The 57671-nt window shown below is 45.5% G+C and carries 44 protein-coding genes (2 of these 44 cut by a window edge); 32 read left to right on the top strand and 12 right to left on the bottom strand.

Annotated elements, in window-relative coordinates; genetic code table 11:
- From G632_RS0108870 to G632_RS0108855, 4 genes are all read left to right on the top strand, one after another.
- Positions 1–1899: the 3' portion of a fructose-bisphosphatase class III gene (locus G632_RS0108870; protein ID WP_022768674.1), read on the top strand. 57 nt of this gene lie to the left of the window's left edge; the window shows 1899 of its 1956 coding nt (coding positions 58–1956); its start codon lies beyond the left edge, outside the window; its stop codon occupies positions 1897–1899.
- A gap of 92 nt (positions 1900–1991) precedes the next feature.
- Complete coding sequence (locus G632_RS0108865; RefSeq protein ID WP_022768673.1) at positions 1992–2204, top strand: hypothetical protein; 213 nt, start codon at positions 1992–1994, stop codon at positions 2202–2204.
- A 196-nt stretch (positions 2205–2400) separates the two neighbouring features.
- Entirely contained in the window at positions 2401–4413 is a 2013-nt protein-coding gene (locus tag G632_RS0108860; RefSeq protein WP_022768672.1) for a methyl-accepting chemotaxis protein, read from the top strand.
- A gap of 14 nt (positions 4414–4427) precedes the next feature.
- A complete protein-coding gene (locus G632_RS0108855; protein ID WP_022768670.1) occupies positions 4428–4727 on the top strand; it encodes a hypothetical protein in 300 nt (99 codons plus the stop codon).
- A 63-nt stretch (positions 4728–4790) separates the two neighbouring features.
- On the opposite strand, the gene G632_RS0108850 is transcribed toward G632_RS0108855, so the two are convergent.
- The 5 genes from G632_RS0108850 to G632_RS0108830 form a co-directional block, all read right to left on the bottom strand.
- Positions 4791–5129 carry an L-rhamnose mutarotase gene (locus G632_RS0108850; protein WP_022768669.1) on the bottom strand — a complete coding sequence of 113 codons (339 nt, stop codon included), beginning with the start codon at positions 5127–5129 and terminating at the stop codon, positions 4791–4793.
- A 136-nt stretch (positions 5130–5265) separates the two neighbouring features.
- The gene (locus tag G632_RS0108845) at positions 5266–6813 is read right to left on the bottom strand and encodes a glycosyl hydrolase family 28 protein (protein ID WP_022768668.1); all 1548 of its coding nucleotides are present in this window, start codon (positions 6811–6813) and stop codon (positions 5266–5268) included.
- A complete protein-coding gene (locus tag G632_RS0108840; protein WP_022768666.1) occupies positions 6803–8587 on the bottom strand; it encodes a GDSL-type esterase/lipase family protein in 1785 nt (594 codons plus the stop codon). The genes G632_RS0108845 and G632_RS0108840 overlap by 11 nt, the downstream gene beginning before the upstream one ends.
- Positions 8588–8609: 22 nt before the next feature.
- A complete protein-coding gene (gene gnpA / locus G632_RS0108835; protein ID WP_022768665.1) occupies positions 8610–10778 on the bottom strand; it encodes a 1,3-beta-galactosyl-N-acetylhexosamine phosphorylase in 2169 nt (722 codons plus the stop codon).
- Between the two features lie 18 nt (positions 10779–10796).
- Positions 10797–11846: a glycoside hydrolase family 88/105 protein gene (locus tag G632_RS0108830; protein WP_022768664.1), complete on the bottom strand. Its 1050-nt coding sequence runs from the start codon at positions 11844–11846 to the stop codon at positions 10797–10799.
- A gap of 170 nt (positions 11847–12016) precedes the next feature.
- Here G632_RS0108830 and G632_RS0108825 point away from each other — a divergent pair, with 170 nt between their 5' ends.
- The 10 genes from G632_RS0108825 to G632_RS0108780 all read left to right on the top strand — a co-directional run bounded on the left by G632_RS0108825 (position 12017) and on the right by G632_RS0108780 (position 26728).
- The gene (locus G632_RS0108825) at positions 12017–12976 is read left to right on the top strand and encodes an AraC family transcriptional regulator (protein WP_022768662.1); all 960 of its coding nucleotides are present in this window, start codon (positions 12017–12019) and stop codon (positions 12974–12976) included.
- Between the two features lie 244 nt (positions 12977–13220).
- Positions 13221–14171, top strand: coding sequence for an ABC transporter permease (locus tag G632_RS0108820; protein ID WP_022768661.1), 951 nt, complete (start codon positions 13221–13223; stop codon positions 14169–14171).
- Between the two features lie 13 nt (positions 14172–14184).
- Positions 14185–15117 carry a carbohydrate ABC transporter permease gene (locus tag G632_RS0108815; RefSeq protein WP_022768659.1) on the top strand — a complete coding sequence of 311 codons (933 nt, stop codon included), beginning with the start codon at positions 14185–14187 and terminating at the stop codon, positions 15115–15117.
- A 45-nt stretch (positions 15118–15162) separates the two neighbouring features.
- On the top strand, positions 15163–16890 hold the full coding sequence (locus G632_RS0108810) for an extracellular solute-binding protein (protein WP_022768658.1): 1728 nt from the start codon (positions 15163–15165) through the stop codon (positions 16888–16890).
- Between the two features lie 266 nt (positions 16891–17156).
- Positions 17157–17663, top strand: coding sequence for a GNAT family N-acetyltransferase (locus tag G632_RS0108805; RefSeq protein ID WP_022768657.1), 507 nt, complete (start codon positions 17157–17159; stop codon positions 17661–17663).
- A 132-nt stretch (positions 17664–17795) separates the two neighbouring features.
- Complete coding sequence (locus G632_RS0108800; protein ID WP_022768651.1) at positions 17796–19076, top strand: MFS transporter; 1281 nt, start codon at positions 17796–17798, stop codon at positions 19074–19076.
- A gap of 136 nt (positions 19077–19212) precedes the next feature.
- Positions 19213–20430, top strand: a complete 1218-nt coding sequence (locus G632_RS0108795; protein ID WP_022764302.1) for an iron-containing alcohol dehydrogenase — start codon at positions 19213–19215, stop codon at positions 20428–20430.
- A gap of 182 nt (positions 20431–20612) precedes the next feature.
- The gene (locus G632_RS0108790) at positions 20613–23021 is read left to right on the top strand and encodes a glycoside hydrolase family 2 protein (protein WP_026512486.1); all 2409 of its coding nucleotides are present in this window, start codon (positions 20613–20615) and stop codon (positions 23019–23021) included.
- A gap of 12 nt (positions 23022–23033) precedes the next feature.
- The gene (locus G632_RS19420) at positions 23034–25646 is read left to right on the top strand and encodes an alpha-L-rhamnosidase (RefSeq protein ID WP_081647112.1); all 2613 of its coding nucleotides are present in this window, start codon (positions 23034–23036) and stop codon (positions 25644–25646) included.
- An 11-nt stretch (positions 25647–25657) separates the two neighbouring features.
- Positions 25658–26728, top strand: a complete 1071-nt coding sequence (locus G632_RS0108780; RefSeq protein ID WP_022768650.1) for an alpha/beta hydrolase — start codon at positions 25658–25660, stop codon at positions 26726–26728.
- A 67-nt stretch (positions 26729–26795) separates the two neighbouring features.
- Here G632_RS0108780 and G632_RS0108775 read toward each other — a convergent pair whose 3' ends face one another.
- Both G632_RS0108775 and G632_RS0108770 read right to left on the bottom strand, forming a co-directional pair.
- Positions 26796–28124, bottom strand: a complete 1329-nt coding sequence (locus G632_RS0108775) for an ATP-binding protein (RefSeq protein WP_022768649.1) — start codon at positions 28122–28124, stop codon at positions 26796–26798.
- A gap of 1 nt (position 28125) precedes the next feature.
- Positions 28126–28836 (bottom strand): LytR/AlgR family response regulator transcription factor, encoded by a 711-nt coding sequence (locus tag G632_RS0108770; RefSeq protein WP_022768648.1) that lies wholly within the window; start codon positions 28834–28836, stop codon positions 28126–28128.
- A gap of 130 nt (positions 28837–28966) precedes the next feature.
- Between G632_RS0108770 and G632_RS0108765 the strand changes: the two genes are divergently transcribed.
- The 5 genes from G632_RS0108765 to G632_RS0108745 all read left to right on the top strand — a co-directional run bounded on the left by G632_RS0108765 (position 28967) and on the right by G632_RS0108745 (position 35911).
- Complete coding sequence (locus G632_RS0108765) at positions 28967–30418, top strand: MFS transporter (protein WP_022768647.1); 1452 nt, start codon at positions 28967–28969, stop codon at positions 30416–30418.
- A gap of 129 nt (positions 30419–30547) precedes the next feature.
- Entirely contained in the window at positions 30548–33619 is a 3072-nt protein-coding gene (locus G632_RS0108760) for a glycoside hydrolase family 3 protein (RefSeq protein ID WP_022768646.1), read from the top strand.
- Positions 33619–34005 carry a hypothetical protein gene (locus tag G632_RS0108755; RefSeq protein ID WP_022768645.1) on the top strand — a complete coding sequence of 129 codons (387 nt, stop codon included), beginning with the start codon at positions 33619–33621 and terminating at the stop codon, positions 34003–34005. Before G632_RS0108760 ends, G632_RS0108755 begins: the two co-directional genes overlap by 1 nt.
- A 47-nt stretch (positions 34006–34052) precedes the next feature.
- Complete coding sequence (locus tag G632_RS0108750) at positions 34053–34463, top strand: hypothetical protein (protein WP_022768644.1); 411 nt, start codon at positions 34053–34055, stop codon at positions 34461–34463.
- 2 nt (positions 34464–34465) lie between these two features.
- On the top strand, positions 34466–35911 hold the full coding sequence (locus G632_RS0108745) for a family 43 glycosylhydrolase (protein ID WP_022768643.1): 1446 nt from the start codon (positions 34466–34468) through the stop codon (positions 35909–35911).
- Between the two features lie 100 nt (positions 35912–36011).
- Here the strand turns inward: G632_RS0108745 and G632_RS0108740 are convergent, their stop codons facing one another.
- Positions 36012–37235 (bottom strand): helix-turn-helix domain-containing protein, encoded by a 1224-nt coding sequence (locus tag G632_RS0108740; protein ID WP_022768642.1) that lies wholly within the window; start codon positions 37233–37235, stop codon positions 36012–36014.
- A gap of 198 nt (positions 37236–37433) precedes the next feature.
- Between G632_RS0108740 and G632_RS0108735 the strand changes: the two genes are divergently transcribed.
- The 7 genes from G632_RS0108735 to G632_RS0108705 all read left to right on the top strand — a co-directional run bounded on the left by G632_RS0108735 (position 37434) and on the right by G632_RS0108705 (position 45974).
- Entirely contained in the window at positions 37434–38912 is a 1479-nt protein-coding gene (locus tag G632_RS0108735; protein WP_022768641.1) for an MFS transporter, read from the top strand.
- 15 nt (positions 38913–38927) lie between these two features.
- Positions 38928–39218 (top strand): NINE protein, encoded by a 291-nt coding sequence (locus G632_RS19415; protein ID WP_022768640.1) that lies wholly within the window; start codon positions 38928–38930, stop codon positions 39216–39218.
- Positions 39219–39232: 14 nt separating this feature from the next.
- Complete coding sequence (gene uidA, locus G632_RS0108725) at positions 39233–41047, top strand: beta-glucuronidase (RefSeq protein WP_022768639.1); 1815 nt, start codon at positions 39233–39235, stop codon at positions 41045–41047.
- A gap of 17 nt (positions 41048–41064) precedes the next feature.
- Positions 41065–42789, top strand: coding sequence for a glycoside hydrolase family 3 protein (locus G632_RS0108720; protein WP_022768638.1), 1725 nt, complete (start codon positions 41065–41067; stop codon positions 42787–42789).
- Positions 42790–42806: 17 nt separating this feature from the next.
- Positions 42807–43634: an HAD family hydrolase gene (locus G632_RS0108715; RefSeq protein WP_026512484.1), complete on the top strand. Its 828-nt coding sequence runs from the start codon at positions 42807–42809 to the stop codon at positions 43632–43634.
- A gap of 97 nt (positions 43635–43731) precedes the next feature.
- Positions 43732–44466 (top strand): lysophospholipid acyltransferase family protein, encoded by a 735-nt coding sequence (locus tag G632_RS0108710; RefSeq protein WP_022768636.1) that lies wholly within the window; start codon positions 43732–43734, stop codon positions 44464–44466.
- Positions 44466–45974: a 2-oxo acid dehydrogenase subunit E2 gene (locus G632_RS0108705; RefSeq protein WP_022768635.1), complete on the top strand. Its 1509-nt coding sequence runs from the start codon at positions 44466–44468 to the stop codon at positions 45972–45974. The genes G632_RS0108710 and G632_RS0108705 overlap by 1 nt, the downstream gene beginning before the upstream one ends.
- A gap of 81 nt (positions 45975–46055) precedes the next feature.
- Here the strand turns inward: G632_RS0108705 and G632_RS19410 are convergent, their stop codons facing one another.
- The gene (locus G632_RS19410) at positions 46056–47393 is read right to left on the bottom strand and encodes an MATE family efflux transporter (RefSeq protein WP_022768634.1); all 1338 of its coding nucleotides are present in this window, start codon (positions 47391–47393) and stop codon (positions 46056–46058) included.
- Between the two features lie 589 nt (positions 47394–47982).
- Between G632_RS19410 and G632_RS19405 the strand changes: the two genes are divergently transcribed.
- Positions 47983–50100 carry a glycosyl hydrolase 115 family protein gene (locus G632_RS19405; RefSeq protein ID WP_051154917.1) on the top strand — a complete coding sequence of 706 codons (2118 nt, stop codon included), beginning with the start codon at positions 47983–47985 and terminating at the stop codon, positions 50098–50100.
- Between the two features lie 3 nt (positions 50101–50103).
- On the opposite strand, the gene G632_RS0108690 is transcribed toward G632_RS19405, so the two are convergent.
- Positions 50104–51015 (bottom strand): alpha/beta hydrolase, encoded by a 912-nt coding sequence (locus G632_RS0108690; protein WP_022768632.1) that lies wholly within the window; start codon positions 51013–51015, stop codon positions 50104–50106.
- A 109-nt stretch (positions 51016–51124) separates the two neighbouring features.
- On the opposite strand from G632_RS0108690, the gene G632_RS0108685 reads away from it, so the two are divergent.
- The 3 genes from G632_RS0108685 to G632_RS21735 all read left to right on the top strand — a co-directional run bounded on the left by G632_RS0108685 (position 51125) and on the right by G632_RS21735 (position 53452).
- The gene (locus tag G632_RS0108685) at positions 51125–52492 is read left to right on the top strand and encodes a hypothetical protein (protein WP_022768631.1); all 1368 of its coding nucleotides are present in this window, start codon (positions 51125–51127) and stop codon (positions 52490–52492) included.
- Between the two features lie 145 nt (positions 52493–52637).
- Positions 52638–53255, top strand: a complete 618-nt coding sequence (locus G632_RS0108680; protein ID WP_022768630.1) for an L-2-amino-thiazoline-4-carboxylic acid hydrolase — start codon at positions 52638–52640, stop codon at positions 53253–53255.
- Positions 53256–53290: 35 nt separating this feature from the next.
- Complete coding sequence (locus tag G632_RS21735; RefSeq protein ID WP_022768629.1) at positions 53291–53452, top strand: L-2-amino-thiazoline-4-carboxylic acid hydrolase; 162 nt, start codon at positions 53291–53293, stop codon at positions 53450–53452.
- Positions 53453–53504: 52 nt separating this feature from the next.
- Here the strand turns inward: G632_RS21735 and G632_RS0108670 are convergent, their stop codons facing one another.
- Positions 53505–53819, bottom strand: a complete 315-nt coding sequence (locus G632_RS0108670; RefSeq protein ID WP_022768628.1) for a hypothetical protein — start codon at positions 53817–53819, stop codon at positions 53505–53507.
- A gap of 1112 nt (positions 53820–54931) precedes the next feature.
- Between G632_RS0108670 and G632_RS0108660 the strand changes: the two genes are divergently transcribed.
- Together G632_RS0108660 and G632_RS0108655 are read left to right on the top strand one after the other, a co-directional pair.
- Positions 54932–56644, top strand: a complete 1713-nt coding sequence (locus tag G632_RS0108660) for a S41 family peptidase (protein ID WP_022768626.1) — start codon at positions 54932–54934, stop codon at positions 56642–56644.
- A gap of 48 nt (positions 56645–56692) precedes the next feature.
- Positions 56693–57466, top strand: a complete 774-nt coding sequence (locus tag G632_RS0108655) for a PrsW family glutamic-type intramembrane protease (protein ID WP_022768625.1) — start codon at positions 56693–56695, stop codon at positions 57464–57466.
- A 23-nt stretch (positions 57467–57489) separates the two neighbouring features.
- On the opposite strand, the gene G632_RS0108650 is transcribed toward G632_RS0108655, so the two are convergent.
- Positions 57490–57671 carry the end of an AraC family transcriptional regulator gene (locus G632_RS0108650; protein WP_022768624.1) on the bottom strand. It continues 790 nt past the right edge of the window, so 182 of the gene's 972 nt are visible here — the last part of the coding sequence; the start codon falls outside the window, past its right edge — the gene reads right to left on this strand; it ends in the stop codon at positions 57490–57492.

The following is a 57671-nucleotide window of genomic DNA, read 5'->3' as shown; positions in this document are numbered from 1 at the left end:
GCTGCAGCGGAGATCATCAATCTTCGCGCTATCTGTGCGCTTCCCAAGGGAACCGAGTATTTCTTTTCCGATATACACGGAGAGTACGAAGCCTTCTCACACCTGCTTCGGAGCTCTTCCGGTATCATAAGAGCCAAGATCGAAGAGACCTTTGGCAATCAGATGACTGAGGCCGAGCAGCTTCAGCTCGCAAATCTAATCTATTATCCCAGAGAAGTAATTGATGAAATAAGGCATGACGAGACCTATACCCAGAAGGACCTCCAGGAGCATCAGAAGATAACCATAAACAGGCTTATCTCTATTTGCCGTGTTGTCAGCTCCAAGTACACAAGATCCAAGGTCCGCAAGAAGATGCCCGCCGACTACGCCTACGCCATCGACGAGCTCCTTCACCTTGACATGAACGACTTCAACAAGAAGCTCTATTACAGCGAGATCATAAACGGTATCATCGAGATCGATTTTGCGGACGAGTTCATCATCGCCCTCTGCGAGCTGATCCAGAACCTGACCATCGACTCCCTTCACATCATCGGAGATATCTTTGACAGAGGAGCAAGGCCCGACCTTGTAATGGAAGAACTTATGAACTTCCACGATGTCGACATCCAGTGGGGCAACCACGACATTGACTGGATGGGCGCAGCTTGCGGAAATACAGCATGCATAGCCAACGTACTTCGCATAGGAACTAGCTACAACACCTTCGATGCGCTTGAAGACGGGTACGGCATCAACCTTCGTCCCCTCTCCATGTTCGCAGCGGAAGTCTACGGCGATGACCCGTGCGAGTGCTTCAAAACTCACATCCTTGATGAGAACAAGTACGACGCAGTAAATCCCAAGCTCGCCGCCAAGATGTGCAAGGCCATCAGCATCATCCAGCTCAAACTCGAAGGTCAGCTCATCGAAAAGCACCCCGAGTACGGCCTTGAATTCAGGCTCCTTTTGGACAAGATCGATTACGACAAGGGCGAAGTCACCATCGAGGAAAAGACCTATAAGCTCAACGACACAAACTTCCCAACCATAGATCCCAAGGACCCTTACAAGCTCACAGAAGCAGAAGAGACCCTCATCAGGACCCTGAGATTTTCCTTCATGCACTCGCAGCTCCTTATAAAGCACGTGCAGTTTTTATACTCCCACGGTGGAATGTACAGGATCGTCAACGAGAACCTTCTTTATCACGGCTGCATTCCCATGGACGAGAGCGGAAACTTTGTGCCCATGACCACTTCCGACGGAAGCTTTATGGGAAAAGAGCTTATGGACTACATCAACAAGAAGGCCCACGATGCGTTCTTCCTCGATAGCAGGGATTATCCGAAGGAGAAGCAGGATGCAGTGGACCTCATGTGGTATCTCTGGTGCGGCCCATATTCTCCTCTTTTCGGAAAAGACAAGATTACAACCTTTGAGCGCATGTTCCTTAAACAGGAAAAAGAGCTCACCAAGGAGAACTTCAACCCCTATTACAAATTTTCAGGCATGGAGCCTTACGCAGACAAGATCCTCAAAGAGTTCGGCCTTGACCCTGAATGGGCGCACATCATAAACGGCCATGTTCCGGTTAAGACCGCCAAGGGTGAGAGCCCCGTTAAGGCCGGTGGCAAGCTCTATATTATCGACGGCGGAATCTCCAAAGCCTACCATGAGCAGACAGGAATTGCAGGCTACACGCTGATCTTCAACTCCCACCATCTGGCGCTTGCCCAGCACAAGCCTTTTGTTAAGGGAAAAGAGAATACACCTACCATCCAGATCACCGAGAAGACCAAGAAGAGGATCCTCGTACAGGATACTGATATAGGAAAGGGCCTTCAGAAACAGATCGATGATCTTAAAGATCTTTTAAAGGCGTTTGAGAGCGGCCTTATAAGGGAGAAGAATTAGAGTTAATAGACTGTTTATAAAAATGTTATTTGACGATATATATAGTGACTAAGTAAAATGTCTGTAGGTAAGATTCGAAAGGAAATCAGAAGATGGATGCAAACGGATTAACCCCTGAACAGCAGGCGCTCCTTGCCAGCATTATGGGAAAGTCTTCACAGGCCGGTGGCGGCGGTGGCTTCAGCCCGGCTTCCGTTCCTACGCCTGCAGCTTCTGCACCTGCAGCTGCTCCTTCCCCTGCGGATTCAGGCAAGATGTTGTCTCAGGCAGAGATTGATGCTCTGATCGCATCGATGGGAAATTGAATATTTAAAAAGACAGTCCCTCGTCAATATCGGCGAGGGATTTTTTTGTGCGTGTGTTAACGATAGGCTGTTTATTAAATTATTGTAAAAACGAACAAAACTTATATATATGCATTATAATGTATCTTGAGAGGGCATAACTATGCCCCGGCCTAAAACTGTTAAATTAGCAATTAATAAAGAAAGGTGCATTTATATGGAGAATAAGGTCAAGAAGGCAAGAAAGAGCGTCAGTGGGAAACTATTAAAGATCGTTATCCCGATGATCGCAATTTCAATCATTGTGATCATGCTTATCGTAGCAACCCAGGCAAGGAGCATCATTGTCGAGCTTGCAGAGAACAACCTTGAAAAAGAGTCCGAGTACTACACAGAGAAGATCGGACGAGAGATAACCAACATCGTTGAGTATCTTGATGCATCGGCAGAAGCTCTTGGCGCAGTGTCATTCCCCAATGACCATGCAATGGCGAGCTTCCTTATCCCAACACTTTCAAAATCTGAGTACATGCCAAACGGTATGTATATTGCAACGGCTACAGGAGACTGGATTGATCCTTCAGGATGGGTTCCGGATCCCGACTACGTACCACAGGAGAGAAGCTGGTACATCGAGGGACTTGAGCACAAGACCTTCCTTCCCGGCGAACCCTATGTGGACTCAGACACCGGCAGCACCGTAGTGTCTTTTACCAGAACGGTTAAAATCGCAGATGCCAGATCAGGTGTGGCTGCAGCGGATTATACCCTTGACGGTATCGTTGAGGAGATCAGTGCTATCAAGCCTGTTAAGACCGGCGGGGCAATGCTTCTTTATAATGACACCATTCTTTCGTATTTTGATGCAAGCTTTAACGGAACCAGCGTCAGTGCACATCCCGAGGCCCTGTTCCTCCAGAATGCATATCAGCTTGCACAGAGCGGATCGACAGATGTAACTGAGCTCAAGAATGAACACGGCGATACTTATTATGTTCGCGCCAGTGTGATCCCCGGAACTGACTGGACACTTATCTGTTCTGTATCTAAGAACGACGTATTAGCAGGTCTTAACAGATTCCAGATCATATGCTATGGCCTCATGATCCTCATGGTCATCGCCATTTCTGTAGTTCTTTACATGCTGATCAGAAACATCGTATCAAAGCCTGTTGGCGCCCTTACTGAAAATATCACAAGGATCACTGACGGTGACTTCACGGTTGAGATTCCTGAGGGCGGCGATGACGAGATCGGCCTTATGAATAACAACATGAGAGAGTTCGTAAGTCACATGAGAGGAACTCTCGGAAATATCAAAGACGAGACAGACAGACTTGCAATAGAAGCTGAGAACAGTAAGGATGCATCCGGCAAGCTTAACATTCAGGCTAATGAGCAGTCCACAAATATGGGACAGATCAGAGATGCCATGAACGGAATGGCAAGTGCAGTTGCAGAGCTTGCAGAGAACGCTACAGAGCTTGCTAACGAAGTTGCAGACCTCACCGAGCAGGGCAATGCAGCCAGCGAAACCGTTAACAACCTGGTTGTTAAGGCAAAAGACGGACAGCGCGACATGGAAGTTGTACAGAGAGGCATGGAGAAGATTTCCACGTCCATGGGCGATATGAACAGCGACGTTCAGGCGGTTGGCGAGTCTGCTCAGAAGATCAACTCCATCATCGAGATCATCAACTCCATTGCATCCCAGACAAACCTCCTTTCACTGAATGCTTCAATTGAGGCAGCAAGAGCAGGAGAGGCAGGTAAGGGCTTTGCCGTAGTTGCTCAGGAAATCGGACAGCTGGCAGCTAACTCCGCAGAATCAACCACAGAGATCGGCAAGATCATAGCTGAGATCACTCAGCAGATAAAAGAACTTTCGGAGAAATCCCAGGCTAACATGGATGAGATCACAGCGAGTTCAGAAGCCGTACAGACTGCAGGAAAGACCTTTGAAGAGATCTTCTCAAGTCTTGATGAGACCAGCGATACATTCAGAGAGATGATCGACAAGATCGGCAACGTAGACACAATAGCTACATCCGTTGCAGCTATTTCCGAGGAGCAGTCGGCAAGTACACAGGAAGTTACAGCAACAACCGACAATCTCGCAGTCAGCGCTCAGCAGGTTGCAGACGAGAGCCAGGGTGTTGATGACAGTGCAACAACAGTATCAAGTGCAGCAGCAACTATTGAGGACTTTGTAAGAGACTTTAAGATCTAAAGAAGGAGGAAATTATGTATATTTCGATGCAATGCTCAGATAACAGTGGAATGCTGAATACGGAGATATGTACCTTCTATGGTATAAGATACGTTCCAAGATTCAGATCGGCCGTAATCTCTACAGAGCATCTGAATCATGAATACGTAATTCCAATGACTCCACAGGATTATGAGGTGGCGGTAAAGCAGATACATGCAGCCATGAAGGCACATGCTACCATGATCTCAATTGACAGTGGAATGGTTTGTCGCGGCCGAAAGGGCGAGATCAGAAATGTGGAGCCACAAAAGCTTACAATTTCTGCTGTATAAATTCATAAGATAAAATAAAACCGTCACTTTTCTCTGAATAAAAAGTGACGGTTTTGCTTTTGTTTAGTCCAGGCGAAAGACCTGTTTCATCTGCTTCTGGGCTCCTGTCTTTTCGTCCTTTTCCAGGATCAGAATGCCCTTCATGCTCTCATCCCATCTGTCTACAACTTCGCTCTCTGCCTGGTATCTGCCGGCATATTCTATGCCCTTTTCACACTCGTAATATCCAAATACCTCAGCGTCAAACTTAGCATCATCAAGCTCGTACATGTAGATGCTATAGTTGCAGATTCCTGCGGCCTTTAGGACTTCTACCATCTCAGGCCAAATCTCATCATGTCTTTTGATGTATTCGTCTTTCTTGCCCTTTAGTACCATACCTTTCCATGCATATCGTTCCATACTTACACCTCCTTATAGTTATTGTGTTTGGCGTGAGTCAGTGGGGACGTTTCAGTTTGACTCATTTTGATTCGCAAAATGAGTCAAACTGAAACGTCCCCACTGACTCACGCCAAACTTAAACGTCCCCATTGACTTAAACAGTTCCCATACCACTTCTTGGACACTTGGTTATGTTTTCAAAAACAGGGTCGATCGCATACTCCACATGAATGTCCTCAACGCCCTCAGCAGGTTCTTCAATCTCGATATCCTTAAAGCTTATGTCCTTAAGCTCGTGCCCGGGCTCATCAAAGCCGCAAAGCTCAATGGAAGGGCAGTCGTGCCACTCATTTTTGCCGGCGTTGTTATCAAGAAATCTTCCAAGAAGATGCATCCTCTCAAAGTGACAGTCCTCGATAACGGGAGTGGTCTTTGCGCCTTCGCCGTCGTCGTTGAAGGTCACGGAATGGATCATTACGTGGGAAGCTGCAATATCCCTTACGGATACGCCCTTAACGTAGCCTCCGCGCTTCTTGGTTGACTTGATCTCAATTCCTGACCAGGTGGGCCTCATGTCGCAGTCCCATAAAAAGACATTTTCCACGCCGCCGCTCATCTCGCTTCCGACGCAGAGTCCGTGGCCGATGTGGCAGATGCAGTCAAAGACTCTGATGTTCTTTGTCGGTCTGCCGATGACATTGCCCTCAGGGTTCTTACCTGACTTGATGGCAACGGAGTCATCCTCGGTGTAGAAGTCGCAGGCGTAGATCGTTGAATTGGTCGATGAATCGGGATCCCAGCCATCGCCGTTCCACACGCCCTGAGACTTTATGGTGCAGTGATCAGTAACAACCTGATCTGAGTAAACAAAGTGTAGATTCCAGGAAGGAGAAAAGCCCAGTGTCAGATTTGTGATCCAGATATTTCTGCAGTTGCTCATATTGATTAGCCTGCCTCTGACTCTGTGGGAGATGGTCTCGGGCTTCTCATATTCTTTTATCTTATCGCCCAGCGAAGCGATGTATTCCTTAAGGTCCTCAGCCTCAATCTTGGCGCAGGCCTTTGCAAGGAGCCAGCCGCCGCCCATGATGCTTCCGCCGCCTCTGATCACAACGTTTTCGCAGTTATAGGAGGCGTCGTGATCGAGCTGTCCGAGATTTAAAAGACTTCTGTAGCAGAGCCTCTCATAGCCCTCAAACCTGCTCTTTATCTTGGGCAGGTAATCGGAAGGACTCTCTGTTCCCTGAAGTGTTGCACCCTTATCAACGAAGAGCTCTGTGTTTGAGTGCATATCAAGAGCACCTGTAAGGTAGGTTCCTGCCGGCACATATACGTAAGAATTCTCATCGCAGTCATCAAGAGCCTTCTGCAGCGCTGCAGTGTTTAAGGTCTTGCCATCGCCGACTGCGTTGTAAGGCGCATCTGTAACATCGATCATTTTCTTAAGGCGAGAGGTCTTGACCGTGATCTTTCCAAGGGAGCGTGAATCCCCATCGGGAGAGTGCATGATGACCTCCACCTCTATGTCTTTTTCAGGCAAAAGACCTTTAAGAGTAAAGTGAGTTTTATCTGTATCTCCGACCGGTTCACCGTCTGCAATCACGCTGTATGAAAACTCTTTTGTTGCATCCTCGGGAAGGTCCCAGAAAACTTCTGCTTCACTTGCTGTGGCTCTAAAGTCCATCATAAATTCATGCTTCAAAGTTGATACTCCTTGTCTTTATGTCTTCTTCCAGATCAATGAATCTGGCAAGAGCTGTATAAACTTCCCCTCGGGAAATCCACTTTCCGGGGGCTGCTTCTTTTCTTTCGTCAATTCCAAGCTCCATGGCCCTTCTTACGCATTCCTCCAAAGGGATATCTCTTTTGGCTTTATCACTTTCATAGAACCTCATAAGGAAGCTGTCCAGTTCCTCGTAAGTCAGAGATTCATTGGGCCTGAAAAAGAGCTTGTCGCCTTCGCTCTTAGTAGTTGCAGGATCTATCAGGTTTTCGGATATCATAGTCTCAACATATCCGCTGTCCCATTCATCAATATTAAGGTCAGAGTACTTGCCTCTGTAAGGCCTTGTTCCAGCGATGCGGAGAGCCTTGAACAGTACCATGAGGAGCTGAGCCCTTGGCAGTGGTGCGTCCGGGTGAAGGAACATAACACAGGGATCGAGGAGACAGTATCTGAAGGCTTTCTCAAGACCTTCCTTATCTTCAAATCCTGCAATATCAAGGTAGGGCAGTGCTATTGAAAAGATATCCGGTTCAGGCTCCTGAGCGGGAATAACTTTTGTATCAGAATCAGGACTCCAAAAACTGCAGGTAAGTCCGTTGTCGCACCTTCCCGGGAGAGTGTCTTTTCCCTTATCCAGGGAGCGCAGAGTTTTCATGAAGATATCGGCTATCATGACGCTCCCGTATTCGTTGGTGTGAGTCACATCGCCGGGCATGAAGAAGTCTTTTGCACTGTCTCCAAACTCAAGCCACTTCTCAAATGTTAGGCCGTGAAGATCTATGAAGGGCACATCAAGTTCTTTTGCCACAGCCTCTGTAGCCTTGGCGTGGTCTGCAAGAAGAGAGTAGTGCCTGTCCATGTTTAGAGCCTGCGCATCCTCTTTAGAAAGCTCAAGGGGAACGCGGCTGATGGGAGAGCAGAGGATTGCTTCAGCTCCGGCCTGTCTTGTCTCCTTGACGTATCTTCTCAGGTTATCCGCATATCCGCCGAAAGCCGCGAGGTTCCTGCGCTTCTGGTCGTTGTGACCAAACTGCATTATCAGGCAGTCGCCGGGCTTTATCAACTCTCTTATTATGTCGTAATGGCCATCATCCCTGAAGCAGTTCGAAGTAAGCCCTGAGTGTGACATGTTGCAGACCGCTGCGCCTTCGATGAAGCGTGGCAGTGTCTGGGCCCATCCGGAGAAGCTTCCGAAGGGGAAGTAAGGAATTCCTGCATTCTGATCGGTCACGGTTGAATCGCCGCCAATCCAGATCACAGGGACGCTTTCCTCAGTTATGGTGACGTCCAGCGATACATTTTCCGGAGAAACGTCGCTGCCGGTGTAGCTTATGAAGATGTCCTTGTCGTTGCACCTTGTTGCGGAAAGTGCAGGAATGAAGGGCGTAACGGCGGTGTGATAGGTCTTTTCCCAGGTGCTGCCACAGGGCACGGTTACGTCTCTTGCAATCATGGCTCTTCTTGAGGAAAAGAGTGTAAGATGCTCGATACTCTTGTTCAGAGCGCTTATTCTAACGCTGACTTTGTAGGTTCCAAAGGAAGGAACCGTCACTTTCACAATCTGAACCTTACGGCCTTCATCTGAAACCGCTTCATAGAAGTGCCTTGTGTTCCAGCCGCCGCTCTTTAGTGACTGCTCATGGGCAGTACCTGATGAAGTTTCTGCCATTTCCGGTGTAAAAAAGCCATAGCCTCTCCCTTGCGAGTAGAGGCTATCGTTATTTTGAAGTTTGAAGTTTATTGAAAACATGGTCGTTCCCCGTTTGTTAATATCATAGGTCGTAGATTGCCGTGGCAAGCGGAGCAATGTCTTTTGCCTTAAACTCACCGCTGTCTGTGACGATGGTTGCTGACTGCTTGCTCTCTGAGTTGTTGATGACAATGAGTTTCTTGCTGCTCTCAAAGAATGCGCACTCAACCATTGGATTGTCGGTGACATACTTGTGATCAAAGGAAAGTCCGCAAGCATACAGCAGAATGTTGAGAAGAAGCCTGTAGTTCTCGGGCGCGTTCTCAAAGGTTGAGAGGTAGATTCCTTTTCCTCTTCCGAAGTCATTTACTGTAAGGAGAGGGTAACCGTCTTTTGACCTGATAACTTTTGCTGCGCCGTCGGTAAGGTGAACCTTGCCGCGAAGAGGGATGTGGCTACCCTCAGGAATAATGCCTTCTGAGTTGTCATCCACAAAGGCCCATTTGCCCATGCAGGACTTGTAGTCGCTGTCTCTGTTTACGCCAAGGACGCCTGACATTCTGAATCTGAAATCCTTCTCGCCTGTTGATGATGGCTCGTTGACGCCGATAAAGCATCCGCCTGCGCTAACCCATTCGGTGAGGACTTCTTCCACAACCGGGTCATTCCAACTCTCTGCGCCGCACCATGCTGTTCCTGCAGAACCTGCGTTGATGATGACATTTATATCCGTTAGATCCATGCTCTTTAAGTCGTCGAAATCGATGTATGTAACATCGACGGGAAGACCGGAGAGGGTCTCGTTTATGTGGATCAGGTCATGCATGTAGGTTTCATGGAAATGGCCTGACAAAGTCCAGCTACGCAGTTTTCCCCAGGAGTGAAGTACTGCGACCTTGATCGGGAGGACGTAAGGTGCGCCTTCTTCATGAAGCTCTTTTATCTGCCTGAACTCATCTGAGATTGTTGCGATATATTCTACAAAGTCCGGGAAATCCTGCACCAGGTGAAGGTATCCGCCAAGACCTATTCTGTCTATTTTGGCACGAAGAAGAGCACGACGGGCGCTTCTCCAGTAAAGAGCTGCATCTCTGGCTGGATCGCCGCCCTTTGAGAAAGTCGGAAGTCCGCCAAGTCCCACAGGGAACAGGTAAGGGTGAAGCCTTATCTCGTGAACCGGCACGTCAACTCCTGCGCAGAGTCTTACTTCATAGCCTGAGAAGATGCACTTGATAAGTCCGTCAAAGCCAAACTCCTTAAAGCGCTTACCGTATGGCTCAATTCCAACCCAGCTGTCATCGTAAAAGACATATGCCTTTTTGCCAAAGCTGTGAACGATGTCCACAAGCTCTTTTCCGAAGGAGACAACGAACTGATTTACAAAGTTCATGTAGTCTCTCTGTGTCTTGACAGGCGGAAGGTGCGTTGGGTGAAGAAGTCCGGTGTTTATGAAATCCTCGGCTGTGAGCTTATATCCGTAGCTCTCCGCAAAGTCATCCAGCATCTTGGGACTTACGGTGAAGTCGTAGGAACCCCAGTCAGTGAAAAGATTGCGGTTTCTTGGGCTGCTTCCCCACATCCATACGAAGTTGTAGAACATGGATGTAAAACGTACAACTGTTGTGGCCGGATGCTCCTTGCACCAGTTTGTAAGCCAGTCCTTCAGGTACTCTCTGGTTTGGGGATATACAGGATCAATCTGCATCAGATGCTCCTTGTCCCAGTTGTTGGTCACGTGGTTGTACATGGAAATCTCTTCCCAGATCCTGTAAGCCAAAAAGCTCACGGTATATTTGTGCCATGGAATGATGTTGTTGACTATGACATTCTGAGCCTCTTTCTCATAGGTCCAGAAATTTCTGTTGACTTCCCTTCCTGTGGTGCGGTCATAGACCTGCCAGTATTTCATTGAGTCAGCGCTGTCGTTGATCTTAAACTGCTGATCAAAGAAATCATCCATCAGGTGGAAGGTTAAAATTGAATCCTCTGCAACCTTGGGAGCTGTTGTGAGGAAGGTCTGCTGGAGCTTGTCCGGGTTCTTCCTCGCCCATTCATTGTGATCCCTGATTATGCAGATAGTGGAGTAGATCCCATATCCTGAATTTGTAATCTCATCTGAAAGAACAGTACCGTCACTGTCCCTGATAACATCTGCGCCCCATTTTTTAGCCAAATCAAGGGTAAGCTCTTCATAACCCGCTTCACCGGGCAGAGTGAAGCCCCCTTGTGTGTGCTTTACGATGTTGTCCATTTTTTAACCCCCGAATAATTAAAGTGCTCCGTCGCTTCTGATCTTGTCGTAGTTTAAGATGCCTGCGAAATATGCAAGAGCCAGACCCTGTCCCCAACCCTGGATCCAGTCTCTGGAAATACCACGGTATCCGTCTCTGTCTTTCATGACAGCTGTGCCACCGGAGACGTTCAAAACTCTTCCGTCAGGTGATACGTTCTTGAGGATACCCTTGGTTGATTTGTTGATGTATTTGATGTGAAGAGGATTGCCCTTGTTTATCATGGCAGCAGCAATTCCGCAGCTGGCTGATATCTCCTCATAGGACTCCTCATCGTCAAGGATGGTTCTGTAAAGACCGTCCTCAGTCTGCAGCAGCTTGATGCTTGCAAGCTGTTCGTTCAGTGAGCCGACAATATCCAGGAACTTAGGGTATAAATAGCACTCCGGAAGAATGCGACCAACCTCAGACATTGTGTAGGCTGCCCAGGCATTGGCTCTTCCCCAGAAGAACCCTGACATGTGGTCTTTGGTGATGTTGTTGTAACCGTGGTAGAAAAGACCTGTCGCCGGATCCTGGAGATATTTGATGTGCCAGTAGTACTGGTTTAAAGCATCGTCAATTAGTTTTTCATCTTTTAAAAGAACTCCCGCTCTAAGCAGGAAAAATGCAGCCATAAAAAGAGTGTCAGCCCAGCACTGCTCCGGGAAATCGTTGTTTACAGAGACTGTGTGCTGAAGGACATTGTCGCCAAATCTAAGGGCGTCATTCTCGAGATAGTCGATTTTACTCTTTGCGATATCCAGGTATTTCTCATCGCCTGAGTACTCATAAAGTGACAAAAGAGCATGTCCCATGGCACAGGTATTTACAGTAAAAGATGGAACGCCGAGCTCGATATACTCATCAATCCTATCCTTTAGAGCAAGGATATATTCCTCATTTCCTGTGGCCTTATAAGCCTCGCAAACGCCGTAATAAGCCACTCCTCCGGGCCAGTCCCAGGTCAGGTCCATTCTCATGGTGCGCTTTACTATTGCGTCGATCGTGCTTTCTATTCCTTTTTTGTCATATATAAGATTGCCCATAATTTCGCCCCTTTATGGTTATTTTACAAAAAGTATATTTTCATATGGTCGAAAAATCTCTCCATATACTAACAAAAACTTTGCAATTTCAACTATTTGAGGTTAGAATTTCTATTAGGCGTGTTTTTTGCCAAATGGAACTGTATATTTATTAAATTAAGGAAAAGATTATGTCAAAGCCCAAGAAAACAGTAATTGAATACAGAAATTACGAGCTTCCCATCAATTTTCCCGTGCTGGTGCTGACTGGAGACAGATGGTATATCTCTGACGTCAAGTCCGGCAAGCTTCATTTCCACAACTGTCTGGAGATAGGTATATGCCACCAGGATAGCGGATTTATTGAGTTTGCGGATGAGCCTGTGCCCTTTAAGGCAGGAGATGTTACCTTTATATCAAGGAACGTTGCTCATACATCCTACAGTACCAAGGGTGAATCGAGCTTGTGGTCGTATATTTTCCTGAATCCCGATGATCTCTTTAAAGGGATATTTGGCGCATCTTCGCCATATGGGGAGATATATTATGATATGACTCAGAATCTTCAGATGATACTGCACGGCTCCGAGCACAAGGAGATCTACAGCCTTGTAACCCAGATACTGTCTGAACTTGTGAACAAGGAGATGAATTATCAGATAGCAGTTAAGGGGCTTATGTTATCTCTTTTCATGAAACTGATGAGAGTCTATGCGGGGCAAAAGAAGCAGAGCATCGCCCAGAGAGCTGCCCATGACAACGATATCGCCATCATGCCGGCGCTTGAATATATAAGGGAAAACTACATGTTAAACTTCCCTATAGAAGATCTGGCGAATATGTGCCACTTGAGCCAGACCCACTTCAGAAGGGTGTTCCACGAGATCATGCAGACAAGTCCTTTGGACTATCTCAACACTACGAGGATCCTTCAGTCCTGCATTCTCCTTAGGACCACAGAGGAGTCGATCCTTTCTATATCAGAGCAAGTGGGATTTCGGTCAGTATCCAGCTTTAACAGGCATTTCTCTGAGAAGATGGGCGCTCAGCCAGGAGAGTGGAGGCGCAAGATGATCAAGATCGACAATGCCTCAATAATGAAGTATACAGGCTGGACTCAGGCTGAGAAACTTACAGAATCAAGAAAGTGAATATACATATATAGTGAATAATGGATGAATAAAAAGAGTCCTTGAGGCTCTTTTTATTTTGGGCTCCACGGAGAAATGGCTTTGTGCAAAATGCATAAAATCGAAAACGATTAAGTGTAAATAGTAAACATATCAACAATAAACTCGAAAAATAAATGGGTGAAAATGCATAGCTTTTTTGACTAAGTGATTAGATGGGAGAGGTAAATTACTTTAGTATTGTCCATAGAAAGGGGAGAGAGATATGGGAGCAAAAAATAAAAGTAGGGGAGCAGTCGCTACCGGTTCAAGCTGGAAGCATTCTCTAAAACGAGACTGGCAGTTATATCTTCTTCTGCTCATTCCACTTATTTTGGTTGTAGTATTTAGCTTTGGTGCATATCCGGGTCTGAGAATGGCCTTCATGGATTACAAACCTGCCAAAGGCTATGCGGGTTCTAAATGGGTTGGCTTTGATACCTTCAGAAAGGTATTCAGAGATGCGGACTTCTCAAGAGCCCTTAGAAATTCAATAGTATTTAACTTACTTGATCTTTTCGTAGGATTCCCGATGCCGATCATCCTGGCACTGATTCTCAACGAACTCAGGTATAAGAGATTCAAGAAGGTTTCACAGACAATTCTTTACCTTCCTCACTTCTTATCCTGGGCCATCATCGGAAGCGTGGCACTTACAATGTTCAAGCCAACAAGCGGTCTTGTAAACATCGCCATGATGAAGATGGGAATGATCACCCAGGGAATTCCGTTCCTCAATGAGAAATGGCACTGGGCAATAACCTACCTCCTCATCGGAGTATGGCAGTCCATGGGATGGGGCACGATCCTCTACCTGGCAGCTATCACCGGTATCAGCGGAGAACAGTATGAGGCAGCCATGATCGACGGTGCAAACCGCTGGCAGAGAATGCTTCATATAACACTTCCGGGAATCAGGAGCACAATCGTAACACTGCTCATCATGAACCTTGGACGTGTAATGGGAAGTAACCTTGAGAGACTTACATCCCTTGGAAATACACAGGTAAAAGAGTTCCAGTATCAGCTGGCTGTGTACATCTTCAATAAAGGTATTGGAAACAACAAGTTCAGTATGGCTACTGCCGTCGGCCTTTTCCAATCAGTTATCGGTGTTGCACTGGTTCTTTTATCAGACAGAATAGCCAAGAAGCTTGGCGAAGACGGACTACTATAGGAGGAACTTAATCGTGGCTAAGAAAAAAGAAATAAATGCGGCAGAAGAGAGTTTCTCCGCCGGCGGAGCGCATGCTGTAAATAAATTCAGAATAAGCGATGCCATCATGATGCTTGTCATCATCCTGCTCTGTGCAACCTGCGTGCTTCCGTTCTTACACGTAGCAGCTAAATCAATTTCAGGTAACACAGCAGTAATGAGTCAGTCAGTTTACTTCCTGCCAAAGGACATCACCTTCGATGCATTCAAGCAGGTATTTGCAGACAGCTCAATGACTTACTCAATGATATTTTCAGTGATCATCACACTTGTGTTTACTCTTCTTGGAATGATCGTCTGCACCTGTGCAGCGTATCCGCTTTCAAAAAAGAGACTTAAAGGAAGAGGAGTTCTGGCATTCATCCTCATGGTGCCTATGTACTTCTCAGCAGGTATCATCCCTCAGTACATCCTTTATTACCAGCTTGGAATTCTGGATACAGCCTGGGTACTGATACTGCCACTTATCTATTCACCATACAACATGCTGATCATGAAGAACTTCTTCCAGAGTACAATTCCTGACAGCTTGGAGGAATCAGCATTTTTGGATGGCGCAACAAACTTCCAGATACTATGGAAGATTGTGCTTCCTCTTTCAAAGCCAATCCTGGCTACACTGTCACTCTTCTATGCAGTAGGAAGATGGAATGCATACGCAGACAACATGTACTACACAAGATCTTCAGAGCTCAAGATGATCCAGTACAAACTCTATCAGCTTGTTGCATCTGCCACAGAGGCTCAGAACGCATCACTGGCAGATACCGGCGGAATCACACAGGCAACACCCGAAGTTCTGCAGGCAGCATGCATTATGTTCGTAACTGTACCGATCATCATAATATATCCGTTCCTTCAGAAATACTTTGTACAAGGTACTATGATAGGGGCTGTGAAGGGCTAATACACTATGGGAAAACAATTTTGTTTAAATAAAAGGAGGATTACTATGAAGAAGAAAGTATTATCAGCCATACTTGCAGCTAGTATGGTAATGGGGCTTGCAGCTTGTGGAAATAACGGACCTGTTCCTACAGCGTCAGAAGACACACAGACTGCAACAGAAGCACCTGCAGCTGAGGCACCTGCAGCAGAGACTACAGAGGCAGCAGCAGACGTGGTTCCCGGAGTTGACGGATTTGAGCCATTTGCAGATCAGGTTACTCTTAGAGTAGCTGTTTACGACAGAGGAGATAACGGAAACGGATGCTCAGACGTTGAGAACAACTACTGGACAAACTGGGTTCAGGAGAACTTCGGTGACAAGTACAACATCAAGGTTGAGTATGTGGGCATCACACGTTCAGACGTTATGACTGACTACGCTATGCTTGCTTCAACAAACACACTTCCTACTCTTTGCATGGAGTACGACTATGACAAGCTTGCTACATGGGCATCAGACGGATACCTTCAGCCCATCGATCTCGAGCAGTTCAAGACAATCGCTCCTACATACTGGGCAAACATGGAAGAGAACGGCCTTACAGGCTACACACAGTTTGACGGTGAGGACTACATCGTTCTTGGTAAGAGACCTTACGGTAACACAAACTACACATTCGTAACATGGTATCGTAAAGACTGGCTCAAGGAAGCCGGCTATGACGGATCATATCCTGCAACAAACACAGAGCTCCTTGAGGCTCTTGGCAAGATGGTTGAGAACGGACATCAGTATCCTATGAGCGGATCAAAGGTAGCAGGTGCCGGCGCTGACCAGAACTACTCATTCAGAGATTACCCTCAGGATGAGCTCACATGGTGCACAACAGGTGACTACCAGGTTCCTGCTCTTTCAACAGAGGCTCAGAAGAGACTTCTTAAGTGGAACAACGAGCTCTACAACGATGGTTACCTCAACCCTGAGTACTACCTCAGAAGCACAGATGATGTAAACGCTGACTTCATCAACGGTAAGGCATTCCAGTGGTCAGGTTACGTTTCATCAACAATGGATGTTCTTAATTCTTTCTATGAGAACAACCCTGATGCAGAGCTTGGCGTAATGGTTTGCGACAGCAAGCTTGTAAAGGATGAGACATGGGGATCAAGCAACGCATTCAGACCTAACAACATCTTCGGCGCAATGGTTGGTTTTGCTAACAACGCAACACCTGACGAGGTTAAGGCAGGTGAGATGTACCTTGAGTGGATGGCTCAGGACGAGAACCTCTTCACAATGACATGGGGTATCGAGGGTGTTAACTTCAACTATGACGAGAACGGAAATCCTGTAGCAGTTGGTGATCAGTCAGGTCTTCCTGAGCAGCAGGGTCACAACAACAACGTTGACTACTGGATGGTAGTTACAGCTTCCAAGTCATTCGGTGACATCGAGTCTGATATCAAGGCTATCAATCCTCAGGGACTTCCTCAGGACTTCTACGAGGACATCCTTGCTAACTACAAGGGACAGCTTGCACTCTATGAGGCTGGCAGCGTAAACGTAGATTGCCTCTTCGGTGGCGCTCTTGAGTCAGTAACAGAGTACGGCACATCACTCAAGGAAGAGATCTATCCTGAGTACCGTGATCAGCTTGTAATGTGCAAGCCTGATGAGTTCGATGCTCTTTACGATGAGCTTTCACAGAAGTACCTCGATGCAGGTTACCAGGAGATCATCGACGAGAGACAGGAAATGTTCGAAGCAGGCGAGACAACCAGGCTTCAGTAATACAGATATTGCATAACTCCTAATTATATATAGAGCCCTCGGGAACGCCTTGTCCCCGGGGGCTCATTTTTTGAGTCACCGGGGAGCCACTGGGGACATTTCAGTTTGACTCAAAATGAGTCAATGGGGACGGTTCTCTTTGACTCCTTATGTGACGCAGGAACAAATTTCTGCTACCATAGATAAAAGAGATTTGATCGTGAAATGAATAAAACAAGACAAATAAAGCAAGACGGACAAATCAAGTTGTAGAAAGGCATAACCCCATGAAACTACGCGCATACGAGAAAAGCGATTCCCCAATAATAGCAACCTGGTTGCGCACTGAGGAAGAGCTATACAGATGGTCAGCGGACAGGTACGGATTCTTTCCGCTAAAACCTGACAGCGTAGATGAAAACTACGCTCCAGCGATAGGGACCGGAAGATTCTTTCCGCTGACGGCAATAGATGATTATAATAATGTCATAGGACACCTGATCATAAGGTATCCCAACGAAAACGATGATGCTTCAGTCAGGTTCGGCTTCGTGATCGTGGACCCTGAGATTCGCGGAAAGGGTTACGGGCAGGAGATGCTGAAGCTTGCAATAGAATATGTAAAAGAGAATTTGACCGCCACCAGGATCGACCTGGGCGTTTTCGTCAATAACCCAAAAGCCAGGAAATGCTATGAAGCAGTAGGGTTTACCGAGTATGGTGCGCATGTCATAAACACTCCCTACGGACCATGGGACTGTGTCGACATGGAGTTATTCCCGACAAGATGCTAAGCATCAAAGTAAAGCGAAATTGCTAAATAACAGAAGAGTAATAAAACCGGAACAGGAGGCATAAAGATGGTCATTTGCAGTGCAGATGCTCCTTTTTCAACAAGATAATTCAGGAAAAAGGAGCGAATTAAGATGAAAAACAGAATAAAGAATCTAAAAGACTTCTACGTACTTTGGAGTACACAGAGCCTGTCACAGCTTGGAAGTGCCATAACGCAGTTTGCGCTTACGCTCTGGATTTATGAAAAGACAGGATCGGCGCTGAGCACTGCGACGCTGACAATCTGCACTTATGCGCCATACGTTATAATGAGCATTTTTGCCGGCGCACTTTCAGATAAGTTTGATAAAAAGAAAACCATGCTTATCTGCAATCTTTTTGCGGCGCTTACAACGGTACTTGTATTTGTGCTTTATAAGACGGACCTATTGTCCATGTGGCATCTGTATGCCATCAACATGGAGTCGGGACTTATGAATACCGTTCAGCAGCCGGCTTCCGAGGTGGCATACACGCTTATTGTGCCCAAAGACGATTATCAAAAGACAAGTGGGCTTCAGCAACTGAGCAGATCTCTTGTATCAATCGGAAACCCGATCATTTCAGCGTCTCTTTATGCGCTGGCGGGGCTTGATGTTGTTATCGTTGTTGACCTTCTGTCCTTTGCCGTTGCCTTCTTTTCACTGTTGTTTTTCGTGAGGATTCCCGAAATCAGCAGCAAGGCGAACACAGAAGGAAATGTTCTGACGCTTGCAAAAGAGGGACTTGTCTTTTTGAAAAAGACACCGATGATACTCCATGTGATATTGTTCATGTCGGGAGTTAACCTGATTGCATCTGCGTTTGATGCAGTGCTTCCGGCACTTGTAATTCCAAAAGCAGGAAACAGTGTCTTTGGAATAGTTACTGCATGTTCCGGAATAGCTATGGTTGTAGGCAGCTTTTTGCCGACTATTCTTCCAAAACCCAAGGACAGGGTAAGAGTGATATTCCTCACAATGCTCTTTTCCCTGGGAACGGAAAACTTCGTTCTGGCGTTTTCGGAAAACCCGGTGATATGGTGCATCGGACAGTTTATTGGATGGTTTTTTGTTCCGCTCATGGCGGCCAATCAGAACGTCATCATGCGAAACACCATACCTGTTGAACTTCAGGGAAGAGTATATGCGTGCAGAAATACACTGCAATTCTTCACGATTCCGATAGGTCTTTTCCTGGGAGGGCTCTTTGTTGACAAGGTCTGCGAACCGTTCATGGCTATCAGAGCCGGCAGCGCTTTCTGGACTGCGTTGTTTGGCACGGGGAAAGGCTCGGGAGCTGCTCTTATGATGCTCATACTGGGCATAGCCGGTGTGGTAATGTGTCTGGTTTCCAGAGGGTTTATCAGGAAGTACTCTTACATTGAAGATTGATAGAAATGTCTTTTACCCAAAAAGAAATTGACTGACATTTTGAACAAACCCCTGAAATTTTTCTGAGAAAATGATATAATAGGAGAAGGGTTACGTTATTTATTTAACAATATTTTTCAAAGGAGGGTTTTTTCTTATGTCACGTTTTACACTGCCGAGGGATGTCTACCACGGAAAGGGCGCACTTGAGGCGCTTAAAACACTTGAGGGTAAAAGAGCTATCGTCTGCGTTGGTGGAAGCTCAATGAAGAAAGGTGGATTCCTTCAGAAGGTAGAGGATTACCTTAAAGAAGCAGGTATGGAGGTTGAGCTGTTTGAGGGTATCGAGCCCGATCCTTCAGTTGAGACCGTTATGAAGGGCGCTGAGGCTATGCAGAAGTTCCAGCCTGACTGGATTGTAGCAATCGGTGGCGGATCACCTATTGATGCTGCCAAGGCTATGTGGATCAAGTACGAGTATCCTGAGACAACATTCGAGGATATGTGCAAGGTATTCGGACTTCCCAAGCTCCGCACAAAGGCTCATTTCTGTGCTATTCCTTCAACTTCAGGAACAGCTACAGAGGTTACAGCTTTCTCAATCATCACTGATTACGATAAGGGTATCAAGTACCCTATAGCTGACTTCGAGATCACACCTGATGTTGCTATCGTTGATCCCGAGCTCACACATACAATGCCTATCAAGCTCGTTGCTCACACAGGTATGGATGCTATCACACACGCTATCGAAGCTTATGTTTCAACAGCTAACTGCGACTACACAGACGCACTTGCAATCCATGCAATCGAGATGATCCAGGCTAACCTTGTTAAGTCATACAACGGCGATATGGATTCAAGAGATGCAATGCACAACGCACAGTGTCTTGCCGGAATGGCATTCTCAAATGCTCTTCTCGGAATCGTTCACTCTATGGCACACAAGACCGGTGCTGTATTTGCCGACAAGGGTGCACACATCATCCACGGTGCAGCCAATGCTATGTATCTTCCTAAGGTTATCGCATTCAACGCCAAGGACGAGACAGCTAAGAAGCGCTACGGCGTTATCGCTGATTACATGAATCTCGGCGGATCAAACGACGACGAGAAGGTTAAGCTTCTCATCGAGTATCTGCGCAAGATGAACGACGACCTCAACATTCCTCACTGCATCAAGAACTACGGTGCAGACGGACTTCCTGCAGAGCAAGGCTTTGTTGCTGAGGACGTATTCCTTGACAGACTTCACGACATCGCAGCAAACGCTATTCTTGACGCCTGCACAGGTTCCAATCCTCGTCAGCCCAGTCAGGAAGAGATGGAGAAACTCCTTAAGTGCTGCTACTACGACACAGAAGTTGATTTCTGATATCCTAAAGCTGATTACGGATTGTGCTATAAAAATGACAGTTGGCGCTCTGCATGTGCAGGGCGCCATTTTTTGCATTAGAATTATATCATCAAGAAAAATGAGCCCTTGACTCCGTCCCTGGGGGTCATAAATGAGCCACTGACTCCGTCCCCAGGGATCATTTCAGAAAGGATATGAAGATGCAGAAGATTGATTTTGGAAAGAACTGGACATATAAAAGAGCTGATGTGGAAGATACTTACAAGGAAGTAACGCTTCCGCATGATGCGATGCTGTGTGAGAAGAGGAGCATAGATAACCCGGGAATACACAATCTTGGCTACTTTGAGGGCCATGATTATGAGTATAAAAAGACATTTAACCTTCCCGAAGATTATGCTGACAAGGATATAATCTTTGAGTTTGAGGGAGCTTATCACTCACCTGAAATCTACATAAACGGGAAGCTTGCGGCAAGATGGGACTATGGCTACACCGAGAGGTCTTTTGCACCGGATAATCTTAAGTTCGGTGAGGGAAAAGAGAATGCTAACGAGATAAAAGTCATTGTCCGCAATGCAGATCAGCCAAACAGCAGATGGTACTCAGGATCCGGAATCTACAGACCTGTATGGATGTATGTCGCAGACAAAGATCACATAGAGTTAAGCAGCATAAGGGTCAGGACAATTGATGTAAAGGCTTCTGTCAAAACCTATACCCGTGGAAATGCGTTGATTGGAATAAGCGCAGAGACCACAACTCACGGCCCGTTTGAGTTTGCAATCCTTTCAAAAGACGGCGACGTGATCAACAGCGGGGTTGAACAGTCAGATGAAGAGGCGATTGTACAACTTGAAGATGTCCTCTTATGGAGTGCAAAAAGCCCTGCGCTCTACACCCTCAAAGTAAAATATAAGGAAGACATCGAGGAGGTTACCTTCGGCATCAGGACTCTTACCTGGGACAGAGAGCACGGAATGCGGGTAAACGGAAAGCGCATCCTTTTAAGAGGCGCATGCATCCATTCGGACAACCAGCTCCTCGGCGCGGTGACAGATCCTGACGCTGAGGAGAGAAGAGTAAAGCTTCTTAAGAAGTGGGGATACAACGCGATCAGAAGCGCTCACAATCCCTGCTCAAAGTATCTGCTCGATGCCTGCGACAAGTACGGAATGTACATGATGGACGAGTATGTTGATATGTGGTACATCCACAAGAACAAGTACGACTACGCAACTCTTATGGAAAAGAACTACAGAGAAGACCTTAAGTCCATGGTTGATAAGGACTACAACCACCCAAGCGTTATTATGTACTCAACAGGAAACGAAGTTGCCGAGACCGGCCAGGAGAGAGGTATCAAGCTGACAGAAGACATGACGTTGCTCCTCCACAATCTTGACTGGACGAGGCCTGTCAGCTGCGGCGTAAATATCTTTTTCAACTTCCTCTTCTCAATGGGAATGGGAATCTACAGCGATGAGAAGGCGGAAAAAGACGCTAAAAACGGCGCAAAGAAAAAGAAGGCCGTGGGCAGCGAATTCTACAATCAGATGGCGGGACTGTTTGGCGATACCTTCATGAAGATGGGCGCAACCATCTATCCATGCGACGTAAAGACCAGAGATGCCTACGCAAATATGGACATTGCAGGCTACAACTACGGAATTCTCAGATACAAAAAAGACCTTAAGAAATACCCCGAAAGATTGATCCTTGGAAGCGAGACCTTCTGTAAGGACGCCTACAAGTTCTACGAATTTGCAAAAAGACATCCCGGCGTAGTCGGAGACTTTGTCTGGGCAGGACAGGATTATATAGGAGAAGCGGGAATCGGCTCCTGGGAGTATGAGGATTACGCGCCTGCAGATTGCGACCAGGCAGGATGGCTTACCGCCGGTTCAGGCAGACTTGACATCACGGGAAAAGAGATCGGTGAAGCATATTATACAAGGGTAGCCTTTGACAGAGAGAAAGGCCCTATCATCGCAGTTAAGCCCGTATATCAGAAAGGTAAGCATTCACCTTCCGCATGGAAACTCTCGGATGCTATCAGAAGCTGGTCCTACAGAGGCTGCGAAGGATATGAAGCAAGTGTCGAAGTTTATGCAAGAGCCGAGGATGTTGAGCTCTTTGTAAACGGAGTTTCAGTCGGAAGAAAGAAAGGAAAAGACTGCATCTTCCGCTTCAAGACTCCTTACAAAAACGGTCAGATTGTGGCAATCTCCTACGATAAGAACGGCCACGAGATTGGAAGAGATGAGCTTTCAACAGCAAAGGACGACAGACAGCTTACCATAAAACCAGAAAAAGACAGCGTTCAAATAGGTCACCTTTCCTACGTAAGGCTTTCGCTTACCGATTCAAACGGCGTATGGAAACCAATGGAAAAAGACAGGATCAAGGTGAGCGTATCAGGAGGAGAGCTTGTGGCGCTCGGAAACGGATGCCCCTACAATCCTGATGGATACTTAAAAGATGAGACCTTTACCTACTACGGAGAAATGCTCGCGATAGTAAGAGCAGGTGATGCCGACAAGGTAACCATTACAGCTACAGGGTCAGACGGCAAAGAATATACCTGCGAAATACCTGTTACAGCATAAGGAAAAACAAAGATGTTACAGATAAAAAAGTTTACAGTTGAAGAACTTGATAGAGGCTGCGTTACGGACAATGAAAATCCTGTCTTTGCCTGGAACTATGATAGTGACAGAAATGGAACGACTATCGTATCCCGGAAGCTCGTGATCGGAGATTATGAAAAAGAGATACTATCCGATGGCAGCTATACCTATGATGGCCCAGAACTTAGTTCAATGCGCGAGTACAGCGCAAAGCTCATAGCCGAGGCAGATAACGGAGACATGGCAGAAAAGAGCATATCTTTTGCAACAGGCAAGATGCATGACCCGTGGAGCGGACAGTTTATCACTGACGGAGAATATGTCTTTAAGGAGAAAAAGATATCTCCCAAAGTCATGGTTTTTAGAAAGAAGTTCGCGACTGATAAAAAAGTAAGTAAAGCTGTGATCTACTCAACAGCCATTGGAATGTACAGGCTCGACCTCAATGGAAGTAAAGTTGGAGAGGATTTCCTGACTCCGGGATTTACTTCCTACAAGACTAATCTTCAGTACCAGACCTATGATGTTACAGACATGTTAAAAGAGACTAACACTCTTTTGGCAACTTTATCCGGAGGCTGGGCTGTCGGCTCATTTGTCTTTTCAAGAGTAAACAGGGTGACAGCGGATAAGCAGAGCTTTCTGTGCGAACTTCACATCCTTTTTGAAGATGGAACAAAAGAAGTGATCGCGACAGATGCTTCCTGGGAGGTTGCACTGGGCGGTCCTGTCCTTTCTGCGGACATCTATGACGGCGAGGAATATGACGCAAGGATAGGCGAAGGAGAAATGTCTTTTAAAAAGGCATCAGTTTATGATCTGCCTTTTACTACGAACATTAAGGCTCAGTACGGACTTCCCGTAAGAGAGCATGAAACCTTTGAAGCGGTGAGCATAAGAACTGCCGGGGATGAGATCATCTACGACTTTGGGCAGAACTTTGCAGGTCTTGTACATCTTGAAATTGACGGCAATAAGGGAGAGGAGATAGAGGTAAAACATGCCGAGGTTCTCCATCCCGATGGAAGGCTTAATACGGACTTTCTGCGCTCAGCCAAGGCGAGGATCAGATATATATGCAAAGATGGTCACCAGGAATACTGCCCATCTTTTACTTACATGGGATTTCGTTATGTCAGCGTAAAAGGGATCAGTGCTGACAGGATCAAAGTGACTGCAAGGGCGCTGTATTCTGATGTAAAAGACAATGGCTCTTTTACCTGCTCTAACGAAATGATAAACCGTCTCCAGGAAAATATCAGATGGGGAGCAAAATCCAACTTTGTCGACATCCCCACGGACTGCCCACAGAGAGATGAAAGGATGGGCTGGACGGGAGATATAGCTCTTTTTGCAAATACTGCTGTTTACAATTATGACTGCGGAAGATTCCTTAAAAAGTGGCTTAAAGACATGCGCGCAGAGCAAAGAGCCACCGGCGGAATTCCCAATACCATACCGTCTCAGGGCTACGGTTTCCCCGTGACAATGCCTGTTATTGCTGTGGATTTTTGGGGAGATGCTTCGGTCCTTGTTCCCTATGCCCAGTACATGGCGGATGGGGATGAAAAGATACTCATCGATAACTATGAGATGATGAAAAAATATGTGAATGCCTGCAGGTTCTGGGCCGGATTTCTTAGCTTCGGGAAGAGAAGGCATCTCTGGAATACCATGTCTGTCCTTCACTTCGGAGACTGGGTTGCGCCTGATGTTCCTAAGATGAGTCAGTGGCAGAAGAGATCGAAGTGGACTGCAACTGCAAGTCTTTCGAATACTTCCAGCCTTCTGTCTGAAATTGCAGGGATCCTTGGAAAGAGCGAGGATGAAGCTCTTTATAAAAAGGTTTCAGAAAATGCGGCGGATGCCTACAGGAAATATCTTACCGACGGAAATGGAAAGCTTAAGGAAGAGTTCCAAACGGCTTATGTTCTTCCTATTTACTTTGGTATGTTTAAGGGAAAAGAGAAAGCAAATGCAGCGAACAATCTGGCAGAGCTTGTAAGAAAGAATGATTACAAAATCGGCACAGGTTTTCCCGGAACGCCATACATTCTTTTTGCGCTTGCTGATAACGGCCATGAGGATGAAGCCTTTAATATGTTGACCAATACTCAGTGCCCTTCATGGCTCTACGAGGTAAAGATGGGGGCAACCACAATCTGGGAGAGATGGGATGGCCTTGATGAGAGCGGAAACTGCCCCATCGGAGATGACGGGACAGAGACCATGATATCCTACAACCACTATGCCTCCGGCGCCGTGGGAGATTTCCTCTACAGAAGAGTTGCAGGTATAGAGGCTGTGACTGCCGGGTATAAGAGCTTTAAGATTAAACCCATCATCGGCGGCGGAATCACTTCTGCTTCCGGCAAAGTTGATACGCCCTACGGAGAGATTGATAGCACCTGGAAGGTAAGCGGGGATGTCTTTTCCATAGAAGTACATGTCCCGGTCGGCAGCACCTGCCAGCTTTTCCTTCCTGACGGAAGCATCCACTCCCTGGAAAACGGCCACCACACCTTCACTTGCAAAATGAGCCCCGGGGACGGAGTCAGTGGCTCATTTTTGAGCCCTAGGGACGGAGTCAAGGGCTCATTTTAAGGGGAGAGATAATGAGAAAGAATAAGAATTCACGGATTTTGATAATTACGGCAGTACTTCTTTTGTCTATTGCGTCAGTTCTTTTTGCATATAGAAGTGCTGTGCACATGGTGATAAAAAACATGACGGCCATGCATATCGATATGGATGAGAGCACGGAATGGAGCGGGGGAAAGAGCTATATAAAGGCCCCATACGCTCTGGATTCACAATCTCAGTACCTGGATCTATACGTGCCGAACACTGCCACAAACGAAGAAGCACCACATCTGTTTGTGCTGGTTCACGGCGGCGGTTTTATTACCAACGACTCCCAGTCAAGGCAGGCGCAGCTCATGTACAGGTACTTCAGGGACAATGGATATGCCTGCGCGACCATCAACTACAGACTGGCTCAGGAGGAGCCTTTCCCGGGCGCTCTGTGTGATGTCAAGGCAGCAGTCAGGTTCCTTAAGGCTCACGCCGATGAGTATGGATATGATGCGGAGCACATCGCTATATGGGGAGAGTCTGCAGGAGGCTATCTTGCAGTGGCAGCATCGGTTACAAATGACAATGAGTTTATGGATGTAGAATACATCGGGCAGAAAGAGTACGAGGAGAGGACCGGCGAGAAGTTATCGGCGAAGGTTGATATCTGCGTTGACTACTACGGAGCGGTTGAACTTACCGATAAGAGCGACGACTGGAAGACGCTGGGTGTTCCGAAGTTCGTTGTGAATATAGCCAACTCATGGCTTCATACAGATGTTATGGAAGGGTATTCAGATGTGGAATCTTTCTGGCAGAGAAAAGAGACGTCTCAGATGAGCGAGGAAGAGAAGGCTTATAGCGACATCTACACTTATGTTGCAGAAAATGTCTCTAAAGACTTTGGCGTGAAGTTCTGGATCGCCCACGGAGACTGCGATATCACGGTTCCAATTCTTCAGTCCGAGAGATTTTATAATACTGTAAAAGAGCTTGTGGGAGAGGGAAATGTCTTTTACAGAGTCGTAGAAGGCTCCGGCCATGCGGGAGATATCATGTACTCCGACGAAGAACTTTCCGGGCTCAAGATATTCCTTGACGAAAATATGTAAAAATGAGCCATTGACTCCGTCCCCAGGGCTCAAAAAAATGAGCCCCTGACTCCGTCCCCGGGGCTCATTAATTTTGAGAGGGGATGAGGATGGAGAGCTTAAACCAGCCGTCCTCTGCGACGGCTACGATTGAGCCTCCGTATTTCTCTGCGATGCTCTTCATGCTCTTTATTCCAAAGCCGTGGAAGTTGGTGTCGGCTTTGCTGGTAAGAGGCAGATTGTGTCTGAATCTGATCTTACCGATATATCTGTTTTCTACAAAGATCCTGACAAAGCTCTTTTGCTTATCGACGGTTAAGTGAATGAGCCTTTCATTCTTTTCGGGGATCTTCTCTGCGCCTTCGATGGCGTTATCTAAAGCGTTTCCAAAAAGTGAACTGACATCCATGGGATTCATAAATGAAAGTATGGAGCCGTCGGCAACACAGGTGAGTTCAATTCCTCTTGCCTGACACTTCATGGCCTCTGACGTAAGGATGGTATCAAGGACTTTGTTGCCGGTCTGATAGCTGGTTTCATAGTGCCTTATCTCATCGAGCATCTGGTCAAGATACTCCTGATTTTCTTCGGAAGAGCCGGCTTTCAGAACCAGGATCTGATGCTTTAAGTCGTGGTATTTCTGATTTACTAAAGCCATGTTCTCTTCCTGGATCTGGTACTGGCTATACTGCATCTCATACATGCTCTTTAGGGTCTCGGCTTCGATCCTCTCAACAGTCTGAAGCATAAGCTCGTGATAAAGATACAAAAGAGATACTGCCATAAAGTCGATGACTGTTCTTATCATGAAAAGTTCAAGTGTGTTCTGGGTGGTAAAAGGCGTGCCAACGACAACATAAGAGAGATTACTTATGCTGTATAGAATGAGCATGACGATGACAACCATAAGGAGTTCCCGTTTCCCAATGATGAGTTCCCTGTTGCGAGTGGCATTTCTCTTTTCCAAAAGAATACCAATTCCGAAAACTATGACATAGACTGTGATCATTGAAATGCACATGTGAAGCAGATCAAACTTAACACCTCTGTTTTTAACTCCGAAGTAGTATATCTGCCAGCCGAGGGATGCCATGAATTCTCCCAGCATAAAAGACCTTACGGAGTAATAAGCTTTTTTGCAAAAATCACCTTCAAGGCAGTGGTGGAAGATCATAAAGATGGTTAGCCCCACAATGGTCATGACAAGGACAAAGTATAGTCCATAGCACCCGGTTGTAAGGTGCATGAAAGCCAAAAGAAATATTCCCAGAGCAATGAGCGCAGGCCATTTGCGAAGTCCCTTTTTTGTATTGTGATTAAAGTGAAGAAAAAAGAGAGCCGAGAAAAAATAGCCCACAGCATACCATGCTCCGGGGGTGTTTCCAAGCTCTGAAATCAGACGGAATTTTATATCCATTTCAGTGTCCCATCTTTCTCATATATTCGTTGAGGGCATCAATAAGTGGCTTCTTCTTGGCCCTTGAAACCTGCAACAGGTCATCGCCTACTTTTACATCATTTCCCGTAATTGCATCCACAAATTCAAGATTTACAAGATATCCCTTGTTGCACTGGAAAAAGTTAAGCCCCTCCAGTTCCTTCATGGTCTCTCTCATGGTGCCTTTTGCATTTATGTTCCCGTGTTTTGTATGGAAGATAAGGTCGTGATTTATGACCTCAACATAAAGAATTTCTGAGGCATCTATCTTTTGTTTTATGCCACGCTCGCCGGCTACAATGTATTTCTTTTCGCTGGTCTTTCTGCGTCCGATAGCTCTTTTCATGGTCTGCGAAAAAGCATAGTAGCTAAGCGGCTTTAGAATGTAGTCAAGAGCGCCCACCTGATAGCCGCTGATGGCATACTGGGGCATGTTGGTGATAAAGATGATAAGCACATCCTGATCCACTTCTCTTATTCTTGTGGCTGCCGTCATACCATCAACAAACTCCATCTCGATATCCAAAAGGATAATATCAAGCTCGGGTTTGTAACCCTCCAAAAGTTCATCGCCATCTGAATATTCAGAGATCTGAAACTGCTCTCCGTATTCGTCTTCATATTGTTTAAGAAGCGCTCTTATCTCTTTCCTGTATCCTGCGTCGTCATCAACTATCGCCAGTCGTAACATGTCTCTTCCTCCATAAACTAATTATAATCGAAAATTGCAGTTCACGACAAAAATCTACCGTTTCCGCAGACAAGAGTTTTTCCAATATATTTTTTGCTAGGATATAAACATGGAAAAGGAGTAACGCGAAATGAACAAAAACATTTGGTCAAATCCGCTTTTAAAAAGCGCCATAAAGTCAGATGATGTAAGGATGCCCGAGATGCTCCTGGGATATCTTATTGGCCCCTTCGGCGCACTTTTGTCATCCGGAATTTTTACCAGTATGCTTCAGAAATATCTTAACGAAGTGCTGGGAATGTCAAACAAGTTTCTGACAGTACTTCCACTGGTTTCAACCATATTTATCATAATTGCAAACCTGGTGGTGGGACAGCTCATTGAAAAGACAAGAGTCCTGGCCGGAAAGGCAAGACCCTGGATACTTCTCTCGGCAGCCACGCTCTCGATCGCATCGATACTCATGTTTATCGTGCCGGCACATGGGACGCTTAAACTGATCTGGATAGCGGTAGCTTACAATCTCTACTACTCTGTGGCATATCCAATCTACAACACAGCCAACGCAACAATGGTCCCCGTGTCCACAAGAAACGGGCAGCAGCGAAGCGCCCTGGCTTCCTTAAGTAACATCGCAGGCCTCGGAGTTATGGGAACAGGATCCATGGTATTCCCGATCCTTGCTTCCAATATTCTAAAGAACGACCAGAGCAGATGGCTGATGATAATGATCTTTGTCGCCATCATTACCGCACTGACGATCATCCTTCAGTACAAGTTCACAAGAGAGAGGGTCACTGAAGAGGACCTTCATGCAGCAGATAAGGGAAAAGAGCTTTCGGCGAAAACCGTGTCAATGGCTGAGCAGCTTAAGGCAGTGACAAGCGAAAAATGGTGGTGGATCATCATAATTTTCTACATGCTCTTCCAGTGGTCAGGCGCCATCAAAAACGGAGCAATGACCCAGTTCTGTGAGTGGGTCGTAAGCCTTGACCTTGTGGGAGGAGACTGGGGAATCGCCCAGACAATCCTTTCCATCGCAGGAGCAGTTCCCATGGCGGTGGCGGTGGTTGTGGTAATGCCCTTGGCTTCTAAGATCGGAAAAGCAAAGACCACATTTATCTTCCTGGTCGTCGGATTTCTGGGAGGAGTTCTGGCAGGTCTTTTCCCTGAAAACCTCGTAATGGTAGGCATTGGTGTAGGACTGAAGTGCTTCGGTTCATCCCCGTCCTGTTATCTGATCCTTGCGATGCTGGCTGATGTCATCGACCACATCGAGTACAAGACAGGCTTTAGGACGGATGGTCTTACGATGTCGATCTATTCTTCACTTATGGTAGCAGCAACTCCCATCGGCTCTGCGATACTTAACGCACTGCTTTCAGCCTTTGGCTTTGATCAGATGCTGGTTTTCGGAGAGGGAGTTCAGAGTCAGTCCGCCAGAATGGCGCTATCTGTTTCCTACATATGGATCGAGACAATCTGTTACGGTATCTGCGCACTTCTGATTCTTGCATTTACCGTGGAAAAGAACCTTAAGAAGGAGCAGGAAGAGATCAAAAAGAGGAAGGGACTTTCATAAGAATTTGCACAAAGGTTTCCGTTCATGCTCAAAAATGTGCAGATGACGCAGATGATGATCACGATCGGTTTTTATAGAGTAACATGACAATCGAGAAAAGAATTTCTTTCAAAATAAAAGGAGGGACGTATGAAAGGGAAACATTCATACAGAAAATGGAGAGGTTTTAGTGCAATAACAGCATCACTTATGACCATCGCTATCGGCGGTGTGGCTATAGTTAATGCCAACGCAGCATTCATTAACTCTCGTCTTGGAACAACAAACATAAAGCTGGTTGAGACCGGTGACGGAACTCAGGATACTGATTATTTCAAGTCATCCTACTCTGCACTTGCTGAAGTCGTAGAGGCAAAAGAGGCACTGGCTCAGCAGATCGGAGCTGAGGGAACAGTCCTTTTAAAGAACACGGACAGTGCGCTTCCCATTAAGACCACAGACAAGGTTACAGTTTGGGGAATGAACAGCGTAAACCCGGTGCTTGGCGGAATGATCGGATCATCTGTTACGGTTAATGCCGATGCAGGACAGAAATCCTACGGAATCCTTGAAGCACTTGAGGAAAAAGGAATCTCTGTTAACACCGAAATGACAGATCTTTACAATTCAGAGTCTGCACAGGCAAGTGGCAAGAGAGTCATCCAGCCCAGCTTTGGACCTATTTACGAGAGTCCTTCGGTATACGGAATTGGAGAGATGGATCCTTCCTATTACACATCTTCAGTTCTTTCATCAGCAGATAACACAGTTGCCATCTGCTTCATCTCCAGAGGAAGTTCAGAGGCAGCAGATTATTCAACTACAATGAAATCTCCCGATGGTGACGGAGATACCTATGATGTGCCACTGGCTCTTTCAGCCTATGAGAAGGCAATGATTGAAAATGCCAAGGCTCACAGCACCAAGGTTATTGTGATGCTCAACACATCCAATCCTATCGAGATTGAAGATCTGAAAAATGACAGCGATATCGACGCTATCGTGTGGACAGGAGATCCCGGAGCTTACGGTTTCCTTGGAGTAGTGGATGTACTTACCGGCGTCGAGAATCCTTCAGGACACCTTGTTGATACCTACGCTGTGGATTCAACATCTTCACCTGCTATGGTCAACTTTGGTGTTTTCAATTACACAAATGCATCAACTTCAAAGGAATCAGGTGCCATGGATTCAAACAACAAGTCAGACTGGTTTGTTGTTGAGGGCGAGGGCATTTACAACGGATACAAATACTACGAGACAAGATATGAGGATGAGATCCTTGGTCAGGGCAATGCCACTGCAAAAGAGGGATCATCAAACGGAAGGGCCTGGAACTACGAAAACGAAGTCAGCTACTCTTTTGGCTACGGCCTTTCATACACAACCTTTGAGCAGAAACTTGAGAGTGTAAACGTCGAGATCGGCGGAGAAAGCACTGCAAAAGTAACTGTAAAGAATACCGGATCAGTAGCCGGAAAATCAGCAGTTCAGCTCTATGTACAGGCTCCTTATACAGAGGGCGGCCTTGAGAAGTCAGCTATCCAGCTGATCGGAATCGGTAAGACAGAGAAGCTTAATCCCGGAGAGAGCGAGACTGTAGAAATCTCTTTTGACGCATCATACTTTGCAAGCTATGACGAGACAAGTGCAAATTCTCTCGGAACAGAAGGCGCATGGGTGCTTGAAGCAGGCGATTATTACTTCGCAATCGGAAACGGTGCACATGAGGCTATCAACAACGTGCTTGCCAAGAAAACAGGAAGCGCAGACGGACTTGTAAGCATTGCTGAGGATGAAGTTATTTCAGCAGACAATGCCATCAAGTGGAACCTCGGTGCTACAGATACAACAACCTATTCAGCAAATGTTGAGAACCAGCTCCAGGACATGGATATCAACAATCTCATTCCGGGAACTGTAGAGTACACCACAAGAGCTGACTGGACAAAGGGCTGGACAACAGTAGATTCCATCACTCCTGTAGAGGCAATGATGACAGGCCTTAATAACGCCAACTACGAACTTACAGCTAACGGCGACGGCGTTGTATGGGGAGCAGATAACGGACTCACAATCCTTGACATGATCAACCTTGATGAGAACGGCAATTACGCAGGGGTAAAAGACCTTGATGACCCGGCCTGGGATCAGCTCATTGATCAGATCACTTTGGATGAAGCTATTCAGTTCATAGAAAAAGGCGGAGACGACGTAGAAAATGTCGATTCCATCCTTCTTAGCAGAACTTATGCAAATGACGGCCCTATAGGTTATACAGGCGATCAGGTTGCTGATTATACCTACAGATGGTCAACCTCCAATTCAGGAGAGGCTACTTATACAACAACAAAGGATGACAAGGCAACCTATACAATGGCTACAATGCCTACAGATCCTGTTGTTGCAGCAACATTTAACACAGAACTTGCTTATCAGGAAGGACTTCTTTTCGGAGAAGATGCACTTTGGTCAAATGAGAGTTCACTCTTTGCACCCGGCATGAATCTTCACAGAACACCTTACTGTGCAAGAAACCACGAGTACTACTCAGAAGATCCAATGCTCACATCACTTATCGGTACTTCGGTATGCGTTGGTGGTGAGGAGAAGGGAAACCAGATGGAGCCCAAGCACTTTGCTTTCAACCATCAGGAGTCCAACAGATCCGGCGTATCAACCTTTATGACAGAGCAGGCTGCAAGAGAGAATGAGCTTAGATGCTTCCAGCTGGTAATGTCTTCAAACAGCTGCCAGGGAATCATGACAGCCTTCAACCGTGCAGGAACAGTTTATGTCGGTGCTTTCAAGAACCTTCTTGTAAACATCGCAAGAAACGAGTGGGGATATACAGGCTGGTACAACACCGACATGATCAACGGAACAGAGTACATGAACTGGCGCGATATCACAGCAGCAGGCGGTGGTAACTGTCTTACAACTTCTGCTTATGACAGCTCAGTTATCGGAACCATGGCTGCTTCAAAGAGTAAGATTGCCAAGGATACACAGTTCCAGCAGATGATGAAGTACAGCCTTAAGTACTGGATGTACAACCTGGCAAGCTCAAATGCCATGAACGGAATCAGCAAGACAACCAAGATTCAGCACGTACTCACCTGGTATCAGATGTTGCTTGGAGGAGTGGCTATCGTAACAGGAATTCTTACAGCACTGTTTGCTTTCCTTGGAGTAAGAGAAGGAAGAAAGGAGAATGAGTGATGAAGCAGGGTAAAAAGAGAGGTGCGTTCTTTACAATAATCGCAGGAATACTGGCGCTGGCTGCCTGCGTTGTCTATATAGGTGTTATGTACAAGCTTCCTATAGTGTTTGTTCTCTTATTGGCAGCAGCTGCAGTTTCCGCAGCAGCATATGTGGGCAAGGTCGGAGTTGTTACAACTCTTGCTCCCGCGGTTATAGCTTTTTTGTCAGCAACAGCAGTTATCTGGGCGGTAAATCCAATGGTAAACCAGCTTGGATACGTAGTTTCAGGACTTGATGATATCAGTACGGTAATTGCACTTATTATATCAGGCGCTCTTATGGCGGCATCTATGGTGGTGGCTATTGTTGCTTCCTTCATGCCCCAGGACGAGGCAGAGGCATAATCTTTGCAGTTAACTATAAAAACAAAAATTAAGGAGAGGTATTAAAAATGAAAAAGAAAATCTTATCAGTAGTTATGGCAGCAACACTTGCAGTAGCAGCTCTTACAGCTTGCGGATCAGGCTCATCAACCGGAGTTTCAGCAGAGGCTAAAGCCGAGGCACAGGCAGCACTTGACGGACTTGGACTTACAGCAGAGTATGATCCTAACTCAGAGTACCAGGATTACACACTTGTTGACTATGAGATCACAGATATCGGAGCACAGTTCGTTGCAACAGTTTCAAGATCATCAGACGGCAAGAAGTACGAAGTACACTGCAACTTCTACGGCGACGAGCAGGTTGCTGTTCTTGATAACGGCAAGGTTACAGAGGACAAGACAGGATTCATGGAAGGCGATACACCTAAGATCGTTGAGAAGGCTGAAGCACAGGGAATCTGGGTTCCTATCAAATAATTATGAGCAATCCATATCTTCCAAGTTGGGAATATGTTCCGGATGCAGAACCACATATTGTCGGTGACAGAGTGTATATTTACGGGTCGCATGATCTTTTTAACGGAATCTCTTTTTGTCTGGGAGATTATGTCTGCTGGTCAGCACCCGTAGATGATCTGTCGGATTGGCGATATGAAGGAGTTATATACAAAAGGCAGCAGGATCCAAGCGCCAGGCCACCTAAGGTGTTATTTGGTCTGGCAGCACCGGATATGGTTCAGGGGCCGGACGGCAGATTCTACCTCTACTATTTCATGGGCGGAACAAAAAAGATTTCGGTGGCAGTCTGCGATACTCCTGCCGGAAAGTATGAGTATTACGGCGATGTGAAATATGCGGATGATGTGCCGGTGGGCTTTAAGGGCGAACCCTTTATGTTTGATCCGGGAGTTTTTCTTGATGATGACGGAAAACTCTATATGTACGTCGGTTTTGCACTGGAAAACAATCCGCTGATCCTTATGGGGAATAAGCCGACTTTGAAAGGACCCATGTGCTTTGAGATTGATACATCCGATATGCTCACAGTAAAAGAAGGTCCTGTATATATCGGAGTCGGAGCAAAAGAAGACGGAGATAAAAAAGGGTATGAAGGACATCTTTTTTTGGAAGCAAGTTCCATGAGGAAGTTTGACGGAAAGTATTATTTTATCTACAGTTCTTTAAACAGTCATGAGCTATGCTATGCTGTTTCAGACTCTCCGACAGGAGGATTTTCTTTTGGAGGAGTTCTGGTTTCCAACGGCGATATCGGACTGTCGGGGATTTCTGATGTAAAGAGTGCAAGGAATAATACAGGGAATACCCATGGGAGTCTGATAAAGATCGGTGAAAGGTACTTTGTCTTTTACCATAGACAGACGAACAGAAAGCAGTCATCGAGACAGGCCTGCGCTGAAGAGATCAGGTTTGAGAATGGAAAGTTTTATCAGGCGGAGATGACCAGCATGGGCTTTAATCATGGGCCGCTGCCGGGCGTAGGGATTTATCCTTCCCACATTGTATGTAATCTCTACGGCAAGGACGGCACCAGATTTTTGTCCATGATAAAGCACAGAAAGGGTAACACACCCTATCTGACACAGGACGGCGGCGACAGAGAAGGCGGAGATGATCAGTACATCGCCAACTTCTGCGATGGCGCTACCGCCGGGTTTAAATACTTTGACCTTTCGAAAACAAGGGAAATTGCGGTTAAGATGGCCGGAAAAGGAAAGGGATATATCACGGTGCGAACTTCGGAAAACGGAGATGCACTTCTAAAAATTCCGGTATTCTCAGGCGCAAGAAACTCTGTATGCGACTGCAGAGGCCAGCTCCCACCGGGGCTCTCCGGCAAGGAAGCGATATACCTTGGGTATGAAGGATGCGGAAGATTTAAACTGATTTCCTTTGAACTAAATTGAAAAATGAGTCAACTTGAAACGTCCCCATTGACACAAAATGAGTCACTGGGGACGTTTCACTTTGACTCATTTTGAGTCACCGGGGACGTTTCACTTTGACTCATTTCGGGTGGATCATGTTGCGATACTGGGTGGGTGTCATGCCCTTCTCTTTTTTAAAGAGCCTGGTGAAGTAGGTCATGTCGGTGATGCCACAGACGGAAGCAATTGTATGGACGGGATAATCTGTGGTGTTGAGCATGAAGATCGCATGATCTATACGCTTTTTATTAACATAGTTTGTAAAGGTGCTACCTGTCTCCTTCTTAAAGAGGGATGACAGGTAGCTTTTATTTATGCCAAGTTCAAGAGCCGTACTCTGAAGCGTAAGATCAGGCTCTGACAGGTACTGCGATATGTGGTTCATGACCTTTTGCATAACGGGAGAGAAGCCTGAGGTTGAATGCTGCTGAACCATCAGGCAGTATTTCCTGAGTATCTCGCAGTGAACTTCCTTATCTTCGCCGGGAGCTGTCATGTTCTCGATACGGATTGCCATTCGGCGGGACATTTCATCGAGATATACAGGGTGAACATTGCCCCTCTGGGCAGCTTTTCTGCAGAGTGTGTTAAAGACAAAGAGGTGGTTCTTCCTGCTTCTGAGCGTGCTGGATGCCCTGTTATCAAGTCCGCTGAAGGACTTGTCGATGCTGTAATGCATGGCTTTATCATAATCACCTTTTGCTATTGCATCCATCATCTTTTCTTCCAGCACGTATCTGTGCTCCAATTGCTGGACCGTGCTCTCGTTGGAGGTACTCTCTGCGCTTGATAGGTACTCGGTATTTTCTACTGAGTCTTGCTTTAAGTATTCGATGCTGTAGTTGCCGGCTCCATATATCTTTTCCGCAACAGTCTCAATGAAATACTCCAAAGACGAGGTGTTATCCAGATATGTGGTTGAAGAGTAGTACTGATTTATAAACGACGTAAGCCCCTGAGGAATGCCGTTACGTTTGCAAATTTCCTGAGTCCTTTGTATGCTCGGAACCTCTGTTAGATATGGCCCGAGTATCATGGCAACGGGAAGCTCCTGCTCAGGAACAGGAATAAAGATATAATGGCAGGTGTAAATGTCTTCGGCGAAATATATGCTGTTGTTCTGGGCAAAAGACCCTGCGATGTCTTTTAACGATACTGCCTCATTATCTCTTTTACTCACAATGGTCTTTCTAAGGCCCATATCTATTTCATCTGAAAGAGGCTCGTTCAGGTTGGCGATATGAGTGGGAATCCCCATCTTGTCGAAAAAACTCTGAGTAAACTCCAAAAATGCGTTCTGCATATTTTCTCCAATCAGACAATATTTATAAAATATAGTACAATATTAACTTTATTTAAATAACTATAAATATAATACTACAATAAACAAATATTGTCATTGTTTTGGCCCTTGCACGTAGGTATTATGAGAATACAAAAAAGTGCTCTGAACTGCAGCAGAGCACAAAAAACGGTTAAAGACAAACGCGGAGGAAAAACAATGGGAAACAGTAAATATGATGTTGGAAACGGAATCCACAGAGTTCCAACATGGCGAATTGCAGGATATGCGCTTAACAACACAGCAACAAATCTTTATTTATTCCTGATGAACTTTATTGCCTACTACATCACCGGATGGGTTGGCCTGGGTGTTGTCCTGGCAGGAAGCTTTTCAATGATCATGAGAGTATGGGACGGAGTAACAGATCCCTTCATCGGTTATATCGTAGATAAGACAGACGGCAAGTTCGGTAAGAACAGACCCTTTATGATAATCGGTAATATCATACTTGCTCTTGCAAGTTTTCTGATGTTCTTTGTAACACCATCACTTCCTGAAGGCGCACCAAGGATATTCTTCTTCATCCTTATAAATGCCATCTACTACATCGGATACACTTTCCAGTGTGTAGTTACAAAGTCAGCTCAGACCTGTGTTACAAACGATCCTAAGCAGAGACCTTTGTTCACAGTATTTGATGCAATCTACAACATGATCCTCTTCACAGGCGGACAGGTTTTCGTTTCATCATACCTTGCACCTAAGTACCACGGCCTTGGAAAAGACATTGCGATGTTCCATGAGTTCTGGGCAATCGTTGCACTTGTTTCAGCACTGTTCACAGCCATCGCTGTTATCTCAATCTGGCCTAAGGACAGAAGAGAATACTTCGGAACAGGTAAGGCACAGAAGATCACCTTCAAGGATTACTTCGAGGTTATCAAGAACAACAAGGCTATTCAGATGCTGGTTGTTTCCGCATCAACAGATAAGCTCGGATCAGCAGCAAGAACCTCTACAGTTACACTTATCATGTACGCTATCGTAGCAGGTAACTACGCCCTTTCAGGTGGCTTTCAGATTTACACAACCATCGGTAACGTTCTGTTCATCATCCTTGGTGTCGGCGTGATTGCAACCAAGTTCGGACAGAGAAAAGCAATGGTTATCAGCAGCTGGATCGCTCTTATCGGAAACATACTGATGATGCTCCTTTGGGGCTTTGGAGATCCTACTACACTTAACCTTCCGGGTTATGAAGGATTCACCGGATTCAGCTTCTTTACAGTAGCTCTTTTCATCCTGACAGTTGTAGCAGGCGGCTTCCAGCAGGTAAGTTCAAACATCGTAATCCCTATGACAGCAGACTGTGCAGATTATGAGACTTACAGATCAGGTCGTTATGTTCCGGGACTTATGGGAACGCTCTTTAGCTTCATCGACAAGCTTGTTTCATCACTGGCTCCATTCGTAGCGAGCATCTGCCTTGCAGCAATCGGATTCAAGACAGTAATGCCTGACGTTGATACACCTTATACACCTCAGCTCAAGGTAGTTGGAATCTTCCTTATGTACGGACTTGTTTCATTAGGTCTTTTGGCAAACGTTATTGCCATGAAGTACTATCCACTTACAGCTGAGAAGATGGAAGAAGTAAGAGAAAAGATTTCTGAGATCAAGAATCAGAACGCATAAAGAAAGGGACGACAAATGAGAGCAATGAGCACAGAAAAAGACAATAGACTCTGGGTACGACTCGGGGAAAAATACTTTGAGTTAAAAGAAAAACTTGATACTCCTAAGACTGTAAACAGAAAGAAATATCTCTGGCTCTGCGCTCTTTCAATTGTCGGCGCAAACCAGTTTTACGCAGGGCACTACGCTAAGGGCGTATTCTATCTGATCCTTTCATGGACCGGAATCTCCGTTGCCATGGGACTTTTGGACTGGATGGCAGCAGTACCCAAAGCAGCTGATGAACACGGAAACATAGAGATCTGACAGGAGGAATAAAAATGTTATATCCGATAATTACAGGTTCACGAATGGTAATGGACCTTTCAGGAATATGGGATTTTGCACTGGATAACGGCAAGGGTTTTGATGAAAAGTGGTATGAAAGACCACTGGAGAATCCGATAACCATGCCTGTTCCTGCTTCTTATAATGATTTGAAGGAAGGCGCAAGCTTCAGAGATCACTACGGCTTCGTGTTCTATCAGAAGAAAATCACCATGCCCAAGGCAGTGCGCAGCGGTCAGAGAGTTGTCCTTAGGTGCGACGCTGCAACTCACCATGCAATTGTATATTTGAATGGAAAAGAGCTGACACGTCATGAAGGTGGATTTCTTCCCTTCGAAGTTGAGATCGGTGGTGAGCTTACAGATGGTGAAAACCTTCTTACGATAGCAGTATCTAACATCATTGATTACACAACTCTTCCGGTGGGCGGAGATGCCCCGATGATGGGTGGACCCATGGCTTCACTTGCAGACGGAGAGAGAAAAAAGACCAACAATCCAAACTTTGATTTCTTCAACTACTGTGGAATCACAAGACCTGTACGCATCTACACCACTCCGACAAGCTACATTAAAGACATATCTCTTTTGCCCAAGATAGAGGGCGAAAACGCAGAGCTATCCTACGATTTAGAGACAGAGGGAGATGCAGAAAAATGTCTTGTCGAGATCTATGATGAGGCAGGAGCAAAGGTCGGCGAGTGCGACGGCGCCAAAGGAAAGATTGAAATCAAAAACGTACACCTCTGGCAGCCCCTTAATGCATATCTCTACAACATAAAGGTTACTTACGGAGAGGACGTTTACGTGCTTCCTTACGGCTTCAGGACTGTTGAGGTAAAGGGAAAGCAGTTCCTCATTAACGGAAAGCCCTTCTATTTCAAGGGCTACGGCAAGCACGAGGATACCTTCCCGAACGGCCGTGGAATCAACATTCCAATGTATATCAAGGATGTCTCCCTTATGAAGTGGCAGGGAGCAAACAGCTTCAGATGCAGCCATTATCCCTACAGTGAAGAGATGATGCGCATCGCAGACAGAGAAGGTTTTGTGGTTATAGATGAGACCACTGCCGTTGGCATCAATTTCGACTTCGGTGGCGGTGCTAACTTTGGCGGACAGAAGGTTGGAACCTATGACAAGGAACATGGTATTAAGACCTTTGAGCATCACAAGGATGTTATCCGCGACCTGATAAGCAGAGATAAGAACTACGCATGCGTAGTTATGTGGAATATAGCAAACGAGCCGGATTCCTATTCCGAGGGTGCTTACGAGTATTTCGAGCCTCTCTATAAGCTGGCAAAAGAGCTGGATCCTGAGAAAAGACCTTGTACCCTCACCAGCGTGCAGATGGCAGGTGGACCTGACAGAGACATTTCAGCAAAGCTTTCCGATGTTATCTGCCTCAACAGATACTATGGCTGGTACTATGCAGGACCTGACCTTGAGGCTTCCGAGAAAGCTCTCAGAAAAGAGCTTAAGCAGTGGAAAGAGCTTGGCAAACCACTTATGTTTACCGAGTACGGAGCTGATACGGTAATGGGGCTTCACGATACAACACCGGTCATGTTTACCGAGGAGTATCAGGTTGACTACTACAAGATGAACAATGCAGTCTTTGATGAGAATGATTTCGTTGTGGGCGAGCATGTATGGAACTTTGCGGACTTTGCAACAAGCCAGAGCATCGTGAGAGTTCAGGGCAATAAGAAAGGTCTTTTCACCAGAGACCGTAAGCCTAAGCTGGCTGCGCATTACTTTAAACACAGATGGACAAATATTCCGGATTTCGGATACAAAAACTAAGAAAGAACGGTGAAATAATGGTAAATCTTAAGGCAAAGCCTTTTAATCTTGATGATAAGAAAATTAAGTGGGTCGAGGATACGATCAGGGACATGACCATGGATGAGAAAATCGGTCAGCTCTTTATTAACCTCACACTCAGACGAGATGAGAAGACCCTTGATGAGCTTGTAAACAAGTATCATATCGGCGGAGTTCGCTGGCAGGGAGGAACACTGGAGGAGGTCTATGAGCAGAACAGATTCTTCCAGGAAAAGAGCAAGATTCCTGTGCTGATCGCAGCTAACTGCGAGGCAGGCGGAAACGGCGCTGTGGGTGAGGGTACATTTGTGGCAACAGGTGCTGCCTGCGGAGCGAGCAAAACCCTTGATACTGTAAGAGATATGGCAAAGGTCGGAGCAGCAGAAGCCAAGGCTGTCGGCTGCAACTGGAGCTTTGCGCCTGTGTGCGATGTGGTATCTAACTGGAGAAATACCATTGTTAATACCAGAGGCTTTGGCAATGATCCAGAGGCTGTGGCAGAGAGGTCACTGGCCTACATGGATGAGATGACAAAGGCAGGAATTGCCTGCGCTGCCAAGCACTTCCCGGGAGACGGAAGCGAAGAGAGAGACCAGCACCTTGTGATGGGATGCAATGACCTGTCTGTGGAAGAGTGGGATGCATCCTTTGGAATGGTCTACAAGAAGCTCATAGATGCGGGACTTCCAAGCATTATGGTCGGCCACATCGCCCAGAGAGCGTATACAAAGAAGTTTAATCCTGATATCAAGGATGAAGATATCATGCCTGCTACAATGTCACCTGAACTGCTTCAGGGACTGCTCAGAGGGCAGCTTGGATTTAACGGTCTTATCGTTACCGATGCAACACATATGGCGGGACTTACAGCAGCTGCTGACAGAAAGAATGCTATGCAGAAGGTTGTGGCAGCAGGCTGTGACATGATCCTGTTCTTTAATGATCCTGCTGAGGATATCGAGTACGTGAGAGCAGGGATAGAGGATGGCACCATCAGCGCAGAAAGGCTTGATGACGCTCTTCACAGAATCCTGGGACTCAAGGCTCACCTTGGGCTTGACGAGATGTCTTTTCCTAATAAAGACATGCTTGCGGTTGTCGGCTGTGATGAGCATCATGCTCTTGCAAGAAAGGCTGCGGATGACAGCATCACGCTGGTAAAAGACACTCAGCATATCCTGCCGGTTACTCCTGCGGATAAAAAGAAGGTTGTGCTGTACTTTGTGGAGAGCGCACCTGTTTCGCTCGCCGATGGCCCCGACCCTGCTAAGGCTCTTTTGGTAAAAGAGCTTGAGAAGGCCGGATTTGAAGTGAGGGCTCCTAAGGACTACTACGAATATGAGATGGAAGGTCCTTCAAAGTTCAACAGATTCAAGATGATGGAGCACGAGAACAGGGAGGAGTTTAAGAAAAACACTGACCTGGTGCTGGTTGTCATCAGCATGAAGGGCTATGCCAAGGAGAACAATACAAGGCTTACTTACTCGGTTTCACACTCCTGCGAGATTCCGTGGTTTGTACATGAAGTGCCAACGGTTGCCGTATCGCTTAATTACACCAATCATCTCTTTGACGTGCCTATGATGAAGACTTTCATAAATGCTTATAGCGGAAGTCCTGAGTACATCGAGGCGCTGGTGGAGAAACTCACCGGAAAGTCTGAATTTAAGGGTGAGGCAAACGAACTTGTCTGGTGCGACAGATGGGATACAAGGCTTTGATGAAAGAAGGATATGTTATGTCCGGTTTGGATTTTAAAAAGAAACATGAGCATATAGTCTGCATCGATTCAGACGGATGTGCCATGGACACCATGAATATCAAGCACTTCAGGTGCTTTGGTCCCTGCATGATAAAGGAGTGGGGACTTGAAAAATGGGAAAAAGAGATCCTGGAGAAGTGGAATGAGATCAATCTCTTTTCCATGACAAGAGGAATCAACAGGTTTAAGGGCCTGGCGCTTTGTCTTTTGTATGTTGATGAGAATTACACGGGAATCGAGGGAGTGAAGGCTCTTAAGACCTGGAGTGATGATGCACCGGAACTTAGCAATGATGCAATATCCAAGATGCTTAGCGTTTCTCCCATATTTGATAAGGCTCTTAACTGGAGTAAGAGCGTAAATGAAGCCATCTCTGAGCTTCCTGAAGAAGAGATCAAACCTTTTGACGGAGTAAAAGAGGCTTTTGATGCAATTTACGGAAAGTGCGATATCGCAGTGGTGTCCAGCGCTAACCCCGAGGCTGTCAGGGCCGAGTGGGACAGGTTCGGACTCCTTGAGATGGTGGATATTGTATGTACTCAGGAGATGGGTTCAAAGAGCGCTTGCCTTGGTATGATCAAGGACATGGGGTATGACAGCAGACATATCCTGATGGTGGGAGATGCTCCGGGCGACCTTCAGGCTGCCGGCGAGAACGGAGTATTCTTTTACCCGATCCTGGTTCAAAAAGAGGCGCAGAGCTGGAAGGAATTTTCAGAACATGCCCTTGCAAGATTCGTGTCGGATACCTACGATGACTATGGCGTCCAAATGATAAATAATTTCAAAAACAACCTAAAATAATGGTCCTGCGGGGCCATTATTTTTTTTGACGCCGGGGTTTGATAAAGGTATACTTTTTCTTTGGGGGATAAATCAAAATCCACCCGGAGGTGAATAGTTGAAACATTTTGTATATCGTCTGATCAGGAGAATTGTGGCCATTGTAATGCCGGTATACCAAATTGAGGGAGAAGAGAATATTCCGGAGGGACCTGTTGTGGTTGTGGGGAATCACTCTCAGGCATTCGGACCTTTGGCAGCGGAGCTGTACTTTCCGCGAAAGCACTACACCTGGTGCATTTCCGAAATGATGGAAAAAGATCGTGTTGCTGACTATGCATACAAAGATTTCTGGTCAAAAAAGCCGGCTCTTTTAAGGCCGTTTTTCAGGCTTTTTTCATATATGATCCCACCTCTTGCAGAGATTATATTTACCAGTGCGGATACGCTTCCCGTCTATAGGGATAAGCGCGTAATGAAGACCTTTCAGCTCTCATGCGACAGGCTCAAAGAGAATGCTGCAATAGTTATTTTCCCTGAAGATTATATAGATCACAACAATATAGTTCATGAATTTCAGAGGGGCTTTGTGCACGTGGCCAAGTATTACTACAGACAGAACAAGACAGCAATCCCTTTTGTTCCCATGTACGTGTGCCCGAAACTTAGAAAGCTTGTATTTGGCAAGCCTGTTATCTATTCGCCTGACAATCCGCAGGCAGAAGAGGCAGAGAGGATCTGCAATTACCTGCAGGACGCAATCTCGGAGATTGCCTACGCCATGCCAAGACACCTTGTTGTACCTTATCCCAATGTCTCAAGAAAAAACTATCCGTATAATGAAAGATTGTAATGAAGAAACCTGTTGTTGATTACACTAAACTGAGATTATCCAATATAACAAGCAAAGAATACAGACATTTACTGTTGCTGCTGGGCTGGGTGGCATATTTTATAATGTACCTGGTCACCGAGAACTTTATCCCGGTGAGCAAGTGTCATGTGGTCCACTGCTTTATTGATGACCTGATACCTTTTAACGATTACTTCGTTATATTCTATGTGTCATGGTACATCTTTATGGTGTTATCGCTCCTTGTATTCGTGCTCTATGATATAAAGAGCTTTGTGTGGGCTCAGAAACTGATAATCGGAATGCAGATAATAGCTGTTATTACCTACATTGTCTGGCCTTCCGTACAGAATTTAAGGCCGGATACCTTTGAACGTGACAATGTCCTTACAAGGCTTCTGGGATTTATTTATTCCGTTGATACTCCCACAGGCGTATGTCCATCCCTTCATGTGGGTTATACTCTTGCCGTGCTCTCTGCCTGGATTGTCAAAAGAGATATAAAGCTTTGGCAAAAGATCTTTATAACAGCCTGGGGACTTATGATATGCATATCGGTATGCTTTGTAAAACAGCATTCATTTGTCGATGTGTGTGCAGCATTTATACTTTATCTATTTTTGGAATTGATTTTGTTTGAGAGGGAATTTAAGTTGGGAAAAAGAAGGATCGGAGACAGACGAGACGGCACTAAGTTGCGGGATATCGATGCAATGCACTATATTATGCCGCTTATGTATCCAAACAGATGCGACAACGAGGCATATATGAAGCTCGCTGTAGACATTACAAGTACTGAAGATTACATCAGGGAGTACAACAAAGCGCATCCCGATGATAGAATAGCTATCTTTGATGTCGTGATCGCAGCGGCTCTTAAGCTACTGCGTATGCGTCCCCAGATGAACCGTTTTATCGCCAATCAGACCATGTATCAGAGAAACAATATCACTGCGGCTTTCACTGTTAAGAAAGAGTTCAGGGATGACGGCGATGAGACTCTTGCAAGAATTGTGGCAGAAGATGACGATACCCTTGGGAGCATCAGCCACAAGGTAAGAGAGCAGATAGCTCTTTGCAAAAATGAGGACGATCAGTCTACAGAGGCTATGAATTTTATCATGAAGCTTCCGGGCAAGCACATTATCGGAGCTGTTGCAAGGTTTCTTGACAGGCACGGCTGGATGCCTGCTTCCGTCATTGCGACAGACCCCTATCAGTGTTCGGTGGTCCTGACTAACCTTGGATCGCTTGGCCTTGATATCGGGTATCATCACCTGATGAACTGGGGAACCAATTCCATATTCATTATCATCGGAACCAAGAAGTTCAAGCCCCATCACGACCAGGAAGGTAATGTCACCATGAAGAAAGAGCTGGATCTGGCATTTACCATAGATGAAAGAATTTCGGACGGATTCTATTATGCCCGTTCCCTGAGGCTAATGAAGACTCTTATTGAGAATCCGGCTCTGCTGGAGGGACCTCTTTCAGAAGAGGTTCGCTGATAAGTCAGTGGGGAGTCAGTGGGGACGGTTCTCTTTGACTCAAAATGAGTCACCGGGGACGTTTCAAGTTGACTCAAAATCTCATGCAAGAGTCTTGAATTTCCACTTCCCAGAGTAGTACCTGACAACAGGAATCACACATCCGCAAGCCCATGAAAATGGCGTAGAGATCCAGATCCCAAGAGGCCCAAGGAAAGGAGATGCAGCATAGGCAAATATAATTTTGCCCGCAAGCTCCGTGAGCCCTGCGACCATGCAGGTGTTGACGTCGCCGGCACCTTTTATGACATTCTGGTAGCTCTGCATGATGGCGCAGATAAGGTATGCGACACCTACGATTGACAGGTACTGCGCACCTGTGTTAAGAGCAAGCGGATTAGCATCTGCATCCAGGAATATGCCTACGATGCAAAATCTGAAGGTATATGCACAAATAGCAATGACAACAGCACTGAAGAACATGATGATTCGTGACTTCTTCAGTGCTTTTTCTATTCTCTCAAGATTGCCGATTCCAATGTTCTGCCCGGTAAAAACACACAGCGCATTGCCAACGGAGAGGATGACCTGAATGGCAAGTGAATCCACCTTGCTGGCTGCAACATATCCTGCCATGACATCGCTGCCAAAGGAGTTGATGAGCCTCTGTACAGAGATTCCTCCAAGTGTAATGAGGGACGATTGAAAGGTCGAAGGCAGGGATGTCCTGATGATAAGAAGCAGAGTATGTGCATCCGGCAGCAGGCTTCCGACGCCGTTAAAGCCTAGGTCAGCTCTTTTCCTGATTATGATCACAAGGCAGATAAGGCCGGAAACGAACTGGGAAATGACTGTTGCGTAAGCTGCTCCGGCCACGCCCATATTCAGTTTCAGGATAAAGAAAAGGTCCAGGCCGATGTTGATAAAGGAGGCGGCGATGAGCGCATAGAGCGGAGTCTTGGAATCGCCTATGCTCCTGAGTATTGATGATGTCAGGTTGTAGAGAACCGTGCCTATGGAGAAAACGAAGATGATCCTGATGTAGGTGACGGAATAGTCAAGGACGTTATCCGGAACCTTCAGGAATACAAGGAATTTCCTTGAATAAACGAATCCGAGAAATGACATAATGGCTGCCAGAAACAGCATGATATAGCTCATGGAAATGATGGTACTGCGAAGCTTTTCATAGTTCTTGCTGCCATAACATTGCGCGATGATAAGACCTCCGCCGGCGCCCATTCCAAGCGCTATACAGAGCATCAGAAATGTCAGAAGACCTGTCGCCCCAACTCCTGCCAGCGCGTCCGGTCCAAGGTATCTCGACACGATATAAGTATCCACCAGAGAATACAGCTGCTGGAAGATGCTTGAAATAAGCATTGGAATTGAAAAAGAAATGATGGCACCGATAATGCTGCCCTTTGTCATGTCTTTCATGGTGATTCCTCTTTCATGAGTGGAGCTTCGCGTGAGTCAATCTGAAACGTCCCCGGTGACTCAATTTGTATGCCACATTTGGCGTAGGCTACTGTCCTGCGACAAATTTGTTCTAGGGACAGTAGAAAATTCACAGTTTTGCAGTGTTTAGACGTGCAAGGAGCTAGTTTAAAGCAAATTTTTACTGTCTCATGGGAAATTTGATTCACAGACAGTAGTGTTTACTCAAACATGACGATCATGGCTACTGTCCTTGAACAAATTTCAGTGCCAGACAGTAGTATCCGACGAAAAAGTAGGAGTCAGGGGTGAGTCAGGGGGACGGTTCTCTTGACTCCTGAAAATGAGCCATTGACTCCGTCCCCTGGGCTCATTCAAGTTGATATTTGCAATTTATCTTTTTTCTTTCATATTAGTCTAAATCATTAATAGGCACATTTTAGTTCATTCATAGTTGAAATCTTATAAAAAACGACCAAGTTAGCGTAAAGCAATTATGTAAATCGGAGGCTTCTGTTATCCTTGAATTATCAGCAAATAAACAAGCAAATTCAGCTTGATATAAACGCCGGCAGGAGGCAAAAGAGCTATGATCATCAACACAAAATTAACCATAATAACAGGCGAAGCAAGCGAGCCTGTTTTACATGCATTAGGTCACTTGAAAAGAGATTTAAGTGAGTCAATGGGGACGGTTCAGTTTTGGACCCTGGGGACGGAGTCAGTGGCTCATTTTTTGCGAGAAAATGCGGTTTCGTCACAATCCTTGAAAAATGAGCCACTGACTCCGTCCCCAGGGTCCAAAACTGAACCATCCCCATTGACTCCCAACCTTATCCTTGAGGAAGATAATTCCCTTGAAGCTGAAACCTACATACTCTCATGCAAGGACAATACCCTGACCATAAAAGCCTCCGACGACCTTGGTTTTATCTACGGTATCTATGAGATAAGCAGGCGCTTTCTCGGTATACAGCCGCTGTGGTTCTGGAACGACCAGAAGATACAGCGCCGCGAGAGCATAGAGATTCCCGAAGGTTTCACCTATAAATCCGAAAAACCAAGAGTCCGCTACCGTGGCTGGTTTATCAACGACGAAGTCCTTTTAGCAACCTGGAAGGTGGACGGAAGCTCAGAACTTCCCTGGGAGATGGCCTTTGAGGCACTACTGCGCCTTGGCGGAAATATGACCATTCCTGGAACTGATAAGAATTCAAGAAAGTACCGCGCCCTGGCGTCCAGGATGGGGCTATACATAACCCATCACCACGCAGAGCCCTTGGGCGCTGAGATGTTCATAAGAGCCTATCCAGACCTGGAGCCCTCATTTGCAAAGCACGAAGACCTCTTCATCGGTCTATGGAAGGACGCAATCAAGGAGCAGTCAGACAGCAAAGTAATCTGGAACATTGGATTTAGAGGACAGGGTGATAAACCCTTCTGGGCAGACGACACGAGGTATGACACGCCCAAAGCCCGTGGCGAGCTCATCAGCAAGATCATTCGCATGCAGTATGACCTGGTCAAAGAGCATAACAAAGATGCAGTCTGCTGCACCAATCTCTATGGCGAAATCATGGCACTTTACCGTGACGGCCACCTTGAAATCCCCGATGATGTCATCAGAGTATGGGCTGACAACGGCTACGGCAAGATGGTATCCCGCAGGCAGAACGATGATGACCCTCGAGTTTATGCGCTTCCCACAGAAAGCGACCACGGAAGACATGGTATCTACTACCACGTATCCTTTTATGATCTTCAGGCAGCAAATCACATGACCATGATGCCGAACTCACCTGCGTTTATAGGAAAAGAGCTTTCAGACTGCCTCTCACATGGCGCAGAGGATTTCTGGATCATCAATTGCTCAAACATCAAGCCCCACCTGTACTACCTTGACCTTGTTGCAAGGCTCTGGCAAACCGGCAACGCAGACACGGCGCAGTACACTCAGGATTACGCGAGGACCTACTACGGAGCCGATAACGCAGAGGCCGTTTCAAAGCTCTTTTCCCAGTGGCCTGAGTATTCACTGAAATTCGGCCCTCACGAGGACAACAGGGCGGGAGAGCAGTTCGCAAACCACATCACAAGGATGCTTGCTACGAACTTTGTTGTGGACAGAAATAGTCCTGCGCCACACCTTAAATGGGCCACAAGCGCCACCACCTTCCGAGATCAGATAATCTGGTATAAAGAGCTTGTGGAAGCAGCAGCTGACAATTATGAACAATATTTGAAACAATGTGAGACTACAACAAAAGCTCTCTCCGATACAGGAAAAGAGCTTTTCAAAGATTCTCTGCTGATGCAGATAAAATATCTGTACTATGGCTACCTCGGAGCAAACCTTGCCTGTGAGAGCATGCTTCTTGGACTTGCCGGAGAATACAAAAAAGCCTTCTACCAGGCCGGACTCGCTCGCGAAGCCTTCCTTTCAGGAGACAAGGCTCAGCGCGACAGAGAGCACGACAAGTGGCAGGGCTTTTATGAGAATGACTGTGAAACTGATATCAAGCAATCTGCCTATGTGATGGAATACCTCATGTCCACCTTAAGAGCAATCGGCGACGGCCCTCATTACTGGGCTTGGCAGCGCGACGTTCAGGACCCCGAAGAAGACAGGAAAGTAACGCTCCTTCTTAGCACCACCAATCATTTGAAGGACTTGGAACTGTTTGATCTCATGAAGCAAAAATTATAATGCTTAAGCCATAAGCTCCATAAAATTGACTCTGAACAAAAACTTCCTGATGATATCTTCATAACGGTCTGCATCAACAAGAATGTTACGGGTATGATCAGCGCCTTTAAATATGTGGGTCTCAGTATAGCCATTAGTCGCGTCTTCAAGCTCCATAGTGTCTGATACAGGTACAACGCAGTCGCTGTCACCCTGAATGAAGCATATCGGAACTGTGTTCCCACCAAGGCTGTCTCTTGTAAAGATCTTTTTATAAGAGTATCCAAACATAAGCCTGAAGAAGACTACAGCCGGATCAAAAAGTACCGGTGATACATGTGCCATCTGCTGAGCAAGCTTGCAAAGAAGTGAATAAAGAGAATTGTAGCAGCTGTCAGCGATAACAAAAGAGATATTAGGATGATACTTAAGAGCGGTAAGAGCAGTTACGCCGCCAAGGCACTCGCCGTGAACACCAATCTTGATATCATCGCCGAAACGGTCAACGGTATCATTTATTACACTGAGAAGGTCTTTGCTCTCCTTGATGCCCCATGTTGACGGAGACTTTTTGTTGTCGCCATGACCACGAAGATCAAAGAGAATACCGTTGTATCCCATTTTCCTGAATATGTTAAAGTATTTGATCCCACCGATTCTGCAGTAAGTAGATGAATGAACCAGGATGACAAATCTTTTGGTAGGAATGGCTGAAGGAATATAGGTGGTATGAAGTTCATAACCGTCAAAAGATTTTATTATGTATTCTTCACTTTTCCAGTTCTTATAGCCATCGAGAAAATGTCTTTTGTTCTCTTTCTGATAAGCCTTGTTTGGATCGATGCACTTAATGATTCCCATTGATCTTGCAAATATTGCACAGAGTGTAAGATATAAAGCTGCCAAAAATATTATGTTTGCTATTACGATTATCATATAACGCTACTTTCTATAAAAAAAATATAAACTGTTTATTGCCCGAAGAAGTATAATAACATGAAAAAGAAAAAATGCAAGTCCCAAAATTGAAACTGGAGAATATAAATTGATAGATCTTTTTACACGTTTTAATAAATCAAAACTTAACATAGAGACGTTATCAGTATTTGGCAGATCTGAGAAATTCTACGCACCCGGAGCACTTCTGTATGTAGAAAACGGGAAAGGACTTATTTATGAGATCCAGTCCTATTTTGAGAAGGAAAAGAAAAGTCTGATGACCCTCATGTTCGGTGATAAGCCTCTTTTTCAGCTTCAGGACGAAGAATATTTTTGTCCGACCTGCGAAAAGATAGTTAAGACCGGATACAATCTTGAGCAGAGCAAAGAGTTTTCTTTTGATGCCATCAATTCTGATACAGCCTCTTTTGAAGAGGTGCTGGAGCAGATAAAGCCTTTGGTGGGGCTTCTTATGGATGGATATTACTGCATCTGGGATACAGAGCTGTACCCAACAGATGGAGGCGGCAACCTTTTCTGGGATTATCCGAACGATGATACTGTGAAACCGGGTTCTTGCCTGGTTTATCTAAAAGATGGCGAGTGGGGAAGCCTTAAGCCTCATTTTACGATAGCTACAGAACCTTTTGAGAAATGCAACAAGGAGAGAGTTGAATATTACAGGCAGCATCCCGGCGCCAGAGCAATTGCCTATTTCATGGACGGGAATCTGACAGCTCTTTTAGATGGACATCACAAGGCAATGGCAGCAGCGTTAGATCACCGGCCCTTTAACGCAGTTGTGATCACCAGGTGCTTTGCCAATGATTTTACGGAAAAAAGCGGGAAACAAAATAGGTTCATAATGGCAAATGATGTCAGGATAGATGCGCCGAAAAAGTGGGTTAACAAAGAAAGACTTCAGAAGATTAAAGATAAGATCCAAGCTAAGAGTAAAGGCCCGGCCATTGTAGAACCGCTCAAGACTCCTTCCTACAGGTCTGTGGAGGATACTTATCCGGCAAAAGAGCTTGTCAAATATTATCCGACTGCTGAGCAGCAGGCATGTATCGATACCTTTGACGTGATTAATGATGAGCTGATAGATGAATATATGAATAAGGCCCAGATGAGTGATGCTGCCAGATTCGGAGATACACTTAAAGCCAGGCTGGTCCATGATTCCAGGAGTACCGGCAACCTGGTGACAGCCCTTGGAATAATGCGCTCCGAGAGATTTCTGGAATTTGCAGATTATATACTAAGGTTCCACTATGACAGTGATCTGCTTATAGATACGATCGACGCCCTGGTGGATTGGAACGAAAGAGGCAAGCAGCTTGGATCAGATACGGAAAAAGAGATCCGAGAGAAGCTGGGGAAAGAGAATCTACAGGACTATCTTATCGCCTACATGACAGAAATAGAGGGCGAGAAACCTGTTGTTGGCAAACATGTATTTGAGGTGCTCTGAGGGTATATGAGGCTGGTTAAGTGGGTGCTCACAAAAAGAGCACCCACGTTTTTTGTGATTAGTTAGCACAAACTAACATTAAGTGATATCATGAAATATAGCGATGTAAAAATCAGAGATGAATTTCAATGAGAGGAAATCGAAAATGCAAAGTAAAGCAGAACAGATAATGTCCAAGAAAGGCTTCATAAAGGCTGAAATGGATAAGGCTTTTCCTAAGGAGCAAAGCGATAGGCTCTGGAATGATGCCACAGTTAAGCTTTCAGAGTATCTGCGTAAGTACGAGTCATTGCCTAAGGGAGTACATACCCATACTGATAGCAGGATTTTCCCTTCCTCAGCAATATATCTGACAATAAAGCCTATACTGGGCGAGAATGCGGCATATAAAGTTATTGAAGATGCTGCGATTGCAGGGTGCGTAGGTATACAGGCTAAGCTGGCCAGACTGATGAGAGTACCCGGAATGAAAAGCTTATTTGTTAAAATGTGGGATCCAATGACCAAAAAGATATTTGGATCTTCTTGCGGATTTCAAAATGTCTTTTACCCAAACAAAAAGGGCGAATACAGGATGGATGTAACAGAATGTCCTTATAGTAGATATTTTACGGAACTGGGGTGCCCTGAAATCACGAAGATCTTCTGCGGAAATGATGACAGGATATATGGCAATCTTCCGGGACTTGAGTTCATCAGGAAGGGGACATTGGGAAGAGGCGCAGACAGGTGCGATTTTTGCCTGCGAATCAGAAACAATTAAACGGGAGGCATAAAAAGCTAAAGTAATGAAATATAATGGAATGCCTGCAGGAATGTGGATTTTTTGACCTGGTTCCTGCGATGTGCCATTTGGACTATACAATGAGTGAACTGGGCGGTGCTTCAGATTTTGTCAGGGAATATACACTGGCTTCAGGCGGTCCGTATTGTGACTGCGGATATAAGAAGAAAGCATAGCGTCGTCATACAAAAACAGGCCGGAGGAAATTGATTCCTCCGGCCTTTGTTATTATCCGCGAATTCCTAAAAACAATGAGGCGATGACCAGTGAAAGAATCACAACACCTACAAATAGGAGAACATTAAGAAGTATCTTAACTCCGGTAGATTTTTTGCTTCTGGTTGCAATCTGAACAGTAAAGAGAATTGCAAAAAGATTGACTACACCGCCAAGTGCTCCACCGAGAAATACGAAAAAGTTGATAGCATAAAGTACAACAAATACCCATGTCCATGCTGGGATAGGAGCTACTGTGTACTCCTCTCCGGTAACAACGTCCCTGCCGTTGTATACAAGGTGTTTCTGAGTGGTAGAAGAGAACATCTTTGCAATCTCACCATTAGGGAGTGCAATATCAAATACTGCTTCGAAGAAATTGCTGTCAGCACTGTTTTTGATGGTCTTGGCATTTACTTCCTCGCCACCATTGACAGATATCCAGGTATTCTTGCGCAGACTGATCTCTATAGGTGTTCCGTCTGTGGTTGAAAAGTTCCAGTTTTTGTTTTAGCCATTGAAAAATCCTCCATTTATATAATAAGCCTTGGCTATATTACTACTTTTCCAATCATATTTCCACAAGAACATTATTTTTTATAATACAAGGTTAGTAGTAGCTAACAATGGTGATATCATGTATTGGAAGGAAAACATAGGCATGGATCATCCCCGGAACAGAGGATATGATGCCGTACATCTACGGAAAAACACTGATCGGCAAGTGGGTGTCTACAGTTATAGGATTCCCGGTTTTGGCAGTGCTCATTGCATGGGTGGCTTCAAAGGTTTAATTCCGGGATTATGTACAATGACAAAGTGCGGGGCGGAATTTTAGAAATATGCCTTAACAAGGTGTTTTTGTTTTCTGAAGGCATATTTTTAATATATTATTGATCTTTGATTTGTCTTTGTATGCCTTAAATAGCCCTTTTTATCTATTAAAGGCATACATTGAAATATTTTCATTTTTTGACTAAACTATCAATAATTCCCAAATTTAGTCACTCTTTTTGGAGCTTCTAATGATGCTTGAGTGACTCAGGTGATAGATTTCAGCAGACTTAGTCAAATTTTTTTCAATTTGAAAGTGAAATTGTCTGATTCAAGTCACTAAAGCATGCAAAATAATATACATTAGTCAATTTTGCAAATTTGCCAAATTATATGAATAAGAAAATCTAATTGCGGATGATAAGTTATCCCGGAAGTTAATCTTCTTTTGGTTTCAATCAAAAAATCACCTTATTAAAATAGTGGAAAAATGGAAAGGACAGAATCAGTGCGATATCTGTCCTTTTTTGCTCGAAACGTAATACAAAACACATTTTATCAATTTTTTATTGGAGTTCAAATCTGAATTGGCTCATAATTTATATATGAGAGTTTGTTCCTCACAATAAAGGGAAAGTATCAGGTGCCCAATCAGGAGGTGCTCCATGAAAAAGCAATCATACAATCAGATCTGGACTGTTTTGGCATTGACCATCTTGGGAAGTGCTCTTTTGACCTCCTGCGGAACATCATCCGGAAGCACCCTTACTGAAATGGAAATTCCTTTATATTTTCACTCTGCCAATAATGAGGAAAGTATCAAGCTCTGGTTCGCTGACGAAAGCAAAGACATTCCCTATCTTGACATTGATACTGCCGTCTCCCTGGTGGAGAGAGTAAATCACGAGATTATTGAAGATGAAAATTATGCACTGACCACTTCGGCCCAAGGCTCAGTGGTAACAATTACCCGTGAAAACCAGTATCCTATGCAGATAGATTGTGATAAGGACACAATAAGCTTTTATGATTTCGATGCCTTTTTTGTCCCGTCCTGGACGAGCACGGTTATAGATGTATTGCAGCCTGATACGGTATTTGATGGCCTGATACTCTCAGAAGAAAACTCATACAGCCGCTTTGGTTCAGAGGTGGTTTTTGATCTGAAAAAATATGGGATAGACCTGATTGAAGAGAATGGTAAATGCTATATTCCCATGCAGACCTTAAGCGATATTATGTTGTCTCTTCCGAGTTATGTATGTCTTTTGTATAACAACGAAGGAGTATTTGTGTATGAGTATGGCTCGGAACCCGGAAGGGAACTTTTGAGAAAGTATTATGAAGCACAGCCGAAGGAGAGCAAAAGCGAGGACCTGGCGGAGTTTACCTATAATGAACTATGTATGGTAATGGACTATTATTATGGCCTGAAAGAAAGCCATGGGATCGAGAATTTTGACGACTTTTTTGCTGAGACAGCTCTTAGTGACGCGCTAAGGAGTACTGATCCCGAGATGTCTGCAAAGGCGATGAAAGTTTTGATGGAACTTTATATTGATGATATGCACAGCGGGTATATGCTTAATTCGTGGCGAATGGGCCTGGATACTAACATTGAGGGGAAGAGTGGCAAGTCAATTCAGGATATGAACAGTTCGGCGATGAAGTATTACACTGCCAGAGAAAAGTTTTACCCTGATGGAGTTCCGGGCTATGAAGAAGTAGGAAACACAGCATATATCACCTTTGACAGTTTCATGACAAAAGATCAGGATGCTGATTATTATGAAAATGCACCTACTGCCGATACCCAGGATACAGTTGGGCTTCTTCTGTATTCCTATTCTCAGATTACGAGAAGGGGAAGCCCTATAAAGAATGTAGTCATGGATCTTAGTATGAATTCAGGTGGTGATACCGTTACTGCAAGCTTTGTGATCAGCCTGTTTTTGGGAGAGGGTTCAGTATGTATCCAGGATACACTGACTGGCGCTTATTCCAACGAATGTTTTCGAGCAGATGCCAATCTTGATGGCAAATACGATGAAAAGGATTCGCTCCTTGATTACAATCTCTATTGCCTGACTTCGCCTATCAGTTTTTCCTGCGGGAATCTGGTCCCGAGCGTATTAAAATCATCGGGACAGGTCACAATATTAGGGCAGCAAAGCGGAGGCGGCGCATGCACCGTAATGCCATTTGTTACTGCAGATGGGACTATACTTCAAATGTCAAGCAATCATCGCCTAAGCTACATGAAAAACGGGTCTGTGTATGACATCGATCAGGGCGTTGAACCGGATTATGTGATCCGGCAGCCGGAGCACTTCTATGACAGGCAGGCACTGACTGAGTATATAAATGATCTGTACTAAGCTATAGGGGAACTGTTTATAGCAACTTTTTGAGAAAGGGAAATTATCATGGACGTAAAAACAACTATTATTTCGATTATTGCTTCATTGTTTGCCTTAGTTATCTGTGGATTTATTTACCTTCGAATGATCAAAAGGGAAGTCCCTGAGCCTATAGGGAAACTTCAGGCAATCCTGCCGATAGTTTTGGGCGGCATTTGCGTACCGATTTCCGGTCCTACCGGTCTTGGTTTAGCATATGCATTTAAAAGCATTGGGGTATCGGGTGAAGCAATGGCAAATTTCCCGGCAGCTTTTTATACAGCCTTCTTTGTAGCGGGAGGAACGGAGGAACTGTTTAAGTTTCTTGCAATCATCATCACAATCGTCATCTTAAAAAATAAGATAAACAACGTTTATGAGTATATCCTCCTTGGTGCTGCTGTGGGCTTTGGCTTCACGGTTGTGGAAGACTTTACTTTTGGGGCGTCGATTATTGTATTATTGATCAGGACTCCTTTAATGTTCACTCATATGACGCTTAACATGATCATGGGAGAGTTTATTGGCAGGGCAAAGTATAACAAACAAAAAGGTGAAGGACCTACTGCATTATACTGGGCTCTGGCACTCATCGTCCCAATGGCTTTACATACTCTGTATGATGCCGGAACAGTCTTTAATTATCCTGCTATAAGGGGCGGCGATTTTATTGTAGGCGGCATACTTGGCGGCATAGCAGTTTTGACAAATGTTGTTGTTTTGATCAATGTGCTGGTAAGAGCCAAGAAGAATGCAGAAAAGTTCTCTGCTCTGACAATCTTACCCAAAGACGCGCAGTAAAAGAGGTTGTCTCGACAATTCGCTTACCCCAGCACACTGACCTTCTTCCTGTAATCCCTTGGGGAGCACCCATACTTCTCCGAAAACTTCCTATAGAAGTATGCACTGTTCTCGTACCCGATCTTCTCAATGATTTTCTCGGTGGTAAGTGTCGTGTTCTCCAGGTAATACGCAGCCTGCTGGAGCTTTCTGGTCTGAAGGAGCT

It is taken from the genome of Butyrivibrio sp. NC2007, assembly GCF_000421405.1.
In the GTDB taxonomy this organism is placed as follows: Bacteria; Bacillota; Clostridia; order Lachnospirales; family Lachnospiraceae; genus Butyrivibrio.
Note: the sequence above shows the minus strand (reverse complement) of the source record. Positions and strands in the feature narration are given on the sequence as shown.

Coding starts and splice junctions, on each gene's coding strand:
- G632_RS0108860 (WP_022768672.1), top strand. CDS start 2,401: ATGGAGAATAAGGTCAAGAAGGCAAGAAAGAGCGTCAGTGGGAAACTA.
- G632_RS19420 (WP_081647112.1), top strand. CDS start 23,034: ATGTTACAGATAAAAAAGTTTACAGTTGAAGAACTTGATAGAGGCTGC.
- G632_RS0108680 (WP_022768630.1), top strand. CDS start 52,638: ATGCAAAGTAAAGCAGAACAGATAATGTCCAAGAAAGGCTTCATAAAG.
- G632_RS19410 (WP_022768634.1), bottom strand. CDS start 47,393: ATGAAAGACATGACAAAGGGCAGCATTATCGGTGCCATCATTTCTTTT.
- G632_RS0108865 (WP_022768673.1), top strand. CDS start 1,992: ATGGATGCAAACGGATTAACCCCTGAACAGCAGGCGCTCCTTGCCAGC.
- G632_RS19405 (WP_051154917.1), top strand. CDS start 47,983: ATGATCATCAACACAAAATTAACCATAATAACAGGCGAAGCAAGCGAG.
- G632_RS0108670 (WP_022768628.1), bottom strand. CDS start 53,819: ATGTTCTCTTCTACCACTCAGAAACACCTTGTATACAACGGCAGGGAC.
- uidA (WP_022768639.1), top strand. CDS start 39,233: ATGTTATATCCGATAATTACAGGTTCACGAATGGTAATGGACCTTTCA.
- G632_RS0108775 (WP_022768649.1), bottom strand. CDS start 28,124: ATGGATATAAAATTCCGTCTGATTTCAGAGCTTGGAAACACCCCCGGA.
- G632_RS19415 (WP_022768640.1), top strand. CDS start 38,928: ATGAGAGCAATGAGCACAGAAAAAGACAATAGACTCTGGGTACGACTC.
- G632_RS0108840 (WP_022768666.1), bottom strand. CDS start 8,587: ATGTTTTCAATAAACTTCAAACTTCAAAATAACGATAGCCTCTACTCG.
- G632_RS0108720 (WP_022768638.1), top strand. CDS start 41,065: ATGGTAAATCTTAAGGCAAAGCCTTTTAATCTTGATGATAAGAAAATT.
- G632_RS0108820 (WP_022768661.1), top strand. CDS start 13,221: ATGGGAGCAAAAAATAAAAGTAGGGGAGCAGTCGCTACCGGTTCAAGC.
- G632_RS0108660 (WP_022768626.1), top strand. CDS start 54,932: ATGAAAAAGCAATCATACAATCAGATCTGGACTGTTTTGGCATTGACC.
- G632_RS0108770 (WP_022768648.1), bottom strand. CDS start 28,836: ATGTTACGACTGGCGATAGTTGATGACGACGCAGGATACAGGAAAGAG.
- G632_RS0108715 (WP_026512484.1), top strand. CDS start 42,807: ATGTCCGGTTTGGATTTTAAAAAGAAACATGAGCATATAGTCTGCATC.
- G632_RS0108825 (WP_022768662.1), top strand. CDS start 12,017: ATGTCAAAGCCCAAGAAAACAGTAATTGAATACAGAAATTACGAGCTT.
- G632_RS0108800 (WP_022768651.1), top strand. CDS start 17,796: ATGAAAAACAGAATAAAGAATCTAAAAGACTTCTACGTACTTTGGAGT.
- G632_RS0108855 (WP_022768670.1), top strand. CDS start 4,428: ATGTATATTTCGATGCAATGCTCAGATAACAGTGGAATGCTGAATACG.
- G632_RS0108850 (WP_022768669.1), bottom strand. CDS start 5,129: ATGGAACGATATGCATGGAAAGGTATGGTACTAAAGGGCAAGAAAGAC.
- G632_RS0108750 (WP_022768644.1), top strand. CDS start 34,053: ATGAAAAAGAAAATCTTATCAGTAGTTATGGCAGCAACACTTGCAGTA.
- G632_RS0108690 (WP_022768632.1), bottom strand. CDS start 51,015: ATGATAATCGTAATAGCAAACATAATATTTTTGGCAGCTTTATATCTT.
- G632_RS0108755 (WP_022768645.1), top strand. CDS start 33,619: ATGAAGCAGGGTAAAAAGAGAGGTGCGTTCTTTACAATAATCGCAGGA.
- G632_RS0108780 (WP_022768650.1), top strand. CDS start 25,658: ATGAGAAAGAATAAGAATTCACGGATTTTGATAATTACGGCAGTACTT.
- G632_RS0108790 (WP_026512486.1), top strand. CDS start 20,613: ATGCAGAAGATTGATTTTGGAAAGAACTGGACATATAAAAGAGCTGAT.
- G632_RS0108805 (WP_022768657.1), top strand. CDS start 17,157: ATGAAACTACGCGCATACGAGAAAAGCGATTCCCCAATAATAGCAACC.
- G632_RS0108655 (WP_022768625.1), top strand. CDS start 56,693: ATGGACGTAAAAACAACTATTATTTCGATTATTGCTTCATTGTTTGCC.
- G632_RS0108830 (WP_022768664.1), bottom strand. CDS start 11,846: ATGGGCAATCTTATATATGACAAAAAAGGAATAGAAAGCACGATCGAC.
- G632_RS0108740 (WP_022768642.1), bottom strand. CDS start 37,235: ATGCAGAACGCATTTTTGGAGTTTACTCAGAGTTTTTTCGACAAGATG.
- G632_RS0108760 (WP_022768646.1), top strand. CDS start 30,548: ATGAAAGGGAAACATTCATACAGAAAATGGAGAGGTTTTAGTGCAATA.
- G632_RS0108745 (WP_022768643.1), top strand. CDS start 34,466: ATGAGCAATCCATATCTTCCAAGTTGGGAATATGTTCCGGATGCAGAA.
- G632_RS0108810 (WP_022768658.1), top strand. CDS start 15,163: ATGAAGAAGAAAGTATTATCAGCCATACTTGCAGCTAGTATGGTAATG.
- G632_RS0108795 (WP_022764302.1), top strand. CDS start 19,213: ATGTCACGTTTTACACTGCCGAGGGATGTCTACCACGGAAAGGGCGCA.
- G632_RS0108705 (WP_022768635.1), top strand. CDS start 44,466: ATGAAGAAACCTGTTGTTGATTACACTAAACTGAGATTATCCAATATA.
- G632_RS0108735 (WP_022768641.1), top strand. CDS start 37,434: ATGGGAAACAGTAAATATGATGTTGGAAACGGAATCCACAGAGTTCCA.
- G632_RS0108765 (WP_022768647.1), top strand. CDS start 28,967: ATGAACAAAAACATTTGGTCAAATCCGCTTTTAAAAAGCGCCATAAAG.
- G632_RS21735 (WP_022768629.1), top strand. CDS start 53,291: ATGGAATGCCTGCAGGAATGTGGATTTTTTGACCTGGTTCCTGCGATG.
- gnpA (WP_022768665.1), bottom strand. CDS start 10,778: ATGGACAACATCGTAAAGCACACACAAGGGGGCTTCACTCTGCCCGGT.